Raw genomic sequence first — 55,901 nt, 5'->3', positions numbered from 1 at the left:
ACAGCGTGACCAGCTGCTCCGCCATCCGCAGCCCACCTGTGCCCGATGGCTCCAGGGTCACCAGCACCCGCGACGTCACCGCCGGCCGGCCGTAGACCGGCTCCAGCGACTTCGCACCCACCCGCTGCTCGAGCCGGGTGCTCACCGGGTCGGGTAGTCCGCCGCCCGCCAGACAAGCCGCGAACTGCTTGCCCGCGGGCGAGGTCAGCCTGTCGGCGACCGAGGGATCCGACTGGCGGGGCACCCGTAGCAGAGCCTGTTCCAGGTCGAGGGGCCACGGCTCCCATCCCTCGGCCTCCGCCCGGGCCAGCCGTTGCGCCAGCACCGCGGCGTCGAGGCTGCCGTTCACCCGGGTCGGCGTGGCCAGCAGCAGCGGCACCGGCGAACGGGCCAACTGCACGGACACCTCGGCGACCCGCGCCGCCAGAACCCCCTCGGGTGTCGCCTTCAGCGCCGAATCCCGCCCGCCCCTGCGCCCGCTCTCCCAAACGATCTTCACAGCGCTGAAGATCCGCCGCCCGAGCCCGCTCTGCGCAAGCCCAGCCCCGGCGAACTCACCGTCCCCGGCAAGCGACCGAATCGCCTCACCCAGAAACGTGGTCCGCTGCTGAGGCACCCAAACAGTCTCAGAAAACTGATGCTCGAACCGCCCGAGCAGCGCCTCAAGCTCTCCCCGCGCCGACCGCAAACTCACCAGCCCAGCAAGCACCCGTTCCCACCGCACCCCGGTCTCCTCAGTCATCAGGAGCACGATCTCCTCGACGAGCTCGGCAACGTCAGTTATCGGCGGCGGAAACTCAGCGACCGGCGCCAACGCGGGCAGCGCCACCGGCCCGGCGGTGCGGAGACCAGCGACGGACGGCGGGGCGCCGAGCAGCTCAGCGCACCGCACCGGCAGGTCGCCGGGGAGCATCCCGGCCGCCGCCGCGAGCCGGGCGGCCGTCGCGGGGGAGAGGCCGTCCGCATGCTTGCCGATCACATTCAGCGCGCGCTCCTGGATGTCGAGCGCGGGATGCCCGAACGCGGTGGCGGCCGTCTCCAGGATCTCGCCGGCACGTGACGGCACCCGGCGCACCACCCTCTCGAGCCAGGAGAGCTGGCTCTTGACCAGGGTCTTCTCCGTCCGCAGGAGGGTGGCCGCGCTGACCTCGAGCAGGGTTTCCAGCTCGAGGCGGCCGGCCTCGTCGACCGCACGCAGGGAGCGCTGGGCCATCACGGCGACGGTGGAGGGCGCGTCGGGCAGCAGCCGCGTGTAGCCGGGGACGTGGCGGGCCATCTCGTCCACGGCCGGGTTGAGGGCGTCGTGGAGCATGAGGAACGGGCGCAGAGCGTTGGGCCGGTCACCGCGCACGAGGCGGTCCATGGTGGAGTCCAGCACGCGGGCGCGGTCCAGCCGGCCCTCCGCGACCAGGTCGGCGACGACGGTGGGGAAGCGCGGTGTGGCGTCCCACTTGCCGGTCTTGGGGCTCAGGTGCCCGGTGCCCGCGTCGGCACCGAGCCCGTCGATCTCGAAGACGGCGGGGAGGAGCCGGTCCAGGAAGGGGTCGTCGCGCATCCGCTGGTGCAGGGGAGGGGCTGTCCTGTGGGAGCGCTGCAACTGGTTCAGCCAGCCGCGGACGAAACCCTCGGTGACCGGCGGCTCGGCTGCTCCGGCGCGGATCAGTGCGGCGGCGAAACGCCAGTCCTCGAACCAGACGTCGCGGGCCGCGAGGCGCTCGGCCAGGCGGACGCCGAGGTCGCCGATCCAGGGCAGCTCGCGGGCCCGGGCGATGGTCAGGAACAGCCGCGGATCCATCCGGTTCCACATCTGCAGGGAGCGGCGGCCGAGCAGCGCCGCCGCCTTGGCCGCGGTCGGGACGCAGCCGATCACCGCGAGCGCCCAGCCGGAGGTGGGGCTGCAGTCGGCGCGCCACCACAGGTCCGGGTCGGCGGCCCGGATCCCGGCCTCGACCTGTTTGGCCGCCGCCCGCCGCTCGGCCTCGGGCGCGGCCAGCAGCAGGGTGGTGATCCCGTCGAGGTCGCGGGCCCGGGCCAGCCCGTCGAGGGCCTGCCACGAGATTGTCCGGTCCGTGGTCATGCCGGCGCCTCGGCGAGCTCACCGGCGAGGACCATGCGCACCGCCAGAGCGTGCTTGCACGGGCCCCGGCCGCCGCGGTGTTTCGCCCACCAGGGGCAGGTGCACGAGGAGGCGTTGCGCACCTGGTACGCCTCGGCGCCGCCGCGCACGAACGACACCTCGGGACCGGCGGTGACCGCACCGGCGGCGATCAGCGCCCGGGCCCCGGCGAGGCGGGGGTTCATCTTCTCCACGACGTCCGCCGAGTAGGGCAGGGTGCGGTGGAAATAGCCCGCCTCGGCGACGTCGTAGCCCACCCGGCCGGACGTGCCGAGCTGGGTCAGCGCGTCACGCACCCGGTCGGTGCTGATGCCGGCGGAGGTGGCCAGCTCGTCCACGTCGATGGCCGGGTCCCAGGAGAGCAGGGCGCTGATCAGGTCGGCGTCGTCGGCCACCTCGTCGGTGGCCAGGGACTCCAGCACCGATCCCTCACCGGAGAACCCGCGGTGGGGCTCCGGTGACAGCGTGAGCGACAGGCGCAACGACGGCATGCTCAGCTCCCAGGTGCTGGCGACCGGCCCGTTGCCCGCTGAGACGACAGGTCCGTAAACGCGGAGCACGTAGGCGTACCGAAGGAAGGGTTTGAAAGCGGCGAGGCGCCCGGCGCCCGGCAGGCAGACCGCGCCCGGCGCAGGCCGGGAGGTGAACCGCAGCGAGCGCCCCGCCGGAACCGCCCACAGCACCGACTTGTCGCTGGCGGGAAGCCTGTTGAGCAGCACCCGGGCCTCGGCGGCGCCGATCTCGGCCCGCGGGTCGAAGCGTGCGGTGAGCACCTGCGCCTCGGCGAAGCCGCGCAGCCAGCGCGAGGGGAGCGGCACCTTGCGCTCGACGAGCGGGCCGTCGAAGGTGGTGACCGTGAGGTCGTCGGGGCCGACCGCGACGTGCAGCGGATCGGCCCGGCCGACCCGGGCGAGGGCCCGCTGCAGGGGCAGGTTGACATCGACGTTGGTGGTGCCGTGCGCGACGATCTCGCCGTCGAGGCCGGCGGGCAGGACGTCCATCCGGGCATAAACGCCGCAGCAGCCGGAGAACGACTCGAAGCGCAACCTGTCCGACCCGGCGGTGACCACGGGATCGAGGCTGGCCGGGCTGACCGGGCGGAAATAGCGCGTGCGGGCCACCTCGGCGACGGCGAGCAGCCCGGTCGCCGCGGCACCGGGATCGGTCAGGAAGCCGGTGAAGAAGCGGGGGTGCGCCGCCGGGCCGCCGGAGGTCTGCAGGGTGAGGCCGTCGTCGAGGGCCGACGAGCCGAGGTACGAGTACGCCGCGGAAACCATGCAGGAGAACCTAGGGAGCGGGTATGACAATTTCCGGGACCGCCCCAATTCCGGCGCCCGGCGGCGGTCCGTGCCACGATGGGCGAAAAGACTTGAGTGGGAGATATGAGCGAACACGTTTCCGACAGCACCGAGTGGCAGAGCCTCCAGGGCCTCGCGGAGAAGTTCTCGGCGGTGCACCTGCGCGACCTGTTCGGCAGTGACCCCCAGCGCGGCGAGCGGTACGCCGCCGAGGTTGCCGGCCTGTATGTCGACTACAGCAAGAACCTGGTCACCGACGAGGTGCTGAACGCCCTGTTCGCCCTCGCCGAGCGGGCGAAGCTGTCCGAGAAGATCACCGCGATGTTCTCCGGTGAGCACATCAACGTCACCGAGGACCGGGCCGTCCTGCACACCGCGCTGCGCCTGCCCCGCGACGCCTCGCTCGTCGTCGACGGCCAGGACGTGGTCGCCGATGTGCACGATGTGCTCGACCGGATGGGTGCCTTCGCCGACAAGGTCCGGTCCGGCGCCTGGACCGGGCACACCGGCCAGCGCATCAAGACGGTCGTCAACATCGGTATCGGCGGCTCCGACCTCGGCCCGGTGATGGCCTACGAGGCGCTGAAGGACTTCAGCCAGCGCGACATCGAGTGCCGGTTCGTGTCGAACATCGACCCGACCGACCTCTACGAGAAGACCGTCGACCTCGACCCGGCGACGACCCTGTTCATCGTGGCGTCCAAGACGTTCACCACGCAGGAGACGCTGACCAACGCCAAGGAGGCGCGCACCTGGCTCCTCGGCAAGCTCGGTGACGACGCGGCCGTCGCGAAGCACTTCGTCGCGGTCAGCACCAACGCGGAGAAGGTCGCCGCCTTCGGCATCGACACCGAGAACATGTTCGGCTTCTGGGACTGGGTCGGCGGCCGCTACTCGCTCCCGTCCGCGGTCGGCCTGAGCGTCATGATCGCGATCGGCAAGGAGCGGTTCGCCGAGATGCTCGCCGGTTACCGCGCCGTCGACGAGCACTTCCGCAGCACCCCGATCGAGCGCAACGTGCCGGCCCTGCTCGGCCTGATCAACGTCTGGTACGACACGTTCCTCGGCGCACAGTCGCACGCGGTCCTGCCGTACGCGCAGTACCTGCACCGGTTCGCCGCCTACCTCCAGCAGCTCACCATGGAGAGCAACGGCAAGTCGGTGCGCCTGGATGGTGAGCCGGTCACCTTCCAGACCGGCGAGGTGTTCTGGGGCGAGCCCGGCACCAACGGCCAGCACGCCTTCTACCAGCTGATCCACCAGGGCACGAAGCTGATCCCGGCGGACTTCATCGGCTTCAGCGTGCCCAACCACGACGTCGGCGAGATGCACGACCTGTTCATGTCGAACTTCCTGGCGCAGACCGGAGCGCTCGCCTTCGGCCGGACCCTCGAGCAGGTGCGGGCCGAGGGCACCGACGAGAAGGTGGCCACCCACCGCGTCATGCAGGGCAACCACCCGACGACCACGATCCTGGCCGACCGTCTGACGCCGGGCACGTTCGGGCAGTTGGTGGCGCTCTACGAGCACATCACGTTCACCCAGGGCGTGATCTGGGAGATCAATTCGTTCGACCAGTGGGGCGTCGAACTGGGCAAGGTCATGGCGAACCAGCTCGCACCGAAGCTGACGTCGCGGGAGGCTCCCGCCGACGACGCCGACTCCTCCACGAACACCCTGATCAAGCGGTACCGGGCTGCCCGCGGACGCTGATCGACCCTAGGCTCAGTGCCGTGGACACGTCTACGGCACTGAGCCTGCGCATGACCAGCCTCCTGCTGGGCCCGCGCACCGAAGAAAGCCCGCGCACCGAAGAAAGCCCGCGGACCGGGGAGACAGTTCGCGGTGTCGTCGAGTGGTTCGGCGCGATGCAGGCGCAGGATCTCAACAGCGTGCTGTGGTCACTCGGTGTGCGCCTGCCCGGCCGCGGCCTGTCCGAGATCGTCGCGGCCACCGAGGACCGCGAGGTCGTCCGCACCTGGCCGATGCGCGGCACCGTCCACCTGATTCCGTCGGCTGACGCGCACTGGATGCTCGATCTCACCGGGGTCCGCCAGCTCACCGGCGTGGCCCGGCGCTGGGAGCATCTCGGCCTGGACGAGAAGATCGCGACAAGGTCGATGGAGCTGCTCGCCGCGGCGCTGTCCGCCGGCGGCGGCCGCTTGACGCGATCCGAGTGCCTGGGCGCGCTCACCGAGGGCGGCATCGACGTCACCGGGCAGCGCGGTTACCACCTTCTCTGGTACGCGAGTCAGCGCTCGTTGACGGCGATAGCCCCCAACCGTGCGGCGGAGCAGACGTTCGTGCTGCTCGACGAGTGGGTCCCGGCCGCCAACCGCCCCTCGCGTGAGGAGGGCCTGGCGATCCTGGCCCAGCGGTTCTTCCGCTCGCACGGACCGGCCACCGTCAAGGACTTCTCCGGCTGGACCACCCTGACCATGAAGGACTCCCGCGCCGGCATCGCGGACGCCGGCCTGGTGGCCGTGGACGTCGACGGCACCGAGATGTGGGCGGACCCGGCCGTGCTCGACGCCGGCCCGGTGACCGGCTGGTGGGCGCTGCCGGGCTTCGACGAATATCTGCTGGGCTACAAGGACCGGTCGATGATGGCGTCACCCGCCCACCTGGCCAGGATCGTCCCCGGCGGCAACGGGGTCTTCCAGTCGACCCTGGTCCACAACGGCCGGGTGATGGCCACCTGGAAGCGCACCATCAGCAAGAAGGCGGTCACGGTGACCGTCCTGCCCCTCTCCGATTTCCGGTTCGACGACGCACGACCCGCACTTGAGCGTTACGCCGCTTACTTGGGCCTCCCATTGACAATGGGACCCTCGTAGGTATTCGCAGAGCCGGCGAGGACGAGAGTCGCTAAGCCTCGTTACCAGGGCGCCGGACGGGGCGGCGCACCCGTCGTCCGGTTGCGGTGGCGGACATGCCTCGCAAATATCGGCGCCCGCGTTCGAAGATTTGCTTCGTTATGTGCTCGTCCTTGGCGAGGCGATCGTACATTCGGACCTTACGGGCCCGATCGGCTTTTGCGTACTCATCTTTGATGATTAGCAGGAGATCTCCCGCCAGGGAGTGGGGAAAACCTCTGTCGATCAGATGCGCGATATCTTTCGAGTCGGGCGTTTCCTTGCCGGTCTGCGCCATGCCGAGCAGCATTGCAAGGTGGTAACGGTAGTCGTCAGCCGCGCTTAGCCCCTCCTTGATAGTCAGATAGTCGTCGGCCTCGCGAAGAATGTCGATACAGGCACCATACGTCGCTAGGTCCCACGAGGACTGAAAAGCTGTGTCGTAGATTTCCGGGTCAAAGATCTTTCCAGGGCTGATTCGGGCGATGTGGGGTGTTTGCACCAGGATGCTGAGTACTGCTTGTCCCATCTCGTCAATGCTGACGATGCGATCGACCGGTTTGTTCTGGTTGAAATAATAGCGGCGGCGACGTTCGTAATACAGGTTGCGTTCGGCAAGGAAGTCTTCGATCAGTCGTTGTACCCGGTCTGTGGCCCGTAGCGTGCTCGGCCCAAATGGGGTCTGGCTGTTGGTGGCGCGGATGATGCGCTCTCGCCTACTGCTTTCCTCCGCTTGGATCACCTTCACCAGGAGGCTGCGTTCATCGGGATTGTGGCCGTTCGTACGGCGTTTGAATATCTCGTGAGAAGTCTGGAGACCGTTGACTATCTGGGGGGACTCGAGTTCCAGCACCTTATTCGCCGGCTGCACTTTTGACGCAACGATGGTGACACCATTGTTGAGCCACCAGAAATCCTCGGTCGGGTCCGAGTCTTCCAAGGTCTCCTGGATACTGCGGTTGACCGCGGTCTCGCCCTCGTAGTCGCGGACGTTCGCTTCGAAGAGGCTCGCGTCCAGTTCGCCCGACCGGGTGGTAATGAATTTGTCGTAGTCGCGGAGTCTCACGACACCTATGTATCCGCCGATACTCGTGGAGATGGGATTCTCGGCAAGAATCAGCTTCCGTGTGATGATATCTGGCTTACGCGCGAGGTCACTCAGTTTCACCGCGTCCAAGAAATCCACTTGCGGGGTGCAACCACCGAATAGACGCTTGAGGCAGGATCTTAATTCCAGTGATTTCCTTTCGATCGATGGATGTAGGTGATCGGCTCGCAGGGAAGCGAATACCACCGAGATGTGGAGCTCCGGCATGTCCAGCCGTCGGTATAAGTCCAGGAACCGCCGGCTCACCTCGATTATGCGGCGGTTGGCGAACTCGGTCAGATCGTTCTCGTCTCGTCCGAAGTCGAGCAGCTTCGGCAAGTTCACGAGCAATTTGTCCATCGGCGGCTCGGTGAATCCGGCTGAGTTTTTGACCTGCAGCATCACTAGATCGATCGTCGCTCTGCGCCCGAAGTTGTGGTAGTCGTCATCTCGGAGGCACATTGAGTTGACGAACAGGTACATGGCGTCGATGCCGCAGTCCTTGTCGCCGTCAACGATGCCGCTGAGCAAGTCGTCGTGTGCTGGGTTGAACTGCTGCTTGAGATAATGGCGCGCGACAAAGAACGTGTGGTGGTCCGCGGGGGTGAGTTTGGGCGTCGATCGAGTGCGATCGTTGTCGAGCATCGACTGGAGAAGTACAACATCGTTACTGCTCAAGTCCGCCGTCCTCTGTGTTGAATTCGGGTGGATCCAGCGTGGGCTCTGTGTGGCCGCCTTTTCGTGCACGCTGGCAACATGCTTGCTGTTCTAGGTGTGCCTTCTCAATCCCTTGCGCTGAGATCCATTTCCGAAGACTGATTATTTTGACAATTTGGATGGACAATCCTGTACGGGTCAGCGGGGGAAGATCGAGAGTTGTCGGCGTTGGCGGTCTTGTGCTTTCGAAGTTCTCTCGGCCGGTCGGCGGGGCCGCAGCCGGTGGTCGGTTCACCCAGCAGCTGGCACGTTGCTGCGGCTGGTCGCAAGTCTGGATGCGGGCTCCCGTTAATAGTTAAGAACCCTTGATATTTACGGATGTGAACGCCACTATGTGGGCACACATCCACATGCGTCAGGGGAGAGGCCATGAGAGTTCGACGCGGGTTGATGGCGTTGGTCGCCGGGCTGGTGGTGGCGACCGGTTCCGTGATGGCGTTCTCGCCGTCCGGTGCGGCGGCCGTCGCATGTTCCTCGACGGTGTGGGCCGAGGGCCCCACCTACACCGCGGGACAGCAGGTCACCTATCAGGCTCACCTCTACCAGGCGCTCGTCACGCACACCGCGTGGGCCGGCACCGGCTGGAACCCGGCCGCCACACCGACCCTCTGGAAGGACCTCGGCGCGTGCAGCGGCGGAAGCTCGCCCTCGCCGTCCGTCTCGCCCTCCCGGTCCTCGTCCCCGTCCGCCTCGCCGTCGGTCTCGCCCTCGCCGTCCGTCAGCCAGCCCGCGTGCGCCGTGAAGGGCCGCCCGGCGGGCAAGGTGCTCCAGGGTTACTGGGAGAACTGGGACGGCGCCTCCAACGGCGTGCACCCCGGCATGGGCTGGATCCCGATCAGCGACAGCCGGATCACCCAGCACGGCTACAACGTGCTGATGGCCGCCTTCCCGGTGATCCGCTCCGACGGCACCGTGCTGTGGGAGAACGGCATGGACGCGGGTGTGAAGGTGCCGACCGCCGCCGAGATCTGCGCGGCCAAGGCGCGGGGCGCCACCATCCTGATGTCGATCGGCGGCGCGACAGCCGGTGTCGACCTCAGCTCCAGCGCCGTCGCCGACCGGTTCGTCGCCACGATCGTGCCGATCCTGAAGGCGTACAACTTCGACGGCATCGACATCGACATCGAGACCGGCCTCACCGGTAGCGGCAGCATCAACACGCTCTCCACCTCGCAGGCGAACCTGATCCGCATCATCGACGGCGTGCTCGCCGCGATGCCGCCGAACTTCGGGCTCACGATGGCGCCGGAGACCGCGTACGTGACCGGCGGCAGCGTGGTCTACGGCTCGATCTGGGGCTCCTACCTGCCGATCATCAAGAAGTACCTGGACAACGGGCGCCTCTGGTGGCTCAACATGCAGTACTACAACGGCAGCATGTACGGGTGCTCCGGTGACTCGTACGGTGCCGGCACCGTGCAGGGCTTCACCGTGCAGACCCAGTGCCTCGCCAACGGCCTGACGATCCAGGGCACGACCATCCGGATCCCGTACGACAAGCAGGTCCCCGGCCTGCCGGCACAGTCCGGTGCGGGCGGCGGTTACATGACGCCGTCGCTGGTGGCGCAGGCGTACAACAGCGTCCCCGGCATCAAGGGCCTGATGACCTGGTCGATCAACTGGGACGGCTCCCGCAACTGGACCTTCGGCGACAACGTCAAGGCGCTCCAGGGCCGCTGACGGATGCCCCCGTGCCACCGAGCGGTGGCACGGGGAACCGCCGATCCGCGAGGGGACCTGAGCCGCCGCCCCGGGCGGACCCCAGCCGCTGCCCGGGAACCTCGACGTAGCGATAGGTCAGCCACGAGATCCCGAACACCAGAGCCAGGTAACCGGCGGCCACCACCGCGTCCGGGAGCCCGGAGCGCAGGAACGGCTGCAGCATCTGGATCAGCACGTAATGCACCAGGTAGATCGAGTAGCTGAGCACCCCGATCCGGGCGAGCCACGCCGGCGTACGCCACCGCCGTGTCCCCATGCCGATCGCGAACACCCCGCCGAACACCAGCAGCGTGATCATCGACCGTGCCACGTAGCGGGGGGTGAGCGCGTCCAGCGACACCAGCTCCCCGAGCCAGTTGGCCAGCAGCGCCGCCCCGACGACCGTGCCGGTGACCGCGGGCAGCCACCACCCGGTCTGCCCCCGGTCGGCCCGGTGGATCGTCGTACCGGTGAACATCACCGCGACGATCAGCAGCCCGTCCCAGGCGTGCGACGGGTCCTGGTTGACCATCAGCAGGGTCATCGCCAGCCCGCCGAGCAGGACGCCCCCGCCCACGACGGCCCACCGCCGCCCGGAGACCATCGCGGCCAGCCCGGCAACCAGGAGCACCGCCGCGACTGGCACGCCGACGGCACCGGTGAAGGCCAGCGGGGCGGTGATCACGGCCAGGCCGGCCAGTCCCATCGCCACCCACCCGTCCAGCCGGTGCAGCCGCAGCGCGAACAGCCCGGAGACGAGCAGATAGAACGCCATCTCGAAGCTCAGCGTCCAGAGCACCGGCGTGGCCGGCGGCACACCGAGCAGGAACGGCAGCATCGTCGCGTGCGCGACCAGGTCGATCGATCCCGCGAACGGAAGGAGGACAACAAGATAGAGCGGGAACAACCGGCACGCGCGGCTGCGCCAGAACGCCCGCAGGTCACCGTGCCGTTCCAGGGAGGCCGGGATGATGTAGCCGCTGACCAGGAAGAACAGCATCACCCCGGCGGTGCCGGCGTGCAGCCACTCGCCGGTGAACGCGCGGAGATCGGTGAACACGTACCGGGTCAGATGGGCATAGACCACCAGCAGGACGGCGACTGCGCGGAGCCCGTCGAGCCACGCCAACCGGGGTGCGGTCATCGGGAAAAGATAGTTGACTCGTCGGCATGTCGATTTGGGCCAGTGAACTCGCCGGCACGATGCATCACGAGAGCATCGACTCGGCGCTGCTGCGGGACAACCCGCTCGGAGATCCGCACGTCCGCCCGCTCTGGGTCTACACCCCGCCCGGTTACGATCAGGGCGACGCCCGTTACCCGAGCATCTACGTCATCCAGGGCTACACCGGTCAGGTCACCATGTGGGGCAACCGGACGGCGTTCCGGCAGCCCGTCATCGAGACCGTCGACCAGGTCTTCCGGACGAAACCCGGCTGCATCGTGGTCTACGCCGACGCGTGGACGGCCTACGGCGGCTCGCAGTTCGTCGACTCCCCGGGCACCGGCAAATACCACTCGTACCTCTGCGACGAGGTGGTCCCGTGGGTCGACGCCCACTTCCGCACGATCGCCGACCGCGAGTCCCGCGCCATCACCGGCAAGTCCTCCGGCGGTTTCGGCGCCATGATCACCCCGATGCTGCGCCCCGACCTGTTCGGCAGCCTCGCCACGCACGCCGGCGACGCCCTCTACGAGTACTGCTACCTCAACGAGTTCGCCAAGGCCACCCGGTCGCTGCGGGGCTACGGCCACGACGTGCAGGCGTGGTGGAAGGACTTCCAGTCCCGGGTGGCCTTCACCAAGGAGGAGGACCTCACCCTCACCCTGGTCCTGGGCTGTGCCGCCGCCTTCTCCGCCGACCCGGACGGCACGCCCCGGCTGCCGTTCGACCCGCGGTCCGGCCGGTTGATCCCGGAGCTGTGGGACCGCTGGCTCGCCTGGGACCCGATCCGCATGATCGACGAGTACGCCGACCAGCTGCGCTCGCTGCGCGCCGTCTGGATCGACGCCGGCACCCGCGACGAGTGGTTCCTGGACCTGGGCGCCGAGGCTTTCCGCGACGGCCTGAAGCGGATCGGCGTCCCGGACGAGAAGGTCGCCTTCGAGCTGTTCCCGGCCTCCCACATGGCCATCGACTACCGCTACCCGCTCGCGATCAGCTGGCTGGCCGACCGGCTCGGAAGATGAGCCGGCCGGCCGGCCGGCTCAGAAGATGACCAGTGGATCCCCGAAGAAGTCGGCGATGAAGTTGATGAAGAAGAATCCGAAGAACAGCACGTTCGCCACCAGCACCACGTAGTGCCACGGGCGCGGCCGGGCCGGTTTCGGCAGGCGGGCGTTGAGATACATCAGCATGAAGGGGTAGATCAGCGCGCCCAGGTTGGACATGTTCGCCGACCACTGCACCAGGTTCACCGGCACGGCCAGGTGCAGGATCACCGAGATGATGACCAGCAGGGTCAGCATGAACGGGAAGTAGAACCGGCGCGGGTCGCCCTCGATCAGCCGCCGCAGCCGGGGACTCGTGGCGTGGGCCGCGTCCGTCGTGACGCGGACCATCGCCTCGAAGATCCCCAGCTGCGTGCTGAACAGGATCAGCACCCCGAGGATCAGCGTGACGTAGAACAGCGCCTGCCCGTACTGGTCGCCCAGCACCGACGCCACGAACGTCGGCACCTCCGCCGGAGTCGGCCGGGTTCCGGACACCTCGACGGCGTGCGCCATCAGGATCGTCGGCAGCAGCATCCCGACCATCGCGCCGAGGAAGAAGACACCCCACATGTCGATCAGCAGGAACCGGTACCACCGGCGCCAGCGGCCCGCGTTCTCCGGCGTGTCGGCGAACGTCACCCCGACGTCGAGCATCTTCGTCTGGTCACCGCGCAGGCCGGAGATGAACCCGGTCCGGTAACCCATCCCGTAGCCCTTGTCCCGGTAGTGGCCCATCACGTACCAGTTCAGCCCCGACGCCAGCGCGGTGAACCCGGCGAGCCCGCCCAGCTGCGTCGCGGTGATCCCGGCCGGCGGCGCGGCGGGCGTGAAGAACCCGCGGATGCCCTCCCACCACAGCTCGGCCGGTACCACGAACACGTCGATCAGGATCAGCCCGGCGATGATCGAGCCGACCATCACCCAGTTCGCCAGCTCCAGCGTCCGGCTGATCCGCTTCGCGAACGCCGTCAGCAGGAACACCACGATCAGCAGCGCGATCGCCCACAGCCGAGGCTCCTCCGCCCCGGACGGCGCCACCTCGCCGTGCACCAGCGCGTACACCCCCTGCCCGGCCGCCGCCGCCCATCCGCCCGCGATGAACGAGAAGATCACGATGAACACCGACAGCGGCACCCACAGCTGAAAGCCCGGCGGCACCCGTCCCCACCCGACGACCGGCACCTCCCCGGTCGCCAGGACATACCGCGAGCACTCCACGTTGTAGAACGTCTGGAGCACCGCCGAGACCACGATCACCCAGCCGATCCCGACGAACCCGAACTGCCCCACCGCCTGCGGCCCGAGCAGCCACTCACCACTGCCGATCGAGATACCGAGCGCGATCAGACTCGGACCCACCACGTACATGAAAAGCTGGCGCGTCCCGATCTTCGCGATCCCGAAGACCTCCTCGGGCTCGGGCAGGTCGCCCACCGCCAGGTCGGGACGGCTACGGCCCAGGGGGTAAGTGCTGGCCCCGGTCTCCTGCTCCATGGCGGCGCCTCCTCGCTGAGAACGCTGAGAACCCGAGCCATCAATCTCTGCCTGCCCCTCGCACGCCGCAAGGGTCAGGCCCCCGCGGTGCGTGATCTGTAAAAGCCGATCGATGTCGGTCGATCCAGAAGTCTCGGTCACCCTCCTTTTCTCGTACGCCTGAAGCGCGCAAACTGACCCGATGCTCTCGACGCCCCCGAATGCCTCCCGATGAGCCGCCGCCGCTCCGGCCTCGAGTGGATCGTCGCCCTTGTCGTCCTCCTGCTCGCCCTCCTCGTCGCCGCCCTCGCCGTCGCCTCCGCAACCGGCCTCGCCGACGTCAAGCTCGCCCTCCGGTGAGCCCGCCGCGCCGCATAACCTGGGAGTGCCCCGCCGCGCACCGGCTGCCAGCCGGGCCGCGGTGCCCCGGAGGGAAGGAGTATGCGAGCCGGTGACCGCCACACCTGCTGACCCCTCACGTCCGGGCGCGGCCGACCCGTTCGTCATCGCGGAGCGAGCTCAAGGCGTCCAGGCCGGTAATCACAATGTTCAGAACAACTTCTTCCGCGCCGCCGCTCGGACGCCGGTCCGGTGGCCGCACCGCATCGGCACGGTGCCCCTGCTCGCCACGGGGCGCGTCGACCGGCCCGCGGATTCCGCGCTCGAGAGCTCGGTCGACACCGATGAGGACTCCGCGGCCGCGTGCCGAGTCGTGGCCGGCCTCGGCGGGGTCGGTAAGACGCAGCTGGCAGCGGCGCTGTGCCAGCGATGGTGGGCCGGGCGCCGCGTGGACCTGCTGATGTGGGTGACGGCCTCGTCTCGCAGCAGCGTCCTCGCGCGTTACGCACAGGCGGCCGCCGACGTCACCGGCATCGAGGATGCGGACCCACGGGTGGGCGCCGAACGCTTCCTCAACTGGCTGGCGCAGACCGGCCACCGCTGGTTGATCGTGCTGGACGACGTCGCCGATCCGGCCGACCTTCGCGGCTTGTGGCCACCTGCCACACGCCGTGGCCGTACGGTGCTGACCACCCGCCGTCGTGACAGCGCTCTGCTGGACGGTCGCACCCTGATCGATGTCGGCGTGTTCACGCCGGCCGAGGCGCTCTCCTACATCCAGGGGAAACTCCCGGCTCCGGACCAGCGCGACGGCGCCGAAGACCTGGCCGCCGCCCTCGGGCAGCTGCCCCTGGCTCTGGCGCAGGCCGTCACCTACATCTCGGATCAGGACCTGACCTGCACCGAATACATCGGCCGGCTGGAACGCCGTGCGGTCGGGGCGCTGCGACCGGCAACCCTGCCCGACGACCAGCGCACAGCAGTGGCAGACACGTGGTCGCTGTCTGTCGAGCTTGCCGACGCCTCCACCGGCGGCCTTGCCGGTGTGCTGTTGCAGGTTGCTGCCCTGATGGACCCCAACGGTATTCCGCTCGACGTGTTCAGCACCCGGAGTGTCCTCGCGTATTGCAGTGCCCTTCTCGGCCGGCCGGTCGACGCGGACGACGTGCGGGACGCCATCCGGGCGCTGCACCGCGTGGGGCTGGTCAGCGCCGCACGGGACGAACCCCGGACCGAAACCGCCGCCGTGCGGATTCACGCCCTGGTCCAGCGGGTCACGAGAGAGACCACGGAACCCGGCCGTCGAGGCGACATGGCGACGGCTGTGGGTGACGCTCTGCTGGAGCTGTGGTCCACGGTCCGGCACGACCGGGCCCGGCAGGAGTTGCTGCGAACGAACACGGCCGGTCTGCACGGTGCGGCTCGCCGGTACCTGTGGAGCCAGGCCACCGGTGGTCATCGAGTGCTGCTGGAACCAGGGCTGAGCCTGGGGCTCGGTGGTCAGTCTGCTGCCGCGACGAAGTACTTCCGCGACCTGGCCGGCACCGCAACGGCCGAAGCGGGTCCCGACCATCGATTCACCCTGCGGTGCCGCCGCAACGCGGCCTTCTTCGCGTACGACGAGAATCCGAGAGACGTCCTCGCCGACTTCGAAGGCTTGCTGGCGGACTGCCTCCGGATTCTGGGCCCCGCCGACCCGGACACCCTGGAGACACGCGGGGACATCGCCTCCAGGCGAGGATCTGCGGGCGAACCGGGGATCGTTGCGGAGTTCGATGCTGTTCTCGCCGACGCGTCGAGAGAACTCGGTCGTCATCACCGGGCGGTCTGGACGATTCGCAGCAATCGCGCCTACTGGCTCGGTGAAACGGGCGATCCGGCGGGCGCTGTCGCCGCGTTCGAGGAGATCCTGATCGACACTCTGCGGGAACAGGGCGCTGACTCGCCGGCCACACTTTCCCGTCGCTTCTACATCGCTTTCTGGCGGCGAAGGACGGGGGACCGGGCCGGGGCTACCGAAGCGATGGTCGCGCTACTCGCCGACCAGACACGGGCGCTCGGACCGGATTCTTCGGAGACCCACTACACCCGCGAGACCCTTGCCTACTGGAGGGGCGAGGACGGCGACCCGGAAGGGGCTGCCGCGGACCTTCGAGTTCTGCTGGCGGACCGGATGCGGGTACTCGGCGCGGAGCATCCCACGGTGGGGAGGACGCGAGAGTCGATTGCCTACTGGGAGCGGCGAATGGTGCCGGCCACCCAGGACGAGGAACTCTGAGCTGCCGATCACCCGGTGCCCAGGGGCTGCCCGGTCAGCATCCGGAACGCGGCGGGGCTCAGTGGTCGCCAGCGTGCGCGGCCGTATCGGTCCGGTCCGCAGATCACCAGCAGGTCCTCGGCGGTGCGGCCGATGCTTCCCGCCGGGGTGCATCGCCTGCCCATCCGGGCTGCCTCCGGGGCGCCGGGCGCGATCGGCTTGACGGTGGCGGTGCTGGTGGGAAGCGCCTCCGGTGACGGAAGGCCGGTCGCCGGGGGAGTGGCTGCGGCGGACGGCACCGGGACTGCTCCGGCGCGGGCCGGGAGGCGGCTGGTCGCGGCAGGGCCGGGCTGGGAGAGGCCGTCGGCGCTGTCGCCGATGAAGGTGGCGATGCCGGCGAAGCCGCCGCCGCAGACCAGCATCAGCAGGCAGGCGGAGAGGATCACCGCTGCCGGCGTCCGGCGGTCGCGGCGGGGTGGTGGGAGGTCGTCGGTGGCCAGGAAGATCGAGGGGCGGGGGATGGCGACCAGGTGCCGGTGCACCGTGCAGGGCAGTGGGGTGACGCCGCCGTCCGGATGGCGGGGCAGCGCGACCAGGTGGTGCCGGATCGGGGGTGGGCCGGTGGAGCTCACCGGACCAGTTTCGCCAACACAGCGTGCCCGCGTCGATGCTGGGAGTGTGCCAGCTCGACCCGGCAGTTCAGCCCGGATGCCGGCGCAACGGCCCGGTGTCGCAGCTGGGTCGCTGCGTCTCTCGAGAGCTTTGCGCCGGCCGTACGAAAAATGTTCTTGAAAGGTTGTGACCTCTGCCGCAGCGCAAGTTGTTTGAATCTGAAATAGTTTTGCTGTCAAGGAAGTTGTGCAGGGCAGACCCGGGACGTCAGATGCCCCGGCCGGAGAGCTCCAGGAGCGGGTCATGCAGTTCGGAATCTTCAGCGTCAGCGACATCACGGCCGACCCCACCACCGGGCGCACACCGACCGAGGCCGAGCGGATCAAGAACATCGTCACCATCGCGAAGCACGCGGAGGAGGTGGGTCTCGACGTCTTCGCGCTCGGTGAGCACCACAACGAGCCGTTCTTCTCGTCCTCGCCGACCACCACGCTGGCCTACATCGCCGCGCAGACGAAGACCCTGCAGCTCAGCACCGCTACCACGCTGATCACCACCAACGACCCGGTGAAGATCGCCGAGGACTTCGCGATGCTGCAGCACCTCGCCGACGGGCGCGTCGACCTGATGCTGGGGCGCGGCAACACCGGCCCGGTCTACCCGTGGTTCGGCAAGGACATCCGCGCCGGGATCCCCCTCGCGATCGAGAACTACTCGCTGCTGCACAAGCTGTGGCGTGAGCACGTCGTCGACTGGCAGGGCAAGTTCCGCACGCCGCTGCAGTCCTTCACCTCGACGCCGCGCCCGCTCGACGACGTCCCGCCGTTCGTCTGGCACGGCTCGATCCGCAGCCCGGAGATCGCCGAGCAGGCCGCCTACTACGGTGACGGCTTCTTCGCGAACCACATCTTCTGGCCGAAGGAGCACACCCAGCGCATGGTGCAGCTCTACCGGCAGCGCTTCGAGCACTACGGCCACGGCTCGGCGGACCAGGCGATCGTCGGCCTCGGCGGCCAGGTGTTCATGCGCAAGAACAGCCAGGACGCGGTAAGTGAGTTCCGGCCGTACTTCGACAACGCCCCTGTCTACGGCCACGGGCCGTCGCTCGAGGACTTCACCCGGGAGACGCCGCTGACCGTCGGCAGCCCGCAGCAGGTCATCGACCGTACGCTCGGCTTCCGCGACTACGTCGGCGACTACCAGCGCCAGCTGTTCCTGCTCGACCACGCCGGCCTGCCGGTGAAGACCGTTCTGGAACAGCTGGACCTGCTCGGCGAAGAGGTCGTCCCGGTGCTGCGCAAGGAGTTCGCCGCCCTGAAGCCGGCCCACGTGCCGGACGCTCCGACCCACGCCTCCCTGCTGGCCGCCCGCGAGGCTTCGGAAATGGAAGAGGTCACGGCATGAAGCAGCGCACGCTCGTCGTGATCAGCGCGGGCCTGAGCCAGCCGTCGTCGACCCGCCTGCTCGCGGACCAGCTGTCCGCGGCGGCGGGCGCAGCCGCCGCCCGGCTCGGCGTCACCCTCGACGTCCAGGTCGTCGAGCTGCGCGACCTGGCCCACGAGATCACCGACCACATGCTGACCGGTTTCGCCCCCGCCTCGCTCAAGCAGGCGCAGGACGCGGTCGCCGCCGCCGACGGGCTGATCACCGTCACCCCGGTCTTCACCGCCGGCTACAGCGGCCTCTACAAGTCCTTCTTCGACGTTCTCGACAAGGACACCCTCGCCGACAAGCCGGTTCTGCTTGCCGCCACCGCAGGCACCGCGCGTCACTCGCTGGTTCTGGAGCACGCGTTGCGGCCGCTCTTCGCCTACCTGCGCGCCGCGGTCGTTCCCACCGCCGTCTTCGCGGCCAGCGACGACTGGGGCGCCGACTCGGTGGAGGGCCCGTTGCGCGGCCGCATCGATCGCGCCGCGGCCGAGCTGGCTCGTGAGATCGAGCGCCGGGAGCCGGTCACCGTGGCCGATCCGTTCGCGCTGACCGCCGGCTTCGAAGATCTGATGAAAAACCTTTGACGGTACGGTCAGCGCACAGCTCTCGAGAGACGCAGCGGCCCGGTTGCCACACCGGGCCGCTGCGCCGCTTCCGGGCTGAACTGCCGGGCTAGGCTCGGAGCGATGAAACCCTTCGTGTTCCGCCACGGCAGCGGTCTCTGGCCCACCGGCGAGACCCTCCTTCACGTGTACGCCGTACCCGATCTCGACGAGGACCGCGCCCTGGCCTCCCTCGTCGCCGGCTGCCGCAAGGCCCTGGACGGCTCGCCGCTGACCTTCGTGGCGGACCGCTGGCTGCACATCACCGTCGCGCAGATCGCCGACACGTACGGCCGGAACTACTCCGCCGGCGATCGCCGCCAGTTGGCCGCGGAGCTGGAACGCGACCTCGCCGCCGTCGAGCCGTTCACGCTCACCGTCGGCAGTTGCCTGGCCCAGACGTCGGTGGTCATGTTCGACACCTCGCCGGACGACGAGATCAACCACCTGACCCGGGTTGTCTACGACGTGCTCGGGCGGGTGCGCGGTCCGGAGGCGCTGAAGTACCCCGCGGGTATCGCGCATCTGACGCTCGGATATGCGAACGGTGAGGCCGACTCGGAGGGGGTTCAGCGGGCGTTGCGCCAGGTCCGGCCCAGCCACGCGCCGATGACCGTGCGGGAGGTGCAGCTGGTCGACGTCACCGCCGATCCCGACGCCAAGACCATCACGTGGGAGCCGGTCGCCCGGATCCCGCTCGGCGGCCGATAGGCGCACACGGTGCCGCCGCGCCGGTTCAGCGGGCGGCGATCTCCCGCAGGGCGTCCAGAACCGTCCTGACCGCTGCCCGGTGCAGCGTCTCCGGGCGGGTGAGCACGTCGATGTGCCGCCCGGCCGGCAGGTTCGCGAGCGGCCGCAGCGTCACCCCCGGGTTCGGCGGGCTCGTGTAGCCGGGCAGTAAGGCCAGCGCCGCCCCGGACGCGACGACAGCGGCCGCCACCGCGAAGTCGTTGATCCGGTGCGCGATCGTCAGCGGCCGCCCCGCCGCCGCCGCGATCGTCGCCAGGATGCCCTCCAGCGGGAAGCCGTCGTGCACGCTGATCCACTGCTCGCCGGCCACGTCGGCAGCGGTCAGCGCGGACCGGGCCGCGAGCGGATGCCCGGCCGGCACCGCCACGTAGATCGGCTCTTGGACCAGCGGGACGACGGCGACCCGGTCGGCCGGCCAGGGCGGGCTGTGCGCGAGCCGGTGCGCCACAACCAGATCGTAATCGGCCACCAGCGCGGGGAAGCCGGCGTGTGCCACGTCCTCGTCCGCGCATCGCAGCGGCGGGCCACCCGCGGCCAGCCGCCGGATCAATGGCGCGAACCAGGCGAGCCCCGCGCTGTGGAACGCGGCGATGCTCACCGGGACGCCGGCATCGTCGAGGTACGCCCCGACGATGCGATCCGCCTTGTCCATCGCGGTCCACACCTCGACCGCCGCCGCGGCGAGGGCCCGCCCCGCCTCGGTCAGCACCAGGTGCCGCCCGCGCCTCTCGGTCAGCGGCACCCGCGCCGACCGTTGCAGCGCCTTCAACTGCTGCGACACCGCCGACGGTGTGATGTGCATCGCCCGGGCGACAGCCGCGACGCTGCCCCGGTCGCCGAGTTCCCGCAGCAACCTGAGGTGATGCAGATCCATGTAGCCTCCACTAAACCGTGGGTTCAGCATCTCGCGCCTTGTCTACATCATCGGGTGATCGCAGGCTGTCCCCATGTCGATGCTGCTTCTCCTCGCCGTCGCCGTGATCTGGGGCAGCAGCTATCTCGCCGCCAAGGACCTCGTCGTGGTCGGCGGTGTGCTGGCCGTGCTGGCCCTGCGGTTCCTGGTCTCGGCCCTGGCGATGGTCCCGGTCGTGCTGGTGCGCCGGCCCGGCAGGCCGAGCCGGCCGGAGCTGGCTGCCGGGTCACTGCTGGGACTGACGCAGGCGGCGGTGCTGATCCTCGAGACGTACGGCGTATCGCTCACCAGCGCCACGAACGCCGGAGTGCTGATCAGCCTGACGATCCTGCTGACCCCGGCCCTGGAGGGCGCGATCGGCCGGCGCTGGCTGCCGGGGCGCTTCTTTCTCGCGGCTGGTGTGGCCGTCGCGGGGGTGTTCCTGCTGGTGACCGGGTCCGGGCTGAGCACGCCGTCGGCCGGGGACGCGCTGATGCTCGCCGCGGCAGTGGTCCGCGCCGCGCACGTCACCCTCTCCGGGCACCTGACGCGCGGACGGGCCTACGACACGGTCACGCTGACGACCCTGCAGACCCTCGTCGGCGCCGTCCTGTTCGGCGTCGCCGCGGCGCCCGCGCTGGGGCCGGCGGTGCGGGCCTTCGGTACGGGGGAGTGGCTCGGCATCCTCTGGCTGGCCCTGGGGTGCAGCGTCTTCGCTTTCCTGGTGCAGCTGTGGGCCGTACGCCGGACGTCCGCCGCCCGCGCGAGCCTGCTGCTCGGCACGGAACCGGTGTGGGCGGTCCTCATCGGTGTCGGCCTCGGCGGCGAGCACCTGACGTCGATCACGGTCGCCGGGATTCTCCTGGTGCTGGCCGGAACCTGGTACGGCCAGCGGGTGGAGTCCGGCCACCGGGCTGTCCCGGTCCCCCCGGCTCCCGCCGGTGGCCGGTGCCTACCAGCCGGGGCCGAACGTGGTGAAGAACCAGAGGGCGGAGCTCAGCCAGAGGCCGGTGAGGGTGGTCAGCACCAGCCCGCCGGCCAGCGGGACGACCCAGGGCCGTCCCTCGCCCGGCCGGCTGATCAGCAGCATCTTCGCGGCGAACGCGCCGTAGAACACGCAGCCCAGCAGTGAGTGGGCGAGGACCCGGGGCTCGCCGGCGCGGAAGCCGAGCGCGTACAGGCAGTGGACGGCGACCGGCAGGGAGAACAGCAGAGCGAGCCGCCCACTCCACCGGTGCAGGCCGGGGATCCAGCGGGCGGTGGGCAGTTTGCCGTACATCGCCAGGGCGGACACCAGCTGGATCACGCCCAGCGCGGCGGCCGCCGTGGCCAGCCACACCTTGGTGTCCTGCAGCCGGATGAACGCGGGAACGTCCAGGGCCCCGGCCGGCTCGTGCAGCCGCCCGTAGACCCCGAGGCAGACCGCCACGCCGACTCCGGCCACCACGGGCAACCACACGCGGGGCTGCCGCAGCGTACCGGCCTCCACGATCAGAATCCCTCGCCGCTCTCGGCGTCGATCGTCGTCGCGCTGACCGTCTCCCCGTCCACCGTGGCGGTACGGGTGGCCACGTCCAGCAGCGGCGCCGGCGCCGGGGCACCGTTCCTCTTCAGCACACCGACCTGCCGCCCGTCCGCGAGCACGATCCACCCTCCGGAGACCTCGGCACCACGAACCCGGGAAGCGGTCCGGTAGAGCCCCGACGGCTTACGGACCACACCCACCTCGAACCGGTTGGTCCTCTTCTCGACGGTGACCTCCCCCTCGGCACTACGGGCGTCGAACGTGCCGGTCAGGGTGCTGCCGTCGCGGCCCTTCAGCGACAGCTTCCCGCCCGTCGCGGTGCCCTGCAGCCACGACTCGATCCGGTCGCCGTCACACACGTACGCGACGGCCTTCCCGTCCCGGATCGACAGCGCGAGCGTGCCGCCGCCGTTCTCCACCTTCCCGGCCAGCGTGACCCGCAGGTTCTCCTGGGCGGGCTTCGCCGTGCCTGATGCGGCCGTGCCGGGCGCCTCGGCCGGTGCTTTCGTGGCCGGGGCGGCCAGGTCGTCGGTCGGCGGAAGGGAGGCTGGTGTGGTGGCTTGTGGTGCCGCGCTCACCTGCTGGGCGGCCTGGACTGTGCGCTCGCCGGCCGACGCGTTCATGTTGAGACCGGCCAGGACGGCGGTGATCAGTACCGCGGCACCGAGGGTGACCAGCGGGCCCTTGCGCCACCGGCTCCGTTCGCGCTCCGGCTCGCCCGGCGGCTGCATCGACGGCGGCGGTGTCATCGACGGAGGCTGCATCGACGGCGGCGGTGTCACCGACGGAGGCTGCATCGACGGAGGCTGCATCGGCGCGGGGGTGGTCGGCCTGCTTGCGGGCGTGGCGTCCGGACCGTTGCTGACTACCCAGCTGCCGGTGTCGGTCGCGGTGGCCCAGCCGGCTCGCGCACCCTCCGCCACCGGCGGTGCCTCACTCGCACTCGCACCCCAGGCGCCCGGAGTCGTGCCCGCACCCCAGGGGTTGTCGGCCGCGCCCCGGGGGTTGTCGGCCGCGCCCCAGGCGCCGGCTGCCACCGGAGCAGCGCCGGCACCGATCGCCCAGGCTGCCCCGGCACTGTCGACGTCCGCACCGGAGCCGGCAGCTTGCGCAGTGCTGCCGCCAAGAACTCCCGCGATCCCGCCGCCCGTGCCGCTCGGGGCCGTGCCGCTCGAGGCCGTGCCGCTCGGGGCCGTGCCGCTCGCGGGCGTGCTCTCGAGGAGGCCGGGTGTAGTCGAGACCTGCTGCAGGTAGGCCGCGAGCCGCCGGGCCGGAGGGCGTCGCTGAGAATCGGTGGCCAGGCAGTCCCGGGCCACCACGTTCAGCGGCGAAGGCAGGTCGTCCGCCTTCCCCCGCGGGTTCCCGGTGACCATCTCCACCAGCAGAACCCCGAGCGACCACACATCCGCGGCATCCGTCGGCACCGCACCGGCGAGAACCTCCGGCGCCGTGTAGCCGACCATCGGCAGCACCGTGCCCGAGTCGTCGACCCGCACCCGCACCGGCCCGGGACCCGGCACCACGAGAACGGTCTGCGGTGCCAGACCGGAGTGGACCCGGCCCAGGTCATGTTCGGACGCCAACTCGGCGGCCACCTGCGCGGCGATCCCGGCGGCCCCGGCCGCGCTCAGCCTGCCACCGTGGTACGCCAGGAACCCTCGCAGATCCGGGCCGTCCACATACTCCTGACCGGCCATCCCTGTACCCCTCGGCATCGATGAAGGTCTCATTCGACCTTACGCACTCGTCGCTGTCTCTCCCTAATACCAGCGGCGTGCGGCCCGGGTTCAGACCCGTGACCGCGGCTCGTGACCGTCCATCCCGGTGCGGGGCAGACCGTTCGGCAGGGGATGGGTACCCTATCGGACGTATCGGCAGCATCGGCGCTCACGCGGTGTAAGCATGAGATTCCGGACAGCGGTGAGGGAGGCGTGATGACCGAGACCATGACCGGCCAGACGGGTGCGCGCACGGCGGACGGCACGCCGCAGCCGGTGCCGCCGGCCTGGCAGTCCGGGTCGCTGGCCTGGCAGCGGACCGACCTGGTCGGCACCGAACTGGTGCTCGCGCCGGGCAGCGGGAACGCGGTCGTCCACGGCACCCTGCCGTACGCGATGGAGTGGACCGCCACCCTGGACGGCACCGAGGTCCGGGAACTCACCATCACCTGCAAGGGCGCCGGCTGGACCCGTAACCTCGGCCTCGGCCGCTCCACGGACGGGTGGTCCTGCCGCTCGGACGAGTCGGGCGACGCCGGCCTTCCCCCGCCCGGTCCCGCCGGCCCAGCCGCGATCGCCCCGGACGCGGTACCCCGGATCACCGACTCGCCCATCTTCGTCACCTGGGCGATCCACCATCTCGGCCTGACCGTCGCATCCGGCCCGGTGACGGTCCCGTCCGTGCGCGTCCTCGTCCCGTCCCTGGCCGTCGTGCCAGGCACCACCACCTACCACCTGGTCAGCCCCAACCGGCTCCGCGTCACCGGCGACGGCCCGCCCGCAACCTACGAAGTCGACCCGGCCGGCGTGGTCGCCTATCAGGCCGGCCGCCTCCGCCTGGCCCGCTAGCGGTTCACCCGGCCGCCGGCCCCGGTTGCTCGCCGGCCCGGCCGCCTGACCCGGTTGCTCGTCGGCCCCGGCCGCCGGCCCGGGTTGCTCGCCGGCCCGGCCGCCTGACCCGGTTGCTCGCCGGCCTCGGCCGCTAGCCTTCGAGCAGGCGGAAGTCGGCGTAGTCGAAGCCCGGGGCGACCACGCAGCTCACCAGAACCGGCTGGTCACCGGCCGGGCGCGCGCCCTGCCACACCCCGCCCGGCACGAGGACCTGCGGCCGCTGTCCCGCGGTCAGGTCCGGGCCGAGCACCACGATCTCCTCCGCACCGGGCCGTTCGCCACTCCCGCCGAGGCGCAGCTCCAAGGGGCCGCCGGAGTGCCAGAACCACAGCTCGTCGGAGCGCACCTCGTGCCACGCCGACTCCTCACCGGGGTGGAGCAGGAAGTAGATCGCGGTGGCGGCGTTGCGCGTTTCCCCGTACCCCTCAGGGCTGAAGCTGAAGGCAGACCGCCAGGTCTCCCGGAACCAGCCGCCCTCGGGGTGCGGTGCCATGTCGAGTTGTTCCGCCAGCGGCGGCCGGGTGGTCATGGTGACCGATCCTAGGGACGCCGGGCGGAATGCAGGCACCGGCGCCACCAGCGGTTCGCCGTCCTGGTCTTCGGCACCGTCATTTGCCGGGTTCGGGGGCGGCGAGGCGGCGGACGGCCGAGGTCAGGGCCGGGGCGTCCAGGTCGGACTCGGTGACCAGGGCGAGCAGGATGATGCCGTCGAGCAGGGCGCAGATGTCGCGCCCGGCGTCCGCACCGACGTACGGCTCGAGGATCTCCGGCAGCCCCCGCATCCACACCTCGGCGAGCGGGCGCAGGGCCTCGTCGCGGGCGGCGGCCATGCACAGCTCGTACTCCAGGCGGACCTGGCTACGGTCGCCCAGGTATTCCTGGACCAGGCCGGTGAGCGCTTCGGGCATGTCCGGGGCGGTCCGCAGCCGCTCCCCCCACTGCTCGAGGTCGGCCTGCAGCATCGCGACGGCGTGCCGCAGCCCGGCGGCGATCAGATCGTCGAGCGTGGGGAAGTAGTACGTGGTGGCGCCCAGCGGCAGCCCGGCCTTGGCGGCGACGGCGCGATGCGTGGTCCGGCCGACACCGGCCTCGGCGATGACCTCCATGGTGGCGGCGGCCAGGGCGGCGCGGCGTGCCTCCGGGTCGCGGGTGCGCTGGGGGCGGCGGCCGGTCAATGGGCCGTCCCGCTGTTCAGGTTCAGCATGACGACGCCGGCGATGATGAGCGAGACCCCGGCGATCTTAACCGTCGTGAACGGCTCGTCCAGGAAGAGCGCGCCGATCACCACGATCGCGGCGGTGCCGACGGCGGACCAGATCGCGTACGCCACGCCGACCTGGATGCCCTTCACCGCCTGGGCGAGAAGCACGAACGACAATGCGTAGCCGACCAGGCAGGCCAGGGTCGGCCAGAGGCGGGTGAAGCCATCGGTCGCCTTCATCAGGCTGGTTGCCACGAGCTCGGCCGCGATGGCGGTGAACAGGTAGACGTACGGCACTGCGGAAACACCTCGATCATCTTGTACGTGTGTACAAGTACGATCGTACAAGAGTGATCGATCGGCCTCCAGCCCTGATTGCCGCGCTTCTGGTGTCGGGGTGACGACTTTCCGTCCTGGAGCTCCTGTCCGGCCTCGGGATGGCGTCGTCGTACGATCAAAGCTGAGACGGCCGTGACGGCCGCTGTGTGCTGACGCCCAGATAGGTGAGCGGGCCCGGGCCGGGAACGGACAGCACGGTGAAGCCGACGCGGTCGTAGAAGCCGCGGGCCCTGACGTTCGCGGTGACCATGCCGACGTGTACACCCGGAGCGTCCACGGTGGTCAGGAAACGTTCGATGAGCCGGCGTCCCCAGCCCTGCCCCTGATAGGCCGGCAGTAGGTCGATGTGCAGGTGGGCGGGGTGGTTTTCGAGGCCGGGCACCAGCATCCGCTCCGGGTTGTGGTGGAGAGCGACCATCTCCTGTTCCGGGGTGCGGCCGGACGGGGGCGGGATCGGGTAGCGGTCGCCGAGCAGGGGGATCCACTCGTCCCGGTAGCGGCGGGCGAAGGTGGCGGTGTCCGCTGTGCCGACCACGTAGCCCACCGCCTGGCCGCCGCTGTCCACGACCCCCTCCTGACCTGCATTCGCGTCTGCCGCTGCATTCGCGTCTGCCGCTGCGTCCGCGTCCGCGTCCGCGTCTGCGTCTGCGTCTGCGGTCAGGATGAAGGCCAGGTGGGGCTCGAGGTGGGCGTAGGGGCCGGCGAAGAGGTCGCCCATCAGGTCGTCGGTGGAATAGTGTCCGCGCGCGTCACCGCCGGCGTCGGCGGTGCGCACGCAGATGTCGTAGAGGGCGGTTCGGTCGGCAGGGCGGTATGGACGGATCCGGGGCACGCCGGAGAGGTTAGGCGGTGGAACCGCTTCCACCGCAAGCTTCGAGAATTTGCAGGTAGTGCTCGTTGAACATGACACCGAGCACGTTGCCGAACGGATCGATCACCGACGCGGTGACGAAGCCGGGGCCACGTTCGGTCGGCTGGTCGTGGGGCTCGGCACCGAGGTCGAGGAGCCGCCGGTATTCGGCCTCGACGTCGTCGACGGCCCAGTAGACGACCGCTCCCTTGCCGGGCGTGTGCGGAGCGAACTTGCTGCTGAGCAAGCCGAACTCGTGCTGATAGTCGCCCACACGCCACTCGATGTAGGCGTTCTGGCGATTGAAGTACGGCTCCGCCCCGAACACCTTCGTGTACCAGGAGGTCGCCGCTTCCATGTCGTCGGCGAAGAACGTGACTGTCGTGATTCCTCGAAGCATGGTTCCATCCTCGCGACATAAGTGCTCACCTTCTGAGCACTTTCTCTGCGAATCTTGGATACATGCGCGCGGACCGGCTCGTCGCCACCCTCCTGTTGATGCAATCTCGCGGCCGGGTCACCGCGGCCGAGCTCGCCGCCGAGCTGGAGGTGTCCGTCGCCACGGCCCGCCGCGACCTGGAGGCGCTGTCCGCGGCGGGAATCCCGGTCTATCCGCAGCCGGGGCGGCACGGCGGGTGGTCGCTGGTGGGCGGCGCGCGTACTGATCTGAGCGGCCTGTCCTCGGCCGAGGCGCAAGCGCTGTTCCTGCTGGTAGGGCCGGCCGCCGCGGTGTCCGGCGAGGCGAAGGCGGCGTTGCGCAAGCTGCTCCGCGCGTTGCCGGCCCCGTTCCGGACCGCCGCCGAGGCGGCCGCCGCGGCCACCCTGATCGACCCCTCCCGCTGGGGCTCGTCGGAGACGGCGGCTCCCGCCTTCGTCGGGCTCTCTCAGGACGCGGTGGTCCGCCAACGGCGGGTCCGGCTCACCTACAAGGGCGTCGTCCGCGAAGCCGATCCGTGGGGCCTGGTGGACAAGGACGGCATCTGGTACCTGATCGCGGGCACCGATCGCGGCCGGCGGACCTTCCGCCTGGACCGGATCTCCGCGATGACGGTGACCGAGGAGAGCTTCGACCGCCCGGCGGACTTCGCCCTGGACACGGCCTGGGAACAGGTGGTCGGCGAGGTGGAGGAGAAGCGGGCCAGGACCTGGGCGATCTTGCTGATCGAGGAACGCTTCGTCTGGGTGCTGCGCGATCACTTCGGGCGGCACTGCGAGGTGGAGGAGGTGCTCGCGGACGGCCGCGCCCGGGTCCGGGTGGGAGCGCCTACGGCGAGGGACATCGCACGGACGCTCAGAGGGCGGTTCGGGGGTCTTCGGGTTGATCTATGCGTTGAGTCGGGTTGGAGATCGTTCTGAGGGTTCGCTATGGATAGGGATCACTCGATGGGCTGAAAGGTGAGCCCGGATCGCGACCGGGAGATCATCGCGGCGTTGCGCTGGTCATGAGTGATCGACAGCGGTATCCCAGCGACGTGACCGACGCACAGTGGGCGCTGATCGGGCCGTTTCTGGAGGCGTGGCAGGCCACACGCGTCTCGGTGGCCGGCCAGCAGGGCGGTGGTTACCAGCTGCGGGAAATCCTGAACGCGATCCTCTACCAAACCCGGACCGGCTGTCAGTGGGCGTATCTGCCGCATGACCTGCCGCCGAAGTCGGCGACCTACTACTACTTCGCGTTGTGGCGCGACGACGGCACTGATCAGGCGATTCATGACCTGCTGCGCTGTCAGGCCAGGGAGAAAGCCGGCCGCGCAGAAGACCCCAGCGCGGTCGTGCTGGACACCCAGTCGATCCGCGCCGCCAACCACGTCCCGGCGGCGACAACCGGTAAAGACGCCGGCAAAAAGGTTCCCGGCCGCAAACGGGGACTGGCCGTGGACGCCCTCGGCCTGATCATCGCCGTGGTCGTGACCGCCGCGTCGGTCAGCGACAACGTGATCGGCATCGAACTGCTCGACAAGGTCGCCGAACACACCCCCACCGTGACCCGGGCCTGGGTCGACTCCGGCTTCCAGCAGAACTTCGCCCTGCACGGCGCGGTCCTGGGCATCGACATCGAAGTCGTCAAACGCACCGACACCACCGCCGGGTTCGTGCCGGTCAAGAAACGGTGGATCGTCGAACAGGTCAACGGCACCCTGATGCTGCACCGCCGCCTGGCCCGCGAATACGAAACCCGGCCCGAATCATCGGTGTCGCGCACCCTCTGGGCCTCGATGGCCAACATCGTGCGCCGGTTGACCGGCACCAGCACCCCGACCTGGCGGTGAGCCGCCGGTGAACATCACCACGCTGCTCGACCTGATCGCCCACCGCGAAGCCACCACCAGCCAGACCGCCGCCCACCTACGACAACAGATCACCACCCTGACCGCGCAACTCGCCGACGCCGACACCGAACTGGCCGACCTCGCGACGACCCGCACCACCCTGCAAACACTCACCGCGACCGAGTTCACCGCCGACGACCCGACCATCGCCAGCACCCCCTACCAGCAAATACTGACCACACTGCGCGACGCACCCGACGGGATGCGCGCCAAAGACATCTGCCTCGCCGTCGGCGTCGACCCCACACCCGGCCACGTCGAAAGCGCCCGCTCACGCCTGAAACGCATGGTCAACCGCAACATCCTCACCGAAAACGAACCCGGAGTATTCGCCCTCACCGAGAAACGGACCTAAACCCTCAAACCAGCCTCTCAGCGGTTGGGGCGCGGCCGTCGAGGTTCAAGACCCTTCTTCGGTACGGGTGGAGCTCGCCCGCATCGGGAAGGAACTGGCGGCGCTCTACGGGTCGCTCAGCGGGTAGGCGGCGCTCTGCCGTTGGACGGTCCTCTGGTGTCACGTGGCGCCCTCTTGCCGGGCGGTGCTCTCCTGTCAGGCCGCCCTTTCGGATTCCGCCACCTTGCGCCTTCCTCAGGGCCTTTTCTGCCCTCCCCGCTCCCTGCCTGGCGCCCTGCCCTCTGCCCCGCGTGTACTTAAGCGGTGGCGCGCAGGACGGGGCGGCTGGGGAACAGGCGACCGCGCTGTGGAGCGCCCAGTGCGGTGCGGGTGGCCGCCATGGCGATCAGCTCGACCGGGTGGGTGGCGGTGGAGAGGGCGGGGTGAGTGACGGCGGACAGCGGAATGTCGTCGAAGCCGGTGACGGCGATGTCGTGCGGGACGCGGACGCCCGCCGCGCCCAGCGCCTGCAGGACGCCCAGCGCTGTGGCATCGCTGACGGTGGCGATCGCGTCGGTGTCGGGCCAGCGGCGCAGCACGATCCGGGCCGCGGTGCGGCCGCGGGTGGCGGTGAAGTCGCCCGGGACCACCCTGACCGGCAGGCCGGTGGCGCGCATCAACTCCGTGTAGGCGTGCAGTGGTGCACGGGCCGCGGCCAGCCAGGGCGGTCCGCCGACCAGGGCGATGCGACGGCGGCCGGATGCATGAAGGTGGTTCAGCAGGGCGCCGATCCCGGCGGCACTGTCCACGTCAGCGCTGTCCACGTCGGCGCCGCCGGTCCCGATCGCCGCGGTCCGCCCGCGCAGGCTCGGGGGCAGGCGTTCGAGCGTCGGACGGTCGTGGCCGGCCAGCACCACGGCGGCGACGCTGCGGTCGGCAGCGATCAGATCCAGCTCGGCCGCGGCGTCCAGGGGCAGGCGGCGCAGGGAGACACCCAGGCCCTCCGACTCAGCGGCCGAGGCGATCGCCGCTGCCGCCCGGGTGACGAACGGGTCCCGCAGGATGTCGGTGCGCCGGTCCCGAACCGCGAACATGATCCGGGTGCCCTCTCGTTGCGCGAGACGCCGGGCCACCGGGTGCGGCACATACCCGAGGTCGGTGGCAGCACGGCGCACAGCGTCGCGGCTGGCGGCGGAGGCCGGACCCCGGCCGGAGAGGACCCGGGACGCGGTCGCGATGGAGACACCTCCCCGCCGGGCCACCTCCGCCAGGCCGGGTGTGCGCTGATCAGCTGTCATGGCACCAAGTAAAGCCGTCGAGGTGCCGTTCCGGGAGGGCCGCGGCCGACCTGTTTCGTGTGGCCTTGTTACCCCCGGCGCCCGTCAAATCCCGCTCGCTCCCCGCTCGCTCCCCGCTCGTTTCCCGCGGGGTTTCCGCTCGTTTCCCGCGGGGTTCCGCTGGGTTCCCGGTGGGTTCCGCCGGCCCTGTCCGGTCTCGATCGCGTTCTGCCCCGGGTCCCGCTCGGGGCGCGAAAAAATGTCAGGGGGTCGTTCTAGGGTGGGCCGCATGACGACATTGCCGGATCGCCCGAACACAGCATTGCTGGTCATCGACGTGCAGAACGGCGTGGTCGCCGGTGCCCCGCGCCGGGACGAGGTGATCGCCAACATCAATACCCTCCTGGAGAAGGCCCGCCTCGACAACATTCCGGTCGTCTGGGTGCAGCACTCCGACGAGCAGGGCCTGCCCAAGGGCACCGACGCCTGGGAATACGTGCCCGAGCTGAGCCGCCAGGAAGCCGAGCCCCTGGTCCACAAGATCTACGGTGACTCGTTCGAGGCCACCGAGCTCGAGGACCTGCTCTCCGAGCGTGGCGTCGGCCGCCTCGTGGTGACCGGCGCCCAGAGCGACGCCTGCATTCGCAGCACCATCCACGGCGGCTTCGTCCGGGGCTACGACGTCACCCTGGTCTCCGACGCCCACACCACCGAGGACCTCACCGCCTACGGCGCCCCGCCGCCCGAGCAGGTCATCGCCCACACCAACCTCTACTGGCAGTGGCAGTCCGCCCCCGGCCGCACCGCCGAACTGGTCGAAACGGCAAAGGTCGACTACACGAGCTGACCGCGGCGCAGGCCCGGGTGACCATCCGCCACCCGGTACGCCACCGGGCATCCGGCGCCCGCCGCCCGGCATCCGGCGCCCGCCGCCCGGCATCCGGCATCCGGCGCCCGGCGCCCGGCATCCGGCATCCGGCATCCGGCATCCGGCGCCCGGCATCCGGCATCCGGCGCCCGGCGCCCGGCACCCGCCACCCGCCGCTTGGCGCTCGCCGCTTGGCGCTCGCCCTGGCCGCTCGCCGCTCCGCAGTTGATGACTGGCCGCGTGCTCACCGCCATAAGGCGCGGGGTTGCCCCGTGACCTCGTCGATCGCGGGTGCTCGTTCGGCGGGGTGGTGGCTGCGGGATGATCGGAGGGACCGCCGGGTGGCTGTTAAGGCCGGCCGGGTTTCTGAGGAAGAGGCAGTGACCGTTCGATGACCGCTACTGACAATCTCTGGTTGCGCAAGATCGCCGAGGATCCTGGCCACTCGCAGTGGTACATCGACCGCTTCCGGACGATGGCTGCCCGCGGCGACGACCTGGGCGGCGAGGCCCGCATGATCGACGCGATGCTTCCGCGTGGCGCTCGCGTGCTTGACGCCGGGTGCGGCACGGGGCGTGTCGGTGGTCTGCTGGCCGCTGCCGGTCATGACGTCACCGGGGTCGACCTCGATCCGGAGTTGATCGCCGAGGCCCGGCGGAACCACCCGGGACCGCGCTGGGAAGTCGGTGATCTCAGCGAACTCGACCTTCCTGGACTCGGACTGCCCGAACGGTTCGACGTGATCGTCTGTGCCGGCAACGTTATGACGTTCGCGGCGCCCGATTCCCGTGTCGAGATCCTCCGCCGCTTCGCAGCGCACCTGTCCAGCACGGGGCGGGCGGTAATCGGTTTCGGATCCGGCCGCGGGTACGACTTCGACACCTTCCTGGCCGACGCCGCCACCGCGGGCCTGAGCCCGGAACTTCAGCTCAGCACGTGGGACCTGCGCCCCTTCACCCCGTCGGCAGACTTCCTCGTCGCCGTCCTGGCTCCGAAAGCGTGAGCACTTGAGCGGGGGAGCGTGTCTCGCCACCATCGGAGCGCGGGATGCGCACCCCGTCGCCGTGAGGCTTGGCGAGCTGGGGTCCTGGACCGCGCCGGTCAGGAGACGTGGAGGTCCAGAGCGGTTTCGGGGCTGATGTAGGTGCTGGTTACGCCTGCGGAGTCGGCGGCCAGGGAACCGGTGGCGGTCACCCTGGCGCCGTCGGGGACCTCGATGTGCAGGGGAGCGCTGCTCAGCCAGTCGAGGCGTACCTGGATGAGGTGCACGCCCGGGTCGACCGGGATGGAGGCGGACTCGCCGCGATGGAGACGGGCGACCGGCCAGCCGTCGACCTCGAAGGTCATGCGGTCAGCTACGTCGCCGGCGTCTTCCGGGCGGGCCAGCTCGATCTGAGACAACGTGACCTCCGCTGTGCGACGGCTGAAACGGTATGAGGAACAGGAAATCCCCCGGCTCATGATCATGGAAACCCGTACGGCCGGGTCTTGGTGAGGTTGTAACGCCCTCGACTTCTGCCGTTTACGTGGCTAGGCGCGTCCGAGCAGCCGCAGCGGGGTGGTAGATGCACACATTGGGGTTGCGTGGCGCTGGTAACGCCCCCGGCATGGGTGGACGCGCACGCAACTCCAACGTGTGCGCCCAGGTCGGGAAGCCGGAGATGTGGGGACGCCGGAGAGGCTGGGAAAGGGGAGTGCGGAGAGAGGGGCGCCTGGGAAAGGGGAGTGCGGAGAGAGGGGCGCCTGGGCTGGGACATGGAGACGCCCGGCCGGAGGGGCATCCGGCCGGGCGTGTGAGGGGAGGGCGTGTGAGGGGAGGGCGGACGGGAGTCAGATCAGCCAGCGGTTCTTCTGGACGATGGGGAGTCCGGCCCACCAGCGGCCCAGGCCCCACGTGTGGCCGGCGTAGGTCAGGGCGACCACCGCGGCGCTGAGGCCGTAGATGACGTGGTAGTCGACGACGGGGTTGCTCGACCGGGTGGGTTCGCCGCTGTTGGTGGTCTGGGCGGGTGGCCATTCGGCGATCCACATGAAGGCCATCATCAGGCCGGCGGCTGCCGCGGCTACGCGGAGGCCGATGCCGAGGATCAGCGCGACGCCGATGCCGAGCAGGCCCAGCATGAACAGCCAGTCGGCCCAGGCGGCTCCGGCGATGCTGGTGAAGAAGCCGGCGAAGGGTCCGACGTCGATCGAGCTGAGGAAGCCCTTGGTGGGGGAGCCGCCGTTGAGCCAGGCCCGTTCCGCGGCGGTGGAGTAGCCGAGTCCGAAGGTCTTGTCGAGAAAGGCCCACAGGAAGACGAATCCGGTGGCGATACGGAGGACGGCCAGGAGCCGGGCTGCGATGGGGGTCAGCATGGCACCGGGGGCTTCGACCGTCTCGAGTTGAGTGATGTTGCGGCGACCGATGGTGGCCATCTGGTCCTCCTAGCTACGTTTGTCTGCACCTCTGACTCTGCTCCGGCGGCGGCCGTGGCACCGGTGCCGGAGAGCACGACGTCCCGGGACTTTCGGCCCCCCGCCTGCGGGCCTGGCACTGGTGGCACTGTTCGTGGCGGCGTGCAGCAACGAACAACCGGCGAACAGCGCGGGACAGCAGCCCACCACGAGCGCGGGACAGCAGCCCACCACCAGCGCGGACAACAGACCGCGAACAGTGCGGGACAACACGCCGAGGACGTCACGGCTCAACAGGCAGTCCTGTACGGCGCCGTCTCCTATCTGCACAGGTGGTCCGGGCATAACGGTGGCGTCGGCGGTCGGGTGTGTGGTGATGGCCGGGCCGTTCTCGGCGTTCAAGGAGAACTACCTGCTGAACTTGGGGACGCCATCGTTCGCGGAGTCCCCGGAACAGGCCGGCTCGAACGGCTGGTATCTGGGCGGCTGCAAGGGCTGAGCCGCGCAGTCAGCGTGACCGGCGTCCCCAGATCAGGTAGGCGGGCGGGCCGAACGGCTGCACCAGCAGCACCGGCCACCAGGCCGCTTTCGGTCCGCGCACCCGGGAGCGGGGGCGGCGGGCCAGGTCGGCCGCGGCCACGATGGTCAGAGCGACCTCGATCGGGGCGACCACGGCGATTGCCAGCTTGTCGCGGCGGGACAGTTCGGACCATGAACGTACGGCCATCGCGGCACCTCCCGGATTTCGCGCCATCTGCCTTCGCTGGTTGATCCTTGCGCAGCGTGGTGAAGATGTCACGGAGGGGGTGGTTTCCCATGGTGATTCTGCTCGTGGCGACGGTGGGCCTGATGGTCGCCGCCGCACTCGCCCTCTGGCCGGCGCGGGAAGCCGGCAAGGGTCGCGGTGACGAGTTCCCACCGGGTGGCCCGGCTGCGGTGCCGGAGCCGTCCAGCTTGGAAGGTGTGCTGGTGAGGCAGTTGCTCAAGGGGGACCTGTCGCGCCCGCAGTACCTGCGTGAGATCGAGCGCGTCGCCGCGCGGGACGACGAACGGCATCCGCTCAAGATTCCTGGAGATGAGCATCCAGGTGCATGCGCGTGACGCCACAGGGGAATTAGACTCCGGGGGCGCAGAGGAGTTGATCACCATGCTGGTCGTTGCCGTGCTTGGCGTCGCGATGGTCGCGGCGTGGACGTTCGCGCTCTGGCCGCAACCCGCGCAGCCGCCGGAGACGACCGGCAAGAAGCCGACCGGCACCGAGACGACCGGCAAGGACCAGACCGGCAAAGACCAGACCGGCAAAGACCAGACCGGCAAGGACAAGAGCGGCAAAGACCATGCGGGGTACGGGCTGGCGAGCGCCGCCTCCACCTCCGCGGACGCCCGGCTCCACCCCGTGGTCGTGCCACTGCCCCGTGTGGAGAGCACCGAGGGCCTTCTGGTCGCGCAGCTCTTCCGGGGCGAGCTCACCGGCATGCAGTACCAGCGAGCGATGGCCTGCCTGGCCGCCCGTGACGAGGCCCGCCACCCGGCCTCCCTGCCCTGGGACGCGGCGTGACGGACCGCGGGGGCACGGAGATCGTGCTGATCAGGCACGGTCAGACGGAGTGGAGTGCGAACGGGCGCCACACGTCGTACACCGATCTGGACATGACCTCGGAGGGCGAGCGGCAGGCGCGCGCGGTCCGGGAGCGGCTCGCGGGGCGTACGTTTGCCTCGGTCCTGTGCAGTCCGCGCAAGCGGGCCCTGCGCACCGCCGAGCTTGCCGGGCTGACGGTGAGTGAGGTGACCGAGGACCTCGCCGAATGGAACTACGGTGAGTACGAGGGCATCACCACACCGCGGATCCGCGAGTCGCACCCCGGCTGGTCGTTGTGGTCGGACGGCTGTCCTGGCGGTGAGTCCCCGGAGCAGGCGGGTGCCCGGCTCGACCGGGTGCTGGCGCGGGCGCGTGAGCTGCTGACCGAGGGTGATGTCGTCCTGGTCGCGCACGGCCACTGCCTTCGTGTTGCCGGTGCGCGCTGGATCGGTCTGCCGCCGAGTGCGGGCGGGTTGCTCAAACTGGACACCGCGACGATTTCGTCGCTGGGGTTCGAACACGGTTCGGATCCGGTGCTGACGTCCTGGAACGCCGGCTGACAGTAAGGCGGCCTGGAACGCCGGCTTACACCAGTGAGGCGGCCTGGAACGCGGCTTACACCAGTGAGGCGGCCTGGAACGCGGCTTACACGTGTAAGGTTTGCCCATGCCGCGGGTGACAAGTGCCGACGTCGCCTCCCGCGCGGGGGTCTCCCGGGCCACGGTGAGTTACGTTCTCAACAACACGCCCGGTCAGAGCATCTCGGCGGCCACCCGGTCCCGGGTTCTCGCGGCCGCCGCCCTCCTCGGTTACGCGCCGTCCGCCGCCGCGCGAACTCTCCGCACCGGACGCTCCGACGTGGTGCTCTGCCTGCTGCCCGACTGGCCGATCGGCAACGAGGTCGGCAACCTGCTCGGCAACCTCTCGACCGAACTGGCCCGCGCCGGGCTGACCTTCGTGGTCCATCCCGGCAGCGAGGCGGACCGTCCGGCCGCCGAGATCTGGAAGGCGATCACGCCGGCCGCGGTGATCACTTTCGCCGGTTTCTCCGAGGACGAGCTCGGCGCGATGCGCGCCGCCGGCATCGCGGTGGTGGTCGCCCTGCTGGGACGGCCCGGCGCGGACGGGTGCGAGCTGCAGATGCCGCAACAGCTGATCGGAAAACGACAGGCACACCATCTCTCCGGTACGGGACACAGCCGCCTCGGCTACGCCGCTCCCGACGACGACCGTCTGCGGATCTTCGCGGTGCCCCGTCTCGCGGGGGTACGCGCGAACACGCCCGCCGAACCTCTCGTCGAGACGGTGCCCCTCGACCCGGAACGTGCCGCCGAGGCGGTGCGCCGCTGGTACGAGGCCGGAGTCACGGGCGTGTGCGCCTACAACGACGAGGTCGCCCTGGCCGTGCTGGCGGGAGCACGCAGGCTCGGGCTCCGGGTGCCAGGTGACCTGGCGGTCATCGGCGTCGACGATCTCCCGGCCGCGCGTCTCGCCGTACCGTCGCTGACCACAGTGACCACCGATCAGCATGCGATCGCCGCGCACCTCGCCGTGGGAGTGCTGGCCGCGATGAGCGGCAGCCCGGAGCCGGTCCCGCCCGGCGGTGATCTGATCCGGGTGATCGTCCGCGAGAGCGCCTGACGGCGGCGATCTCCGCGGTGATCCTCTGACATCGAATGCACAGGTGGAGCACATGGTGGCGCACAGGCGCGGGGCGAATCGTGGAGGAACACGAGGGAACCGATCGAGGAGCGTTCACCATGATCACCCAGCTCATCCGCGACGCCGCCGACAAGATCAGCGCACCGGAGCCGGCCGCCCATCCGACAGTGGCCGTTCTCGGTCAGGAGAGCCGGGTCGCGAGCCTGCCCCCGCATCTGCCGCACGGCTGGTCGATGCGCATGATCGCGAGCCTGGACGACGTCCGGCCGGGCGATCTGCTGGTGATCAGCGGAGCGACGGCGCACGATGTGCGGCTGGCCCGGGCGGTCCTGCCGCAGCAGACCCGGATCGTGGCGCTGATCGACGACTGGGCACCGGGTGAGCTGGTCGCGGCGGTGCTCAGCGAGGGGGCGGACGTGTGCGTGCGGGGCGGCCACCCGGGAATCCTCGCGGGACACCTGGTCGCCTGCCGGCGGCGACAGCTGGCCGAGCGCTGGTCCGACATCGGCCTGACGCCCTGACCAGCGCCGGGCCGCTTTTGACCAGCGCCGGGCCGCTTTTGACCAGCGCGGGGCCGCTTCCGGCAAGCGCGCGGGCCGCTTCTGACAAGGCCGCGGCGCTTGCCGGAGAGCTGTTCACCGGCCGGTCAGCAGGCGGGCCATCTCGGTGCGTGACCGCACGCCCAGCCGGGCGAACACGTTGCGCAGGTGATGGTCGACCGTTCGCGGGCTCAGGTGCAGTTCCTGGGCGACCTCCCGGTTCGTCGCACCACCCGCGACAAGCGCCGCGATCCGCTCCTGCTGCGCGGTGAGCTCCAGGCCGTTCAGCGCGGGTACCGGCTGTTCGACCCGCTCACCCGCGGCCCGCAACTCGCGCACGCTCTGCGCCGCCCACGGTTCGGCGTCCAGCAACCGGAAGGTTTCCGCCGCCCGGCGCAACTGCGTACGCGCCTCCACATGCCGGCGCCGCCGCCGCAGGAACCGGCCGTAGAGCAACTCCGTGTGCGCCCGCGGGAACCCCGCCTCGCCGATGTGCCCGAGCGCCTCCCCGAAATACCCTTCGGCCAGGTCGGCATCGCTCGCCCGCAGAGCCCGGCACCGGTCCCGCAGCGCCAGCCAGGTCGGCTGCCCGGTCCGCCCCGCCCACCGATCGAACCCGCTCGCCACCGCCTCGAGCCCGAGCGAGGCCCCCGAACGCCCCGACCCCCCAGCCCGAACCGAGCCCCCTGCCCCAGCAGGGCCGCCAGACCGAACCGAGCCCCCGGCCTGAACAGACCCGACCTGCGCCGCCGCCTCCAGCAGATGCGGAACCACCGCCACCTGGAGCAGCGCCGACCCATACCCCGGCGCCGCCGTAACCACCGCCACCAGCCGCTCCGTAGCCGCCGGAAACCGCCCGTCAACAAGATCGAGCAGGGCGAGCGCCCACCCGCACAACGGCCGCGCCGTACCAGCGCCAACCTCCTCGATCCGGCTCAGCGCCGTCTCCCGATCGCCGACCAGCGCCGCCAGCACCGCCAGCAGACCGAGATGGGCGTCGGCCAGCACCCGCTGCCCGGTACCGCGAGCAACCGCTGCCCCGTCCAGGGCCGCCGTGTTCGCCGCCGCATAATCCCCGGCCGCCATGCTGGAGAGCGACGCGAGTTCGAGCGCCCGCGGTTCGAGCGCGCTCGCCCCCGCCTCCCGCGCCAGCACCGCCGCCCTCCCCGCCAGCGCGGCCGCCCGCCGCCCGTCCCCGACGAGCAGCCCGGCGGTAGCCGCCCGGATCAGCGGCCCCGGCTCCTTCACCCGGTCGGCCAGGTCGAGCGCCCGCCGGAACCGGGCGAACCCCGTCGGCTCGTCCCCGTCCGCCAGCGCTGCCAGCCCGGCGACGTGGTGGAACGCGAGCGCCACGGCCGGCGCCTCGTCCCCCCGCTGCCGTGCCGTCACCCGGCGGGCCAGTCCCGCATATCTGCCCTGCTCACCGGGCTCGGCGGCGGCCTCTCCGGCGAGGGCCAGGGCGTCGAGGGCGGCCAGTGTGTCGCTTTCGGCCAGGTCGGCGGCCACGTCCAGGAGCAGGTCCCGGGCTCCCGGGCGCCCCTCCGGCAGGCGCATCTCCGCGGTGAGAGCCCGGGCGCGTACCCGGGCCGTTCCCGCCGACGCCGGAATCCGCCGGATCAGCAGCCCGGCGTCGTGGGGGCGCCCGGCCAGCCACGCCGACCGCGCCGCGTCCACGAGCACCGCGCCGCGATCTCCCGGCTCCGGGTGCAGGTCGGCGGCGCGCGCCTGTGCCTGCGCGGCGACCGCCGGATCGGCCGTGCTCGCGGTCCGGGTCAGCTGGCGGGCGAGCAGCACGTCCGGGCCGGTGGTGGCCGCTGCCCGGTGCAACAGCGCGGGCAGGTGGGCTCCGCGCGCGGCGAGCACCCGGGCCAGCGCCGCGTGGGCGGCACGGCGCCGGGCCGCGGGCATTTCGGCGTACGCACACGCGCGCAACAACGGCGACGCGAACCGCACGGTGTCCCCGGCGATGGTGAGGAGTCCCGCACGCTCCGCCGGTTCGAAACCGAACAGCCCGTCGCCGGCGGTTGCCGCCGCCAGCACGTCGTCCAGCGGCACCTGCGGCATGGCGGCCGCCAGCAGCATCAACTCCCGCGTACCGGCCGGCAGTGCGTCGAGCTCGGCCCGGTACCGCCGCCGCAGGGTGCTCTCCGCGGGCAGGGTTTCCGGCGGTGGCGCGTACCCCCGCCGTTGCTCCTGACTGAGCGCGTCACTCAGGTCGATCAGCGCCGCCGGGTTGCCACCGGCCACCTCCACCAGCGCCGCCGCGACCTCCTCGGCCAGGTCGGGCGCACGGTGTGCGAGCAACTCCCGCGCCGCTTCCGGAGCCAGCGGCGTCAGGCGCCGGACCGGCAGCCCTCCCGTCTCGGCACCGGCGGCGGCGGTCGCCAGGATCGCCAGCCGTTCCCGGCCGGCCCGGCGTGCCGCGAACAGGATCGCCCGCCACGTCGGCACGTCCAGCAGGTGCGCGTCGTCGAGCAGGAGGAGGACGGGACGGCGCCGGGCCGTCGCACCGAGCAGGGTGAGCGTGGCCAGACCGACCGCGAGCCGGTCACTGCCGGCGCTGGTCAGGCCGTGTGCCAGGGCGGCACGCTGCGCGGGCTCGAGTTCCGCGATCACGTCACCCAGGCCAATCACGAGGTTCTGCAATCCGGCGTACGGGAGATCGCGCTCGTCGGCACACCCGGGAGCACCGAGCACCGTCCAGCCGCGCGCCGAGTGCGCCACGGCGCCGAGCAGAGCGCTGCGCCCCTCGCCCGGCGCGCCGGTCAGCACGAGGGCGCCGCTGTTTCCGGCGGCCGCCGTGGCCAGGAGGCGCCCGATCGCGGCCAGGTCGGCCGCCCGCCCGCAGAGGCGAACTTTCTGCACTGAGGGTGCATCAACCATGCGGCGAGTGTTCCGTGCCGGGGCGCGGGTGGGAAGGCCTTGCCGCCGGATTTCAGTGGATGAAATTTCCGGGATGTTGCGGGCTGGTGACACGAGGCCGGTGATTTAGCCGATGCGGGACCAGCGGTGACCCGCCGAAACTGACGCTCGTCGATCCGTTCCCCCTGTTAAGGAGTGTCGACGTGCAGCTCTCTTCCGTTCCCGCCCGGGCCCGGCGAATTCTGGTCACCGCGGTCACCGCCCTCGCCCTGGTCGCCGTTCCCGGAGCCACCGCGGCGCAGGCCGCCGACAACCCGTACGAGCGGGGCCCCGCGCCCACCCTGTCGGCGCTCCAGGCGTCGCGTGGCCCGTACGCCGTCTCCACCACGTCCGTCTCCCGGCTCGGTGCCTCCGGCTTCGGCGGCGGCGAGATCTACTACCCGAGCACGACGAGCGACGGCACGTTCGGCGCCATCGCGATCTCGCCGGGCTTCACCGCGTACTGGTCGAGCATCTCCTGGCTCGGCCCGCGCCTGGCCTCGCACGGCTTCGTGGTCATCGGCATCGAGACCAACACCACCGCTGACCAGCCCGCCTCCCGCGGCAGCCAGCTCCTCGCCGCCCTCGACTACCTCACCCGCTCCAGCTCGGTGCGCAGCCGCATCGACGCCAGCCGGCTCGCTGTCGCCGGTCACTCGATGGGTGGCGGCGGCAGCCTCGAAGCGGCCAGCGACCGGCCCTCCCTGCAGGCCGCCGTCCCGCTCGCGCCGTGGAACACCGACAAGACCTGGAGCGAACTGCGCGTCCCGACCCTGATCATCGGCGGCGAGAGCGACACCATCGCCCCGGTCTCGTCGCACTCCATCCCCTTCTACAACAGCATCCCGGCCTCCGCGGAGAAGTCGTACCTGGAGCTCAACAACGCCAGCCACTTCTTCCCCCAGTCCACGAACACCCCGACCGCGGTCCAGATGGTCTCCTGGCTGAAGCGCTTCGTCGACAACGACACCCGCTACGACCAGTTCATCTGCCCCGGCCCGAGCAGCACGTCGATCTCCGACTACCGCAGCAGCTGCCCGCTCAGCTGACCTTCGGGCACGATGCCGGGCCGGCGGAGCTCCGCCGGCCCGGCCCTCGCGTGTCCATCGACCCGCTTCGGCTTCCCGTTCGGCCCACCTCGGCCACGACGTCGTGGCCGAGGTCTCCTGATCGCCAGGGCGCTGGCGGGGCAAAGGGGCATAGGCGGTAGAGGGCGAAACCCGACGACATAGGCGCATGTCAATGCCTTGCCCCGCACTGCGGAGGCCGGAAGTCTGAGTTGCGGCTGTTTGTTCAGCTGTGGCGATCGACTGACGGGGGTGTTATTCGCTGTGTCTGGGGAGATTCGGAGACCGCGGGTGACGGCTGTTGTGGCCGTACTCGTGCTGGTGCTGACCGCACCGCTGGTGCCGTCGAGGGCCGGAGCGGCGCCGGCGGCCACCGTGGTGGCTGACAATGCGGTGATCACGTGGAGCCTGCACACGCAGACCGTGGCGTATGAGGTGGCGCGGCAGGCGCCCTACCGGCATGGGCGGACGCTGGCCATCGTCGGGGGAGCGGTTTACGACGCTGCCAATGCCGTTGCGGGGGTGCCGTACGAGCCGTTCCTGGTGGCGCCCCGGGTCCGGCGGGGGGCGTCCATGGAGGCGGCAGTGGCGAGCGCTGCGTACGGCGTACTCGCATGGCTTTTTCCGGAGCAGGAAACGACGTTGCGTGGGTTTTACGACGAAGCTCTCGCCGGAGTTCGGCACGGGCGCGCGAAGCGCGACGGCATCGCCGTGGGTGAGGCGGCAGCGGGTGCGATGATCGCGGCGCGCCGGGACGACGGTGCTGGTGCCGCGGCGAGTTGGGCTGTCGGCACGGAGCCGGGACAATGGCGGCCGACGCCTCCGGGATTCCTGCAGGACGGCGCTGAGGTGGCGGACATCAAGCCGTTCGTCATCGCTGACGGCAACGCCTACCGCACGGCCGGGCCGCCGGCGTTGACGAGCAGGCGGTATGCCCGGGAGCTCAACGAGATCAAGGCGCTCGGTGCGATCGACAGTACGGTGCGCACCCAGGACCAGACCGAATCGGCGATCTGGTGGCACGATCGGCGCCAGACCGAATGGGAGATCAAGCGGCAGATCGCCCGGAACCAGCGACTCGGCACCCTGGAGACCGCGCGGCTGTTCGCCATGGCCGACATCGCCCGTGCCGACGCGACGATTGCCTGCTTCAACGAGAAGCGGCACTGGGGTTTCTGGCGGCCGGTGACCGCGGTGCGCGAGGCCGGCGCCGACGGCAACCCGGCCACCAGCGCCGATCCGAACTGGACACCGTTGCTGATCACGCCGCCGTTCCCCGATCACACGTCGGGTCACTCCTGCTCGACCGGCGCGATCATGACCGCGATGCGCAGGTTCTTCGGGCGTGACGACATCGCGTTCAGCGCCTACAGCGTCGATTCGGGGACCACCCGCGGTTTCGGCAGCTTCTCGGAGGCGCTGGCGGAGGTCATCGAGGCGCGGATCTGGGGCGGGGTGCACTTCCGCAGCGCGGACGTGCAGGGCGTGGACCTGGGTGAACAGGTCGCTGGTTACGTCCTGGCCAGGGAGTTCCGCAGGAGGTAGAGGCCGTGCCGGCGCGGCACATGGCGGGGGGCGGCCGCGCCGGCACGGAGCTTTTCAGGAGGTCGCGGAGGGCTTCAGAACCTTGCAGGTCTCGACGGCCTTCTGGACGGTGGCGTCGGACGCGTCGGACGCGCCGGACGCGTCGAGGTCCGCGGTGTCGGTGACACCGTTCTCCTTGAGGCAGTTGGTGTAGGCGGCGTTCGCCCCGTTGCCGCCACGGTTGCCGCCCCGGCCGGCGCCCATGCTGGGGCGCAGAGAGGCGCAGGCGGACTGCGCCTTCTCCCAGGTGGCGTCGTCGACACCGTCGGGCTTGCTGAACCCGCCACCGCCGGGGAAGCCACTGCCGGGGAATCCACCACCGGGGAGGCCACCACCGCGCTGCCCGGCGCTGCCGGAGGGGCGGGGCTGACCCGAGGGAAACGCGCCGGACGGGCGGACGCCACCGCGTCCGGGCCCGCCGGAGGGCATGGTGATCGTGACGCCGTTCTCGTTCAAGCAGTCGACATAGGCGGTGAAGGCCGCGTTCCCGCCGGCCGGATCGGTCGCCGTGCCCTCCTCGTCCGAGCTTGCGCACGCGGCCGTGAACAGGATCGCCATCGAGGCGACCAGCAGGGCAGCGACGCGGCGGTGCGCCTTCGAACTGACAACCGGCACGATGAGTCTCCTTGACGATGCGGACGGGGAAGGTGCGGACGGAGAAGGTGCGGACAGGACCGTCGAAAGGAAAGCGGCCACACCTGTGGGCCCGGTCAGACGCTCCTAGGAGTTACCTAAGAACACCCGCCGCCTCTCCGAGCGAACTCCCAGGTGGGACCGAGCCCGCCGCGAGGACACCTGGGCAGACTCGTCGCCCATGGGTGTTGCACTGGCCGGTCGCCGGCGTCTGATCCGGGTCGCCGTGGCGGTCGTCGTGCTCGCGTTTGCAGCGTTCGGCGTGGTGCGCGCGCTGACAGCGGGAGCCACGGCGGAGACGCCGGCAGCGGCCGATATCACGACCGCCGACCGGGGCCCGGTGACGACCGAGGTGGCGACGACCGGCACGTTGCAGGCGGCGCAGACACGCAGCCTGTCCTTCGCCGTGCAGGGCACAGTGGAGACCGTCGAGGTCCGTGCCGGGACGACGGTCACCGCGGGCCAGGTGCTCGCCACGGTCGACGACACCGGCGCGGCCGAGGCGGTGGAGGACGCGCGGATCGCGCTCGACGAGGCACAGGACACCCTCGATGAGGCGGAGGACGCAAACACAACATCAAAATCAGGATCTTCCTGTACGGGTACGAACGTCGCCGCCGCGTACACCGAAGAGCCGAGCGCCTCCCCGCCGGCCTCGCCCTCGATCGCCCCCACCGCAACCCGGAGTCCCGCCGCGACCACCCCCGCCACGCCGAAGCCGAAGCCGAGCCGAAGCGCGAGCGCGACCAGAGCACCGGCACCCACCTGTGCGGCCGAAGAAGGCACCAGCGGCGGGGAAGGGCGCGGCGGCGACGCCATCCTCACCGCCGAGCAGCGGGTCAACCAGGCGCGGGTGAGGGTCGAGCAGGCCGAGGAGGCCCTCGAGGGCGCGACCATCACGGCGCCGATCGCCGGCCGCATCCTCACGGTCGGCGGGAAGGTCGGCAGTCAGGTGAGCTCCGGCTCGGTGTTCATCACCCTGGCGGACGTCTACGACATGCAGATCACCGCCGACTTCCCGGAAGCCGACGCGGACCACCTGGCGGTCTCCCAGAAAGCCGTGATCACCCTCGCCGACCGGGCGGGGCAGACCTTCGGCGCCACTGTCGTGCAGGTGGACCCGGCCGGTACCAGCGACGGCACGCTGACCCGGTTCGGCGTGGTGCTCTCCTTCGACGACGCGCCCGGCGAACTGCTGGTCGGGCAGAGTGCCTCGGTACGCGTCACCACCGGGAGCAAGGACGACGTCGTACGCGTACCGAGCACCGCCGTGCACGACGTCGCCGGGCAGGACGGCACGGTGGTCAAGGACGGTGTGCGTACGGAGGTGAAGCTGGGGCTGCGCGGTGACCAGTACACCGAGATCACGTCCGGTGTGGGGGAGGGTGATGTCGTGTCTCGCTCGTGGTGAAGGCGTACAGCGCGCTCCCGTACGTCTCATAGGATTTTCAAAGATTGCCCTGATAGTTCTGTGCGGTGCTTTTTGAAAACCGTGGATCCGTTGCTGTCAGTGACCCGGTGGCGCGCGCCGGCCGTGTCCTCGTCGTCGACGACGAGCCGAACATCTCCGCGCTGCTCAGCGCGACGCTCCGGCTTGTCGCCTTCGACGTCCGGGTCGCCGAGTCCGGGCACAGCGCCCTGGTCGCGGTCGGCGAGTTCGAACCGGACCTGATCGTGCTCGACGTGATGCTGCCGGACGTCGACGGGTTCGAGGTGGCCCGCCGGCTGCGCGCCGCGGGGCACCGGGTCCCGGTCCTGTTCCTCACCGCCCGTGACGCCGTGCAGGACCGGATCCTGGGCCTGTCGGCCGGTGCCGACGACTACGTGACCAAGCCGTTCAGCCTCGAGGAGGTCGTGCTACGGATCCGCGCCATTCTGCGGCGCAGCCAGCCGGACGAGCCGGAACCGGAGACCGGCGTGCTGCGTTACGCGGGCCTGGAACTGGACGAGAACGCCCACGAGGTGCGGCGGGCCGGCCGGCTGATCGAGCTGTCCCCGACGGAGTTCAACCTGCTGCGCTACCTGATGATCAACGCGGGCCGGGTGGTGAGCAAGGCGCAGATCCTGGACCGGGTGTGGAAGTACGACTTCGGTGGCGACGGCCGGATCGTCGAGTCGTACGTCTACTACCTGCGCCGCAAGATCGACCGGACAGATCCGCCGCTGATCCACACGGTGCGCGGGGTGGGATATGCGCTGAGGATGCCGCGCGAAGAATGAAAGCCTTCAGTCCGTTTTCGGGCGGCGGGTGGGGTGGCCGGACGGGAATGACGTGGCGCTGGCGGCATTGGACTCTGCGGTCACGGCTGGTTCTGGTCGTCGGCGTGCTCGCCGCCATCGCTGTGATCATCGCCAACGCGGTGGGGCTGCTCCTGATCCGCAGCTACCTCAGCGACCGGATCGACGAGCAGATCACCGCGATGGCCCGGCCCCTGACGGCGATGAACCCGCCGCCCGGCGGCAGCTTCGTCCCCCGCGGCCGCTTCTTCCGCGTCGGGCCCGACCAGGTCATGTACGTCTACAACGCCGACGGCACCCTGGACACCGCCCGCAGTTCCACCCCGGACGACTCCCGCCCCGCGGCACCGGCCCCCGAGGTGGTGACGGGCCGGGCGGAACTCGGCCGGCTCTTCACCGTCCCGGCCGCCGACGGCACCGGCTGGCGGATGTTCGCCGTGCCGCTCGGCTCGACGGGTGAGCTGGTCCTGATGGGTTCCTCCCTGCTCGAGGTCGAGCAGACCACCGAGCGGCTGCTCGCCATCGACGCCGGCGTGCTGGTGCTGGTCCTGGGCCTGCTCGGTGCCGGTGCGGCGTTCGTGGTCCGGCTCGGGCTGCGCCCGCTGACCGGGATGGAGCGGGTCGCCGCCGACATCTCCGCGGGCAACCTCTCCGGGCGGGTGCCGGAGCCCGACCCGCACACCGAACCGGGCCGCCTCGGCCTGGCGCTCAACGCGATGCTCACCCGCATCGAGAACGAGGTGGGTGCGCGGGACGCCTCGGAGCAGCGGCTGCGTCAGTTCGTCGCGGACGCCTCGCACGAGCTGCGGACGCCGCTGACCTCGATCCGCGGGTTCGCCGAGCTCTACCGCCGGGGCGGGGCGCCGCCCGGCCCGGTGCTGGACGAGACGATGGCCCGGATCGAGGGTGAGGCCGGGCGGATGGGCGTGCTCGTCGAGGACATGCTGATGCTGGCCCGGCTGGACCGGCAGCGGACCCTGGACCGGCGCCCGGTGGACGTGCTGGAGATCGCGGCGGACACCATCCGGGACGCGCACGCCCGCGCCCCGGAGCGCTCGGTGTCGCTGGCCGGGGAGTTCGAGCCGGCCACCGTGCTCGGCGACGATCACGGCCTGCGGCAGGTGGCGGCGAACCTGGTGGCGAACGCGCTGAGCCACACGCCGCCGGGCACGTCGGTGACCGTACGGGTGGGACACGCCCCGGGCACGCCGCCGGGAAGGGCAGCCGCCTGTTCCGGTCCGGTCACTGTGGGTGCCGGGGAGCCGGTCGCGGTTCTGGAGGTCAGCGATGACGGGCCGGGCGTACCGGTGGAGCACGCGGCGCGGATCTTCGAGCGGTTGTACCGGGCCGACGCGAGCCGGTCACGCGCCAAGGGCGGCGGATCCGGGCTGGGGCTGGCGATCGTGGCGGCCATCGTGCAGGGGCACGGCGGCTGGGTGGAGCTGCACGAGACGCCGGGCGGCGGAGCCACGTTCCGGGTGATGCTGCCCGCCGTCCGTGACTGCGTGTGAGTTTCCGAGCTTGTTCCCAGCTTCCCCCGAAGCTCCTCCGAGGGCCCCACTGAAAAGTGGCCGCCATGAAGTCAGGTCTGAGCCGCCACCCGTCATCGGTGGTGAACGCCCTTCTCGGCGTCGCGCTGGTCGCCGGCGCGTGGACGGTGTACGAGACGTTCGCCGGTTCCGATGACGGTACGGCCGCCGTGGCCTCCGAACGGACGGTCGCGGTCCAGCAGGGAACGGTCACCAGGACCGCCACCGCGGACGGCACCCTGGAGAGCGCGAGCACCGCGAGTGCCGGCTTCGAGACCAGCGGCACGGTCACCGAGATCCGGGTCGGAGTCGGCGACAGGGTCAAGAAGGGCCAGATCCTCGCCAAGATCGACCCGGCGGCCGCCGACCGTACGCTGGCCGCCGCCGAGGCCGACCTGGACGCGGCTCAGGACGCCCTGGACCGCGCGGAGGACGCCGGCTCGGACACCTCCGACGCGCGGAACCAGGTGGACTCGGCCGAGCTGGCCGTGGACGAGGCCGAGGCGGGGGTGGCCGGCACGGTCCTCAAGGCACCGATGGCCGGCACGGTGACGGCGGTCGCCGGCACGCTCGGCAGTGCCGCCTCGTCCGGCGCGGGCGGGTCGGCACAACAGAGCACCAGCAGTGATACCGCCGGCGGCGACACCGCCGGCAGCGGCTTCGTGGAGATCGCCGATCTGACGAAGATGCAGGTCGCCGCGGCCTTTGCCGAGGCGGACGCGACGAGCCTCAAGGAGAAGCAGGTCGCCACCGTCACCTGGAACGCGCTGAGCGGCGTCTCGCAGAGCGCGAAGGTCGCCGCGATCGACCCGTCCGCGACCACCGCCAACAGCGTCGTCACCTACGGCGTGACGCTGACCCTGGACAAGGTGCCGGCCGGGGCCAAGGTGGGCCAGACGGTGTCCGTCTCGGTCACGACCGGTTCGAAGGAGGACACCGTCCTCGTCAACGCGGCCGCGCTCACCACTGTCGGCAACCGGCACACCGTCACCGTGGTCGCGAACGGCGTGCAGGAGACCCGCGCGGTGGAGATCGGGCTCGAGGGCGACTCGGCCACCGAGATCACCTCCGGCCTGGCCGCGGGTGAGCAGGTCGTCGTCCGGACCACCTCGACGGGCACCACCAACCAGGGCGGCTTCCCGGCGGGCGGTGGCGGCTTCGGGAACCTCACCGGCGGTGGCGGGCCGGGCGGCGGCGCTCCCGGTGGCGTCTCCGGTGGCGGCGGCAGGACCGGCCGGTGAGCCGCCCGGTCATCGAGGTCACCGGCCTCCGGAAGATCTACGGTACGGGTGAGGCGACGGTGCACGCCCTCGCCGGGGTCTCGCTCACGGTGGAGCGCGGCGACTACGCGGCGATCATGGGATCGTCCGGCTCCGGCAAGTCGACGCTGATGAACATCCTCGGCGCGCTCGACGTGCCCACCACGGGCACCTACCGGCTGGACGGTGTGGACGTCAGCCGGCTCTCCGACGGGCAGCTGGCACTGGCCCGGAACCGGCTGATCGGGTTCATCTTCCAGGCGTTCAACCTGATCCCGCGTACCACCGCTGTCGCCAACGTCGAGCTGCCCCTCGCGTACGCCGGGGTGAAACCGAAGGAGCGCCGCAGGCGCGCCATGGAAGCGCTCGCCGTCGTCGGCCTCGCGGACCGCGCCGGGCATGAACCGAACCAGCTGTCCGGCGGTCAGCAGCAGCGAGTCGCGGTGGCTCGCGCGCTCGTCACCGAACCGGCGCTGCTGCTGGCCGACGAGCCGACCGGCAACCTGGACAGCAGGTCCACCGAGGACGTGCTGCGGGTCTTCGACAACCTGAGCGCGGCCGGGCGGACCATCGTGATCATCACGCACGAGGGTGAGGTGGGCGCCCGCGCGAAGCGGCTGATCCGGCTGGTTGACGGCGCGATCGTCACCGACGTGCGGCAGTCGCCGCTGCACCTGCCCCCGGTGGGCGCTCACAGTGGGGTGCCGGCATGAGCTTTCTCGAAGTGATCCGGTTCTCGCTGCGCGGGCTCTCGGCCAACAAGCTGCGCTCCTCGCTGACCATGCTCGGCATCCTGATCGGCGTCGCGGCGGTGATCCTGCTGGTCGCCGTCGGCAACGGCTCGGCCAAGGCGATCAGCGACCGGATCGAGGCGCTCGGCACCAACACCATCACGGTGATGAGTGCCGGGCGTGGCGGGTCGTCCGCGACCGCGCTCACGACGGACATGGCCGGCGCGCTGATCGATTCCGAGCTCGCTCCGGACGTGCGGTCGGTGTCCCCGGTGGTCAGTTCCAGTGCGGCGACAATGGCGTACGAGGGTGCCGATCACGCGGTCGCCACCTTCGTGGGGACCACCCCGGCCTGGTTCGGCGCCTCCAATACCCCGGTGGAGCGGGGAACCGCGTTCACCGAGGACGACGTGAACCAGGGCCGGCGGGTGGTGGTGATCGGGCCGACGGTCGCCGAGGAACTGTTCCCGGGCGTGGACCCGATCGGCGAGCAGGTCACCGTCGGCGGTGCGCTGTTCACCATCGTCGGTGTGCTGGGCGAGAAGAGCTCCACCGGCTTTCAGGACTCCAACGACACCGCGGTCGCCCCGCTCACCGCCGTGCAGCAGGTGCTCACCGGTTACGGAGCGCTGACCTCGATCATCGTCGAGGCGTCCGGCCCGGACCGGGTGGACGCGGTGCAGGGGCAGGTCGCCACGATCCTGAACCAGCAGCTCGACGTCGCGGCCGGCAGCAGCAGTACGCCGTACCGGATCCAGAACGCGTCGTCGCTGCTGGAGACGCAGACCGAGACCGCCGACACGTTCACCACCCTGCTCGGTGCGGTGGCCGCGATCAGCCTGCTCGTCGGTGGCATCGGGATCACCAACATCATGCTGGTCACGGTCACCGAGCGGACCCGGGAGATCGGCATCCGCAAGGCGCTCGGCGCGCCCCGGCGGGTGATCCTCACCCAGTTCCTGATCGAGGCGACGCTGCTCAGCGTGATCGGCGGCGCCCTCGGGGTGGCGGCCGCGCTGATCGGCAGCCGATTCTCGATCGTCGGCGTGCAACCGGTGATCGTGCCCAGCTCGATCGGGCTCGCCGTGGGCGTGTCCGTCGCGATCGGACTGTTCTTCGGCGGGCTGCCCGCCGCCCGCGCCGCCCGGCTGCGGCCCATCGACGCGCTGCGCTACGAGTGAGGACTCCGATGATCAACGACGAGACCGCTGTCATCCCCGCGATCGGCGACCACGCCGGCCTCTCCGCGGAACTGGAAGCGGCGGCACCGAGGCGCTGGTGGAACCGGGGCACGATCGGGCTGGGCGTGGCCGCCCTCCTGATGGGCGGTTTCCTCGGCGGTGTGCAGGCCGAGAAGCAGTGGGGTGCCGCGGAGCCCGCCGCCACGAGTGGCTTCCCGGGCGGCGGGATGCGCGGTTTCCCCCGGGCCGGCAGCAGCGCCGCACCGCAGACGTCGCCGGCCGCGACCGGCACGACCGGGAAGGTCAAGCTGGTCAACGGCAAGACGATCTACCTGGAGACCGGGGACGGCACCGTGGTCACCGTCAAGACCGGCGGCGAGACGACCGTCTCCACGGCGAGGAGGGGCAAGCTGAGTGACGTCCGAGCCGGCGACTCGGTGACGGTCCAGGGGGCCACCGCTGACGACGGTACGGTCACCGCAACGTCGGTAACGAAGAAGTAATGGATGTGACGTACCCGTCCCACCCATTGATGAGGGTGAGCGTGCCTCCTTAGGCTGCGCCCGTGCCCACTCTTTACGGCCGGGAGCCGCTGCTCGCGGCGATCGAAGCCCGGCTCGCCGCCGGTGGTGGAGTGGCCCTCTACGGGCCGCCCGGTATCGGCCGGAGCGTACTGCTGGACACCGTCGCCGACACTGCCGTGGCGAGGGGGGAACTCGTGCTCCGCCTGCGTCCGGCCAGGGGAGAGCGCGCTCTCTCGTACGCCGGTGTCGCCGACCTGGCCCGGCAGGTCCCGGCGGACGCGGTCGCGGCCCTGGCCCCCGCGCCCCGCCACCTGCTCGCCGCGCTCCGCCAGGGAAGGCCACCCCGCACCGGCGTGCCGGCCCTGGCCCGGCGCCTGGTCCTGCCCGAACTCCTCGCACACTGCGCCCGCCAGTCCCCGGTGCTGCTCGTCCTCGACGACGCCCAGTGGCTGGACCCGGAGTCGGCCGAGCTGATCGGCTTCGCGATGCGCCGCCGCCCCGGCGCCCGGATCCGGGTGATCGCCGCCGACCTGCGCCGCGGGCGCGGCGCTCGCCTCTGCCCGTCCCCGATCGCCGAGATCGAGGTGCCGCCGCTGGCCCAGGACGACCTCACCGCCCTGCTCGAGGCCCGCGGCCTGCCGTGCCGCGCGGCCAGCCGCCTGCACGAGGCGAGTGCCGGCAACCCGTTCCTGGCGCTCGCGCTCGGCGGTGCGGCCGGATCCGGATCGGTGTGGCGGCCCACGCCGCTGCCCGAGACCGCCCGTGCGCTGGCCCGCGAGCGGCTGCACAGCCTCGGCGCCGACGTGACCGCGACCCTGCTGGTGGCGGCGCTGGCGACCGAGCCGACCGTCACGCTGCTGTTGCGGGCCGGGCGTGACGACGCCGTCCGAGAGCTCCGCCTCGCCGCCGCGGCCGGGATCGTCACGCTGTCCGGCGAGGCGATCCGGTTCACCCCGCCGCTGCTCGCGCGGGTGCTCGCCGACGAGACACCGGCCGCCGACCGGGCCCGGGTGCACGCCGCGCTCGCCGAAGCCGCGTTCGATCCGGTCGAGGCACTGCGGCAACGCGCCCTGCGTACGGTCAGACCTGATCCCGCCGTTGCCGGCGGCCTCGCCGAAGCGGCCCGGCGCTGCGCCGACCGCGGCAACGACCGCACCGCCGCCGAGCTGTACCTGCTCGCCGCCGACCGCTGCCCGCACAGCCTCGCCGCCGAGCGCCTCGACTGGCTCGTCACCGCCGCCCGCACCGCCCTGACCGGCGGCGCCCCCGCCCTCGCCGGCCGCGCCGCGGAGGCGGTGATCGCCGCCGACGCCCCCGCCGGGCACCGGGTCCGCGCCCGGGTCGTCCTGCTCGACCTCGCCGGACAGGGCCTGGCCGAGATGGGGGAGACGTTCGCCGCCGCCCTGGCCGAGGCCGGTGACGACCCGGCCCTGCTCGCCCCGGTACGCCTGCGCCTCACCTGGCAGGCCTTCCTCACCGGCGACCCCGACCGGGCTGCCGCCGAGGCCCGCCAGTCCGAGCGGGCCGCCCGCAGCGCCGGTGACCCGACCACCGAGGCGATGGCCCTCAGCGCGCTGGCCCAGATCCAGCGGATGCGCGGCGAACCGGAGTGGCGCGCCACCCTCGACCGCGCCCTCGCCCTGCCCGCCGCCCCGGCCCCCGACTGGCTGCACTACGGCCCGCAGTACATGGCCGCCCGGTTCGCGCTCTTCGACGACCGCCTCGACGAGGCCCGCGCCGACCTGCTCGCCCTGCTCGCCGTCGCCGAGCACGACCGGATCGGCGAGGCCCGGGTCGAGGTCCTGCGCAGCCTCTCCGAGGTGGCCACCCGGGCGGGACGCTGCCAGGAGGCCCTGCGCTACGCACACCGGGCCGTCCGCGCGGCACAGGACGCCGGCCTCAGCCCCGGACCGACCTGGTACACCGCGGCCGTCGCCGAACTGGCCGGCGGCAGCCTGGCCACCGCGGCGGCCATCGCCCGGCGCGGGATCCGCGCGTCCGAACAGGAGGGCGACGGGCTCTACCTGCGGCGCAACCTGCACGCCCTGGGCCAGGCCGAACTGCGCGCCGGTGACACCCGGGCCGGTGTCAGCATCCTGCGCCGGCTGCGCGACCTGGAAGCCGACTCCGGCAGCGCCGACCCGATGATCGTGCGCTGGCACGCCGACCTGGCCGGCGGGCTCGCCGCGCTCGGCGAGCACGCCGAGGCCGCCGCCACCCTGGCCCGCGCCCGCGCCGCCGCGGAACGGCTCGGCAGCTCACCCGCGCTGGCCGGCTACCTGGACCGGGCCGCCGCCATCGTGCACTCCGAATCCGGCCAGGCCGACTCCGCCGTGGAACTGTCCACGGCCGCCGCCCGGCTCTTCGAGGACCTCCGGCAACCCGTCGAGCAGGCACACGCCCTGCTCGTCATCGGCGGTGCCGAACGCCGCCGCCGCCGGTACGCGGCCGCCCGCCTGGCGATCGGTGCGGCGCTCGCGCTGTTCATGGCGGCCGACGCTCGCCCGTGGACCGAGGAGACCGAACGGGCGCTGGCCCGCACCGAGGGCAGCGTGGCGCCGGATCGCGGCCTCACCACGACCGAGCAGCGGATCGCCGCCATGGTCCGGGACGGAGCCAGCAACCGGGAGATCGCGAACCGGCTCTATCTGAGCGTGAAGACGGTCGAGGCGACGCTGACGCGGGTTTATCGGAAGCTGGGGGTCCGTTCGCGGACGCAACTCGCGTTGGTGGCCGAACTCACCAGCCCCCACTGACCAGCGTCTTTCGCCACGCAGAGTGACGCCGGTTACCCTCGTTTCGGGAGTTTTACCTGGTCGACTTGGGGAGGAAGCACGTTCGGTGGATGGTTGATGGTGTCACTATCCGTCAAGGAGATTTTGAGATGCGATCCGTCCGCACCGTCCGTACCGCCTTCGCCGACCACCGTGCCGCCCGCCGTGCCCGCCGCCGGTTGAGCGACGAACTGGCGGCCTTCCGGACCGCCGCCGAGCGTAGCGAGCTGGACCTGATGCTGGGCCGGCACAGCGCCGAGGAGACCCGCGAGATCCACGCCATCCTCAACCAGCAGGAGGCCGAGCGCCGTTACCGGCGCCCCCTGCACGTCGGCTGACACACGACCGCCCCCGGTGCCTGCACCGGGGGCGGTCTTTCTGGAAACGGTCAGTGTTCGGCTTGCTGCTTGTCCTTGCGGGCCTTCAGGCTGCCCGGGTGCGCCTTGAGCGACGGATCCTTGCCCGACTTGATCAGGCTGGCGACCGTGGTGATCACCAGGATGCCGATGATCACGCCGAGCGAGACCGGGGTGCTGACCTCCGGAACCGACTCGTTGATGGCTTTGTGCGCCCAGTGCAGGATCAGCTTGATCCCGATGAACGCCAGGATGATCGACAACCCGGTGCTGAGGTAGACCAGGCGGTCCAGCAGCCCCTTCACCAGGAAGAACAGGGCACGCAGTCCGAGCAGGGCGAACGCGTTCGCGACGAAGACGATATACGCCTCCTCGGTCACGCCGAACACCGCCGGGATCGAGTCGAGCGCGAACAGCAGGTCCGTGCCACCGATCGCCAGCAGCACCAGGAACAGCGGCGTGAACACCCGCTTCCCGTCGATCTTGGTGACCATCTTGCCGTCGACATACTCCTCGGACATCGGCAGGAACCGTCGCCCGGCCTTGACCAGGGCGTTGTCACCGACGTCGGGATCCTCGTCGCGGTGCCGGAACAGCTGCACCGCCGTGTAGAGCAGGATCAGCCCGAAGACCAGGAACATGAACGCGAACTTGCTCAGCAGCGCCGCACCCACCGCGATGAAGATCACTCGCAGAATCAGCGCGATGATGATGCCGAACGTCAGCACCTCCTGCTGATACCGCTCCGGCACCGCGAACGTACCCATGATGATCACGAAGACGAAGAGGTTGTCGACCGACAGACTCTTCTCGACGATGTACCCGGCGAAGTACTCGGTGCCGAAGCCCCAGCCGGCGATGCTCGCGAAGACGACGCCGAACGCGATGGCGACGGCGATGTAGAAGATGGACCAGCCGGCGGCTTCCCTGAAGCCGACGACATGTGGACGGAGCACCCCGAGAGTCAAATCGAGGGCGAGCAGGGCGACGATGACCCCGATGGTCACGATCCACCCGAGCGCGGAGACCTCAAGCATGCTTCACAGGATCTCCAAGAAAACTGCGAACATCCTGAATAAGCCCGGTTTTCGCAGCCGGTTCACACTCGCATTCCGCACTTGAACCTCTCATCCCACTCATTCCAGGAGTTTCTCTCCCTCTCCCTTCAGACGTACGAGGAACCGCCCAGTCCCCGCCTCCCCCCGCCTCCAGCACCTGCCCACCGCAGGCCGTCCCCCGCCGCCGGCTCATGCCTCCCTCCCCCTTCCACCCC

54 protein-coding genes and 1 pseudogene (1 of these 55 running past the window's edge) are annotated in these 55,901 nt (G+C 70.6%); 33 read left to right on the top strand and 22 right to left on the bottom strand.

Annotated features, from left to right (window positions below):
• Positions 1–2,077, bottom strand: partial view of a DUF6493 family protein gene (locus ACFQV6_RS29625; protein WP_378030904.1) — the 5' portion only. 773 nt of this gene lie to the left of the window's left edge; the window shows 2,077 of its 2,850 coding nt (coding positions 1–2,077); its start codon is at positions 2,075–2,077; its stop codon lies beyond the left edge, outside the window.
• Positions 2,074–3,393, bottom strand: coding sequence for an SWIM zinc finger family protein (locus tag ACFQV6_RS29620; protein ID WP_378030903.1), 1,320 nt, complete (start codon positions 3,391–3,393; stop codon positions 2,074–2,076). The genes ACFQV6_RS29625 and ACFQV6_RS29620 overlap by 4 nt, the downstream gene beginning before the upstream one ends.
• Positions 3,394–3,498: 105 nt before the next feature.
• Here ACFQV6_RS29620 and pgi point away from each other — a divergent pair, with 105 nt between their 5' ends.
• A complete protein-coding gene (pgi, locus tag ACFQV6_RS29615; RefSeq protein ID WP_378030902.1) occupies positions 3,499–5,127 on the top strand; it encodes a glucose-6-phosphate isomerase in 1,629 nt (542 codons plus the stop codon).
• A gap of 20 nt (positions 5,128–5,147) precedes the next feature.
• A complete protein-coding gene (locus tag ACFQV6_RS29610; RefSeq protein ID WP_378030901.1) occupies positions 5,148–6,251 on the top strand; it encodes a winged helix DNA-binding domain-containing protein in 1,104 nt (367 codons plus the stop codon).
• A 31-nt stretch (positions 6,252–6,282) separates the two neighbouring features.
• Here ACFQV6_RS29610 and ACFQV6_RS29605 read toward each other — a convergent pair whose 3' ends face one another.
• Positions 6,283–8,034 carry an AIPR family protein gene (locus ACFQV6_RS29605; protein ID WP_378030900.1) on the bottom strand — a complete coding sequence of 584 codons (1,752 nt, stop codon included), beginning with the start codon at positions 8,032–8,034 and terminating at the stop codon, positions 6,283–6,285.
• Positions 8,035–8,442: 408 nt separating this feature from the next.
• Here ACFQV6_RS29605 and ACFQV6_RS29600 point away from each other — a divergent pair, with 408 nt between their 5' ends.
• Entirely contained in the window at positions 8,443–9,753 is a 1,311-nt protein-coding gene (locus ACFQV6_RS29600) for a glycosyl hydrolase family 18 protein (protein WP_378030899.1), read from the top strand.
• Here the strand turns inward: ACFQV6_RS29600 and ACFQV6_RS29595 are convergent.
• The gene (locus ACFQV6_RS29595; RefSeq protein ID WP_378030898.1) at positions 9,731–10,918 is read right to left on the bottom strand and encodes an acyltransferase family protein; all 1,188 of its coding nucleotides are present in this window, start codon (positions 10,916–10,918) and stop codon (positions 9,731–9,733) included. The genes ACFQV6_RS29600 and ACFQV6_RS29595 overlap by 23 nt on opposite strands.
• Positions 10,919–10,944: 26 nt before the next feature.
• Here ACFQV6_RS29595 and ACFQV6_RS29590 point away from each other — a divergent pair, with 26 nt between their 5' ends.
• Positions 10,945–11,964 carry an alpha/beta hydrolase gene (locus tag ACFQV6_RS29590; RefSeq protein WP_378030897.1) on the top strand — a complete coding sequence of 340 codons (1,020 nt, stop codon included), beginning with the start codon at positions 10,945–10,947 and terminating at the stop codon, positions 11,962–11,964.
• Positions 11,965–11,982: 18 nt separating this feature from the next.
• Here ACFQV6_RS29590 and ACFQV6_RS29585 read toward each other — a convergent pair whose 3' ends face one another.
• Positions 11,983–13,482, bottom strand: coding sequence for an Nramp family divalent metal transporter (locus ACFQV6_RS29585; protein WP_378030896.1), 1,500 nt, complete (start codon positions 13,480–13,482; stop codon positions 11,983–11,985).
• A gap of 210 nt (positions 13,483–13,692) precedes the next feature.
• Between ACFQV6_RS29585 and ACFQV6_RS29580 the strand changes: the two genes are divergently transcribed.
• On the top strand, positions 13,693–13,821 hold the full coding sequence (locus ACFQV6_RS29580; protein WP_378030895.1) for a hypothetical protein: 129 nt from the start codon (positions 13,693–13,695) through the stop codon (positions 13,819–13,821).
• A 91-nt stretch (positions 13,822–13,912) separates the two neighbouring features.
• Positions 13,913–16,078 (top strand): NB-ARC domain-containing protein, encoded by a 2,166-nt coding sequence (locus ACFQV6_RS29575; RefSeq protein ID WP_378030894.1) that lies wholly within the window; start codon positions 13,913–13,915, stop codon positions 16,076–16,078.
• A gap of 8 nt (positions 16,079–16,086) precedes the next feature.
• On the opposite strand, the gene ACFQV6_RS29570 is transcribed toward ACFQV6_RS29575, so the two are convergent.
• Positions 16,087–16,689, bottom strand: coding sequence for a hypothetical protein (locus ACFQV6_RS29570; protein WP_378030893.1), 603 nt, complete (start codon positions 16,687–16,689; stop codon positions 16,087–16,089).
• A 283-nt stretch (positions 16,690–16,972) separates the two neighbouring features.
• Here ACFQV6_RS29570 and ACFQV6_RS29565 point away from each other — a divergent pair, with 283 nt between their 5' ends.
• The 3 genes from ACFQV6_RS29565 (at position 16,973) to ACFQV6_RS29555 (ending at position 19,413) form a co-directional block, all read left to right on the top strand.
• Positions 16,973–18,073: an LLM class flavin-dependent oxidoreductase gene (locus ACFQV6_RS29565; RefSeq protein ID WP_378030892.1), complete on the top strand. Its 1,101-nt coding sequence runs from the start codon at positions 16,973–16,975 to the stop codon at positions 18,071–18,073.
• Positions 18,070–18,684 carry an FMN reductase gene (locus tag ACFQV6_RS29560; protein ID WP_378030891.1) on the top strand — a complete coding sequence of 205 codons (615 nt, stop codon included), beginning with the start codon at positions 18,070–18,072 and terminating at the stop codon, positions 18,682–18,684. Before ACFQV6_RS29565 ends, ACFQV6_RS29560 begins: the two co-directional genes overlap by 4 nt.
• A 102-nt stretch (positions 18,685–18,786) precedes the next feature.
• Positions 18,787–19,413 carry a 2'-5' RNA ligase family protein gene (locus ACFQV6_RS29555; RefSeq protein WP_378030890.1) on the top strand — a complete coding sequence of 209 codons (627 nt, stop codon included), beginning with the start codon at positions 18,787–18,789 and terminating at the stop codon, positions 19,411–19,413.
• A gap of 25 nt (positions 19,414–19,438) precedes the next feature.
• On the opposite strand, the gene ACFQV6_RS29550 is transcribed toward ACFQV6_RS29555, so the two are convergent.
• Entirely contained in the window at positions 19,439–20,326 is an 888-nt protein-coding gene (locus ACFQV6_RS29550; RefSeq protein WP_378030889.1) for a LysR family transcriptional regulator, read from the bottom strand.
• Positions 20,327–20,399: 73 nt separating this feature from the next.
• Between ACFQV6_RS29550 and ACFQV6_RS29545 the strand changes: the two are divergent.
• Positions 20,400–21,215 (top strand): annotated as a pseudogene (locus ACFQV6_RS29545) (DMT family transporter); the annotation flags it as partial.
• Between the two features lie 81 nt (positions 21,216–21,296).
• On the opposite strand, the gene ACFQV6_RS29540 reads toward ACFQV6_RS29545, so the two are convergent.
• Together ACFQV6_RS29540 and ACFQV6_RS29535 are read right to left on the bottom strand one after the other, a co-directional pair.
• Positions 21,297–21,833: a DUF6529 family protein gene (locus tag ACFQV6_RS29540; RefSeq protein ID WP_378030888.1), complete on the bottom strand. Its 537-nt coding sequence runs from the start codon at positions 21,831–21,833 to the stop codon at positions 21,297–21,299.
• Positions 21,834–21,835: 2 nt separating this feature from the next.
• The gene (locus ACFQV6_RS29535) at positions 21,836–23,566 is read right to left on the bottom strand and encodes a protein kinase (RefSeq protein ID WP_378030887.1); all 1,731 of its coding nucleotides are present in this window, start codon (positions 23,564–23,566) and stop codon (positions 21,836–21,838) included.
• A 237-nt stretch (positions 23,567–23,803) separates the two neighbouring features.
• Between ACFQV6_RS29535 and ACFQV6_RS29530 the strand changes: the two genes are divergently transcribed.
• Positions 23,804–24,436, top strand: a complete 633-nt coding sequence (locus ACFQV6_RS29530) for a putative glycolipid-binding domain-containing protein (protein ID WP_378030886.1) — start codon at positions 23,804–23,806, stop codon at positions 24,434–24,436.
• A gap of 133 nt (positions 24,437–24,569) precedes the next feature.
• On the opposite strand, the gene ACFQV6_RS29525 is transcribed toward ACFQV6_RS29530, so the two are convergent.
• From ACFQV6_RS29525 to ACFQV6_RS29505, 5 genes are all read right to left on the bottom strand, one after another.
• Positions 24,570–25,007 carry a cupin domain-containing protein gene (locus ACFQV6_RS29525; protein ID WP_378030885.1) on the bottom strand — a complete coding sequence of 146 codons (438 nt, stop codon included), beginning with the start codon at positions 25,005–25,007 and terminating at the stop codon, positions 24,570–24,572.
• A 79-nt stretch (positions 25,008–25,086) separates the two neighbouring features.
• Positions 25,087–25,653 carry a TetR/AcrR family transcriptional regulator gene (locus tag ACFQV6_RS29520; RefSeq protein WP_378030884.1) on the bottom strand — a complete coding sequence of 189 codons (567 nt, stop codon included), beginning with the start codon at positions 25,651–25,653 and terminating at the stop codon, positions 25,087–25,089.
• The gene (locus ACFQV6_RS29515) at positions 25,650–25,976 is read right to left on the bottom strand and encodes a DMT family transporter (protein ID WP_378030883.1); all 327 of its coding nucleotides are present in this window, start codon (positions 25,974–25,976) and stop codon (positions 25,650–25,652) included. Before ACFQV6_RS29515 ends, ACFQV6_RS29520 begins: the two co-directional genes overlap by 4 nt.
• Before the next feature lie 157 nt (positions 25,977–26,133).
• A complete protein-coding gene (locus ACFQV6_RS29510; protein ID WP_378030882.1) occupies positions 26,134–26,850 on the bottom strand; it encodes a GNAT family N-acetyltransferase in 717 nt (238 codons plus the stop codon).
• Positions 26,851–26,860: 10 nt separating this feature from the next.
• A complete protein-coding gene (locus tag ACFQV6_RS29505) occupies positions 26,861–27,268 on the bottom strand; it encodes a VOC family protein (RefSeq protein ID WP_378030881.1) in 408 nt (135 codons plus the stop codon).
• A gap of 62 nt (positions 27,269–27,330) precedes the next feature.
• Here ACFQV6_RS29505 and ACFQV6_RS29500 point away from each other — a divergent pair, with 62 nt between their 5' ends.
• The 3 genes from ACFQV6_RS29500 (at position 27,331) to ACFQV6_RS29490 (ending at position 29,553) form a co-directional block, all read left to right on the top strand.
• The gene (locus ACFQV6_RS29500; protein ID WP_378030880.1) at positions 27,331–28,224 is read left to right on the top strand and encodes a helix-turn-helix transcriptional regulator; all 894 of its coding nucleotides are present in this window, start codon (positions 27,331–27,333) and stop codon (positions 28,222–28,224) included.
• Positions 28,225–28,310: 86 nt separating this feature from the next.
• Positions 28,311–29,138, top strand: coding sequence for an IS5 family transposase (locus ACFQV6_RS29495; protein ID WP_378030879.1), 828 nt, complete (start codon positions 28,311–28,313; stop codon positions 29,136–29,138).
• 7 nt (positions 29,139–29,145) lie between these two features.
• Positions 29,146–29,553: a hypothetical protein gene (locus tag ACFQV6_RS29490; RefSeq protein WP_378030878.1), complete on the top strand. Its 408-nt coding sequence runs from the start codon at positions 29,146–29,148 to the stop codon at positions 29,551–29,553.
• Positions 29,554–29,849: 296 nt separating this feature from the next.
• Here ACFQV6_RS29490 and ACFQV6_RS29485 read toward each other — a convergent pair whose 3' ends face one another.
• Positions 29,850–30,830: a LacI family DNA-binding transcriptional regulator gene (locus ACFQV6_RS29485; protein WP_378030877.1), complete on the bottom strand. Its 981-nt coding sequence runs from the start codon at positions 30,828–30,830 to the stop codon at positions 29,850–29,852.
• 268 nt (positions 30,831–31,098) lie between these two features.
• On the opposite strand from ACFQV6_RS29485, the gene ACFQV6_RS29480 reads away from it, so the two are divergent.
• Entirely contained in the window at positions 31,099–31,656 is a 558-nt protein-coding gene (locus ACFQV6_RS29480) for a cysteine hydrolase family protein (protein WP_378030876.1), read from the top strand.
• On the opposite strand, the gene ACFQV6_RS29475 is transcribed toward ACFQV6_RS29480, so the two are convergent.
• On the bottom strand, positions 31,644–31,925 hold the full coding sequence (locus ACFQV6_RS29475) for a hypothetical protein (protein WP_378030875.1): 282 nt from the start codon (positions 31,923–31,925) through the stop codon (positions 31,644–31,646). The two genes, ACFQV6_RS29480 and ACFQV6_RS29475, sit on opposite strands and share 13 nt — an antisense overlap.
• A gap of 143 nt (positions 31,926–32,068) precedes the next feature.
• Here ACFQV6_RS29475 and ACFQV6_RS29470 point away from each other — a divergent pair, with 143 nt between their 5' ends.
• Positions 32,069–32,680, top strand: coding sequence for a class I SAM-dependent methyltransferase (locus ACFQV6_RS29470; RefSeq protein WP_378030874.1), 612 nt, complete (start codon positions 32,069–32,071; stop codon positions 32,678–32,680).
• A gap of 98 nt (positions 32,681–32,778) precedes the next feature.
• Here ACFQV6_RS29470 and ACFQV6_RS29465 read toward each other — a convergent pair whose 3' ends face one another.
• Both ACFQV6_RS29465 and ACFQV6_RS29460 read right to left on the bottom strand, forming a co-directional pair.
• Positions 32,779–33,078, bottom strand: coding sequence for a hypothetical protein (locus ACFQV6_RS29465; protein ID WP_378030873.1), 300 nt, complete (start codon positions 33,076–33,078; stop codon positions 32,779–32,781).
• Positions 33,079–33,507: 429 nt separating this feature from the next.
• Complete coding sequence (locus ACFQV6_RS29460) at positions 33,508–34,092, bottom strand: hypothetical protein (protein ID WP_378030872.1); 585 nt, start codon at positions 34,090–34,092, stop codon at positions 33,508–33,510.
• A 121-nt stretch (positions 34,093–34,213) separates the two neighbouring features.
• Between ACFQV6_RS29460 and ACFQV6_RS29455 the strand changes: the two genes are divergently transcribed.
• Positions 34,214–34,570 (top strand): hypothetical protein, encoded by a 357-nt coding sequence (locus tag ACFQV6_RS29455; RefSeq protein WP_378030871.1) that lies wholly within the window; start codon positions 34,214–34,216, stop codon positions 34,568–34,570.
• Between the two features lie 9 nt (positions 34,571–34,579).
• On the opposite strand, the gene ACFQV6_RS29450 is transcribed toward ACFQV6_RS29455, so the two are convergent.
• Complete coding sequence (locus ACFQV6_RS29450; RefSeq protein ID WP_378030870.1) at positions 34,580–34,798, bottom strand: PLD nuclease N-terminal domain-containing protein; 219 nt, start codon at positions 34,796–34,798, stop codon at positions 34,580–34,582.
• Between the two features lie 89 nt (positions 34,799–34,887).
• Between ACFQV6_RS29450 and ACFQV6_RS29445 the strand changes: the two genes are divergently transcribed.
• From ACFQV6_RS29445 to ACFQV6_RS29425, 5 genes are all read left to right on the top strand, one after another.
• Positions 34,888–35,172: a hypothetical protein gene (locus ACFQV6_RS29445; protein ID WP_378030869.1), complete on the top strand. Its 285-nt coding sequence runs from the start codon at positions 34,888–34,890 to the stop codon at positions 35,170–35,172.
• 46 nt (positions 35,173–35,218) lie between these two features.
• The gene (locus tag ACFQV6_RS29440) at positions 35,219–35,629 is read left to right on the top strand and encodes a hypothetical protein (RefSeq protein WP_378030868.1); all 411 of its coding nucleotides are present in this window, start codon (positions 35,219–35,221) and stop codon (positions 35,627–35,629) included.
• Positions 35,626–36,210 carry a histidine phosphatase family protein gene (locus tag ACFQV6_RS29435; RefSeq protein WP_378030867.1) on the top strand — a complete coding sequence of 195 codons (585 nt, stop codon included), beginning with the start codon at positions 35,626–35,628 and terminating at the stop codon, positions 36,208–36,210. The genes ACFQV6_RS29440 and ACFQV6_RS29435 overlap by 4 nt, the downstream gene beginning before the upstream one ends.
• Positions 36,211–36,316: 106 nt before the next feature.
• A complete protein-coding gene (locus tag ACFQV6_RS29430) occupies positions 36,317–37,291 on the top strand; it encodes a LacI family DNA-binding transcriptional regulator (protein WP_378030866.1) in 975 nt (324 codons plus the stop codon).
• A 119-nt stretch (positions 37,292–37,410) separates the two neighbouring features.
• Positions 37,411–37,833, top strand: coding sequence for a hypothetical protein (locus ACFQV6_RS29425; protein WP_378030865.1), 423 nt, complete (start codon positions 37,411–37,413; stop codon positions 37,831–37,833).
• 114 nt (positions 37,834–37,947) lie between these two features.
• Here ACFQV6_RS29425 and ACFQV6_RS29420 read toward each other — a convergent pair whose 3' ends face one another.
• Entirely contained in the window at positions 37,948–40,734 is a 2,787-nt protein-coding gene (locus ACFQV6_RS29420) for an AAA family ATPase (protein WP_378030864.1), read from the bottom strand.
• Positions 40,735–40,916: 182 nt separating this feature from the next.
• Between ACFQV6_RS29420 and ACFQV6_RS29415 the strand changes: the two genes are divergently transcribed.
• On the top strand, positions 40,917–41,801 hold the full coding sequence (locus ACFQV6_RS29415) for an alpha/beta hydrolase family protein (RefSeq protein WP_378030863.1): 885 nt from the start codon (positions 40,917–40,919) through the stop codon (positions 41,799–41,801).
• Positions 41,802–42,110: 309 nt separating this feature from the next.
• Entirely contained in the window at positions 42,111–43,364 is a 1,254-nt protein-coding gene (locus tag ACFQV6_RS29410; RefSeq protein ID WP_378030862.1) for a vanadium-dependent haloperoxidase, read from the top strand.
• Positions 43,365–43,418: 54 nt separating this feature from the next.
• On the opposite strand, the gene ACFQV6_RS29405 is transcribed toward ACFQV6_RS29410, so the two are convergent.
• On the bottom strand, positions 43,419–44,018 hold the full coding sequence (locus ACFQV6_RS29405) for a hypothetical protein (RefSeq protein ID WP_378030861.1): 600 nt from the start codon (positions 44,016–44,018) through the stop codon (positions 43,419–43,421).
• 199 nt (positions 44,019–44,217) lie between these two features.
• Between ACFQV6_RS29405 and ACFQV6_RS29400 the strand changes: the two genes are divergently transcribed.
• From ACFQV6_RS29400 to ACFQV6_RS29360, 9 genes are all read left to right on the top strand, one after another.
• A complete protein-coding gene (locus tag ACFQV6_RS29400; protein WP_378030860.1) occupies positions 44,218–45,447 on the top strand; it encodes an efflux RND transporter periplasmic adaptor subunit in 1,230 nt (409 codons plus the stop codon).
• A gap of 107 nt (positions 45,448–45,554) precedes the next feature.
• Positions 45,555–46,256: a response regulator transcription factor gene (locus ACFQV6_RS29395; protein ID WP_378030859.1), complete on the top strand. Its 702-nt coding sequence runs from the start codon at positions 45,555–45,557 to the stop codon at positions 46,254–46,256.
• A 47-nt stretch (positions 46,257–46,303) separates the two neighbouring features.
• A complete protein-coding gene (locus ACFQV6_RS29390) occupies positions 46,304–47,785 on the top strand; it encodes a sensor histidine kinase (protein ID WP_378030858.1) in 1,482 nt (493 codons plus the stop codon).
• A gap of 65 nt (positions 47,786–47,850) precedes the next feature.
• Positions 47,851–49,044 carry an efflux RND transporter periplasmic adaptor subunit gene (locus ACFQV6_RS29385; RefSeq protein ID WP_378030857.1) on the top strand — a complete coding sequence of 398 codons (1,194 nt, stop codon included), beginning with the start codon at positions 47,851–47,853 and terminating at the stop codon, positions 49,042–49,044.
• Positions 49,041–49,775 carry an ABC transporter ATP-binding protein gene (locus ACFQV6_RS29380; RefSeq protein WP_378030856.1) on the top strand — a complete coding sequence of 245 codons (735 nt, stop codon included), beginning with the start codon at positions 49,041–49,043 and terminating at the stop codon, positions 49,773–49,775. Before ACFQV6_RS29385 ends, ACFQV6_RS29380 begins: the two co-directional genes overlap by 4 nt.
• Positions 49,772–50,974, top strand: coding sequence for an ABC transporter permease (locus ACFQV6_RS29375; RefSeq protein WP_378030855.1), 1,203 nt, complete (start codon positions 49,772–49,774; stop codon positions 50,972–50,974). Before ACFQV6_RS29380 ends, ACFQV6_RS29375 begins: the two co-directional genes overlap by 4 nt.
• 8 nt (positions 50,975–50,982) lie before the next feature.
• Positions 50,983–51,477 (top strand): hypothetical protein, encoded by a 495-nt coding sequence (locus ACFQV6_RS29370; protein ID WP_378030854.1) that lies wholly within the window; start codon positions 50,983–50,985, stop codon positions 51,475–51,477.
• 62 nt (positions 51,478–51,539) lie between these two features.
• The gene (locus tag ACFQV6_RS29365; protein WP_378030853.1) at positions 51,540–54,254 is read left to right on the top strand and encodes an AAA family ATPase; all 2,715 of its coding nucleotides are present in this window, start codon (positions 51,540–51,542) and stop codon (positions 54,252–54,254) included.
• A 128-nt stretch (positions 54,255–54,382) separates the two neighbouring features.
• Entirely contained in the window at positions 54,383–54,610 is a 228-nt protein-coding gene (locus ACFQV6_RS29360) for a hypothetical protein (protein WP_378030852.1), read from the top strand.
• 50 nt (positions 54,611–54,660) lie between these two features.
• Here ACFQV6_RS29360 and ACFQV6_RS29355 read toward each other — a convergent pair whose 3' ends face one another.
• Entirely contained in the window at positions 54,661–55,665 is a 1,005-nt protein-coding gene (locus ACFQV6_RS29355) for a TerC family protein (RefSeq protein WP_378030851.1), read from the bottom strand.
• Between the last annotated feature and the right edge of the window lie 236 nt (positions 55,666–55,901).

The sequence above is a fragment of the Actinoplanes sp. GCM10030250 genome (assembly GCF_042666575.1).
Taxonomy (GTDB): Bacteria; Actinomycetota; Actinomycetes; order Mycobacteriales; family Micromonosporaceae; genus Actinoplanes.
Note: the sequence above shows the minus strand (reverse complement) of the source record. Positions and strands in the feature narration are given on the sequence as shown.

What these genes read in the sequence shown, in the direction of transcription:
- pgi (WP_378030902.1), top strand. Translation starts at nt 3,499, where the DNA reads ATGAGCGAACACGTTTCCGACAGCACCGAGTGGCAGAGCCTCCAGGGC.
- ACFQV6_RS29595 (WP_378030898.1), bottom strand. Translation starts at nt 10,918, where the DNA reads ATGACCGCACCCCGGTTGGCGTGGCTCGACGGGCTCCGCGCAGTCGCC.
- ACFQV6_RS29525 (WP_378030885.1), bottom strand. Translation starts at nt 25,007, where the DNA reads ATGACCACCCGGCCGCCGCTGGCGGAACAACTCGACATGGCACCGCAC.
- ACFQV6_RS29460 (WP_378030872.1), bottom strand. Translation starts at nt 34,092, where the DNA reads ATGGCCACCATCGGTCGCCGCAACATCACTCAACTCGAGACGGTCGAA.
- ACFQV6_RS29550 (WP_378030889.1), bottom strand. Translation starts at nt 20,326, where the DNA reads ATGGATCTGCATCACCTCAGGTTGCTGCGGGAACTCGGCGACCGGGGC.
- ACFQV6_RS29420 (WP_378030864.1), bottom strand. Translation starts at nt 40,734, where the DNA reads ATGGTTGATGCACCCTCAGTGCAGAAAGTTCGCCTCTGCGGGCGGGCG.
- ACFQV6_RS29485 (WP_378030877.1), bottom strand. Translation starts at nt 30,830, where the DNA reads ATGACAGCTGATCAGCGCACACCCGGCCTGGCGGAGGTGGCCCGGCGG.
- ACFQV6_RS29425 (WP_378030865.1), top strand. Translation starts at nt 37,411, where the DNA reads ATGATCACCCAGCTCATCCGCGACGCCGCCGACAAGATCAGCGCACCG.
- ACFQV6_RS29600 (WP_378030899.1), top strand. Translation starts at nt 8,443, where the DNA reads ATGAGAGTTCGACGCGGGTTGATGGCGTTGGTCGCCGGGCTGGTGGTG.
- ACFQV6_RS29495 (WP_378030879.1), top strand. Translation starts at nt 28,311, where the DNA reads ATGAGTGATCGACAGCGGTATCCCAGCGACGTGACCGACGCACAGTGG.
- ACFQV6_RS29480 (WP_378030876.1), top strand. Translation starts at nt 31,099, where the DNA reads ATGACGACATTGCCGGATCGCCCGAACACAGCATTGCTGGTCATCGAC.
- ACFQV6_RS29505 (WP_378030881.1), bottom strand. Translation starts at nt 27,268, where the DNA reads ATGCTTCGAGGAATCACGACAGTCACGTTCTTCGCCGACGACATGGAA.
- ACFQV6_RS29370 (WP_378030854.1), top strand. Translation starts at nt 50,983, where the DNA reads ATGATCAACGACGAGACCGCTGTCATCCCCGCGATCGGCGACCACGCC.
- ACFQV6_RS29580 (WP_378030895.1), top strand. Translation starts at nt 13,693, where the DNA reads ATGAGCCGCCGCCGCTCCGGCCTCGAGTGGATCGTCGCCCTTGTCGTC.
- ACFQV6_RS29590 (WP_378030897.1), top strand. Translation starts at nt 10,945, where the DNA reads ATGTCGATTTGGGCCAGTGAACTCGCCGGCACGATGCATCACGAGAGC.
- ACFQV6_RS29390 (WP_378030858.1), top strand. Translation starts at nt 46,304, where the DNA reads ATGACGTGGCGCTGGCGGCATTGGACTCTGCGGTCACGGCTGGTTCTG.
- ACFQV6_RS29355 (WP_378030851.1), bottom strand. Translation starts at nt 55,665, where the DNA reads ATGCTTGAGGTCTCCGCGCTCGGGTGGATCGTGACCATCGGGGTCATC.
- ACFQV6_RS29565 (WP_378030892.1), top strand. Translation starts at nt 16,973, where the DNA reads ATGCAGTTCGGAATCTTCAGCGTCAGCGACATCACGGCCGACCCCACC.
- ACFQV6_RS29500 (WP_378030880.1), top strand. Translation starts at nt 27,331, where the DNA reads ATGCGCGCGGACCGGCTCGTCGCCACCCTCCTGTTGATGCAATCTCGC.
- ACFQV6_RS29555 (WP_378030890.1), top strand. Translation starts at nt 18,787, where the DNA reads ATGAAACCCTTCGTGTTCCGCCACGGCAGCGGTCTCTGGCCCACCGGC.
- ACFQV6_RS29560 (WP_378030891.1), top strand. Translation starts at nt 18,070, where the DNA reads ATGAAGCAGCGCACGCTCGTCGTGATCAGCGCGGGCCTGAGCCAGCCG.
- ACFQV6_RS29530 (WP_378030886.1), top strand. Translation starts at nt 23,804, where the DNA reads ATGACCGAGACCATGACCGGCCAGACGGGTGCGCGCACGGCGGACGGC.
- ACFQV6_RS29440 (WP_378030868.1), top strand. Translation starts at nt 35,219, where the DNA reads ATGCTGGTCGTTGCCGTGCTTGGCGTCGCGATGGTCGCGGCGTGGACG.
- ACFQV6_RS29385 (WP_378030857.1), top strand. Translation starts at nt 47,851, where the DNA reads ATGAAGTCAGGTCTGAGCCGCCACCCGTCATCGGTGGTGAACGCCCTT.
- ACFQV6_RS29585 (WP_378030896.1), bottom strand. Translation starts at nt 13,482, where the DNA reads ATGGAGCAGGAGACCGGGGCCAGCACTTACCCCCTGGGCCGTAGCCGT.
- ACFQV6_RS29470 (WP_378030874.1), top strand. Translation starts at nt 32,069, where the DNA reads ATGACCGCTACTGACAATCTCTGGTTGCGCAAGATCGCCGAGGATCCT.
- ACFQV6_RS29360 (WP_378030852.1), top strand. Translation starts at nt 54,383, where the DNA reads ATGCGATCCGTCCGCACCGTCCGTACCGCCTTCGCCGACCACCGTGCC.
- ACFQV6_RS29400 (WP_378030860.1), top strand. Translation starts at nt 44,218, where the DNA reads ATGGGTGTTGCACTGGCCGGTCGCCGGCGTCTGATCCGGGTCGCCGTG.
- ACFQV6_RS29620 (WP_378030903.1), bottom strand. Translation starts at nt 3,393, where the DNA reads ATGGTTTCCGCGGCGTACTCGTACCTCGGCTCGTCGGCCCTCGACGAC.
- ACFQV6_RS29445 (WP_378030869.1), top strand. Translation starts at nt 34,888, where the DNA reads ATGGTGATTCTGCTCGTGGCGACGGTGGGCCTGATGGTCGCCGCCGCA.
- ACFQV6_RS29535 (WP_378030887.1), bottom strand. Translation starts at nt 23,566, where the DNA reads ATGGCCGGTCAGGAGTATGTGGACGGCCCGGATCTGCGAGGGTTCCTG.
- ACFQV6_RS29375 (WP_378030855.1), top strand. Translation starts at nt 49,772, where the DNA reads ATGAGCTTTCTCGAAGTGATCCGGTTCTCGCTGCGCGGGCTCTCGGCC.
- ACFQV6_RS29430 (WP_378030866.1), top strand. Translation starts at nt 36,317, where the DNA reads ATGCCGCGGGTGACAAGTGCCGACGTCGCCTCCCGCGCGGGGGTCTCC.
- ACFQV6_RS29450 (WP_378030870.1), bottom strand. Translation starts at nt 34,798, where the DNA reads ATGGCCGTACGTTCATGGTCCGAACTGTCCCGCCGCGACAAGCTGGCA.